We start from the raw sequence: 57,671 nt of genomic DNA, 5'->3' as shown, positions 1-57,671 counted from the left end.
CCGCAGCTAATTCTCAATCAACATATTCACTGCTGCATCTAGTTTTGTTGCACCATGAAAATTGCAGTCTTGGATACAAGCACCTGTCAGAGTGGCGTTATGGAAGTTTGCGGCCATTGTGTTTGATTGCGATAAATTCGCCCCAGTCAGATTCGCCCCGCTCAGATTCGCCCCGCTCAGATTCGCCCCAGTCAGATTCGCCCCGCTCAGATTCGCCCCGCTCAGATTCGCCCCTTTTAAGTTATAGCAACCGCCAAGGTAATTTAAGCATAAACTATAAGTAGTCCCTTTTCATGTGAAGCGATCGCTTGCTACAGGTATATGCCCAAGCCGTACAGTTACGACCTTCGTCAAAAAGTAATCCAAGCGATTGAACTCGATGGCTTGAAGAAAACTGAAGCCAGTCAAATGTTTAATATTAGTCGCAACACCATCACCCTATGGTTGAAGCGAAAAACCGAAACGGGGGACTTCCAAGCCTTGCCTAGTAAGCGTCCTGGGAATGGTCACAAAATTACCGATTGGGAAAAATTTCGTGAGTTCGCTTCCGTGCATGGCGATAAAACCCAAGTAGAGATGGCCTCACTTTGGCCTGAAGAAATTAGCGAGCGCACAATCTCAAGAGCTTTGAAAAAAATTGGTTTTACGCGAAAAAAAAGACTTATGGCTACCGTGAGCGCGATGAGGTTAAACGACAGGCTTTCGTAACGCAGTTGTCTAAGTTACCTGTGGAGAAGATTGTATACCTCGATGAGTCAGGAATGGACAACCGAGACCAGTATGATTACGGTTGGAACTCAAAAGGACAGCGCTTCCATGCACTTAAATCAGGTCGTCGTCAAGGTCGGGTGAACATAATTGCCGCGCTGTGTAACCATCAGCTGATAGCTCCTTTCACTGTTGAGGGTGCGTGTAATCGAATAGTATTTGAGACTTGGCTTGAAGCTTGTTTGCTTCCCACACTCAAACCGGGACAGGTTGTGGTGATGGATAATGCTACATTTCATAAAGGTGGGCGCATTCAACAACTGATTGAGTACGCAGGGTGTGAAGTGTTGTACCTACCACCTTATTCTCCAGACCTGAATCAGATTGAAAAATGTTGGTCTTGGTTAAAAAGTCGAATCCGCAAAAAACTTGAGCAGTTTGATTCTTTACGAGATGCCATTGAGGATGTCTTACTTTTTGCGTCCTAACCTCCTTGGCGGTTGCTATAGCTCCTCTCAAGTTAGCGCGATGTAAGTCAGCCCCATTTAGGTTTGCGTAACTTAGGTTAGCGTTAACCAGCTTGGCACCACAGGAGTTAGCTTCTGCACCTTGATATTTCCGCCTCCACTCATTCCAAATTGCCACAACCTCTTGCAGACTTTGTAAATTATCTTCAGTTAGCATGATCAACTTTTGATGCTTGTCATTTATACTTGCATTTTAACTTGGGAAATTATATATATTCAAAATATATTCAAAATACAAGTATTTTTTGAAAGAAGAATAAAAAATGACTTTTTTATCAAACAACAGGAGTAATATCTGAAATTATGTTCAGGATAATCAGAAAAAAGAAATATAGCATTTACCATGCTCATGATGTACACATTTTTTGAGTTTTATTGAATATGTAACAGGGAATTGCGATTAAATAAAAAATAACGAATTTGTAGAGGTTTAAAAATATATTTTTCTGGACTTAAATAGTCTGGAATTAGCACCAGGTTGATCATTTTTTCTTAAAGGTGTGAAGGTCACAAAGACTCACGGTTTTATAAGCTTTAACATTGCTTGTAAATGGACAAGTAAAATCAACGGAGTAGCACCGAAAGAATGATGGTTTATCTTAATGAATCTTGATGCGTTATAATTGGCTATTTATGCCTATAAACAAAGATTTGATATTGAAGAAATGGTTAGAGATTTTAAAAAAGGAGGCTATAATTTAGAGGATACTAATCTAACTGGTGAACAATTTATTTCTCTAGTTTGCTTGATAGCGATCTGCTTGCAGCAGCGCTTCGCTATCGCTTACTCCTGTCCACAATTCAGGGTCAACAAATCAAAGGTAAAGGAATACAGAAATATATTAGTCGGCTCAAAGAACATGGTAGAACGGAACGGAGACATAGTAGTTTTCACAGCAGTTTCTACCTAGATAAAATACAGATATTAATTGTAAAACTATTGTGGGGAGGGCATCCTGCAGGCCCTACTGTACCTCACTTAGATGAAATCTGCTGTATATCGGCTTATATGGTCAAACTTGGGTCAATTTCAAGGATGCTTGTATGGATTTAATCACCACATTAATGAAATTAAATCGCAATAAACCCTAGCATTATCAACAAGGTGTAAGAGCTATGAGGCTTATAGAGTCTGTCTTGTAGCTTATTTTGTCGCCCGTTCAGCAACAAATGTAAACTCGTTGGGTAGTTCTGTTGAATATTTATTCATAGCAAACTTGTTAATTTTTGCTTCTTTGGCTGCATCCATCCAGTATCTCAGACATTTATTTCTGATGAACTGAGTAGTTTTAATAGCTTCCTCAATAGCCATGCATGGAAGCTTTTTAGCTTTGACTTTGTACTCTAGAACTAGCAACTTGACTCACCTCCTTGATATTACATATACTGTAATTAGTATATGTAGATGTTCTTAATATGTCAACAGGTAAAGGTAAAAAAAGAGTTAGAAATACCCCTGTTTTTTACGATGAAGTCAAAAAACATCGGGGTATTATGCTGACTGATACAGCTTGGCATTCTGTGCAAGAATTAGCTGCAAGGGAAGGCGTTAGTGCTAGTGAGTATGTAGAGTGCTTAATTAGAAAATATGTCCTGACTGAGGCGTAAACGCATTAAATAGCCTTCTCCCAAGGGGAGACGCTGCGCGAACATACCTTGCTAAAGTACGGAATACGGCGTGATACCCCTGTTTATCAAGAGTTTTCGGCATTTTGGTTATAAAAATTATAGGAGACACAGCAGCACTATGTCTCCTATCCTTCTATTTAATTCCTAGTCACTGTGGAGATGTTTGCATTCTGGAGAAGAAAAGAAACCAAAAGACCAGAAAATTAGTTCATGATTCTTGACTCTTAACTAATCAAAGCAGTAATGTTTTTTCACGTCGCTGGTGATTTCCCATATACAAGACATACCAGCCGGAAAAGTCACTAAATCACCCTTTCCTATTTTCACTGGTTGTCCACCATGGGGCGTAACAACGACATCACCTAACAAAAAATAACAAGTTTCTTGAGTATCATAAGTCCAGGGAAATTTGGATATTTCTTTCTGCCAAATTGCCCACTGCAAAACACCCAACTGGTTGAGGCGTACTTGACTTGGTTGATGCTCAATTTTAATTTCCATACCATGTTTTCTCGGTTAGGATTTAGCAGTAGGATTGAATGTCCTCTCCACACTCATCTACTAAATAACACAAAGCGCGAAAGCGCAAGCCCACAAATTCATCATACAGTGGATTAAGCTTACACAGAGGGGGGATGTGGGCTATTTTGCGCCCAAATAGGATAACGTCGCGCTCGAAAGGACACTGAGCAGGAATCATTTTAGCAATAAAGTGAGCAAAGTCGCGATTTTTAATTTCAATGTTGTCTAGCCTTTTACGTAATGGTTGCAGTAAGTAGAATTTGCGTCGATTAAGTTTATTGTGGCTACCTACATTGTCACTTGCTTCCACTTCCACAGCTTTGATAAAAGCAGGTAGGATAATATGCTGATTATTTGTCTTAACCATAGTTCTGACCAAGGTGTTCCTTGTATTGATAAACTATTTGCCGATTGGGAATTTTACCATGCCATCTATATCTGGGATTTGTCTTGTGTTGATAAATCAAACGGGGACAATCACAAAGTGAGTAATTTGCATAGACTTTCCTGGTAAATAGTTCACTCACTTTATATTTAGCTCACTGGATAATGAATAACTGTCCCGTTAAATACAAAATAACAAAGAAAATATAAAAATGGTATTCCCTTAACTTATACTTATTAGTTCTTGCTCTTCAAAATAGTGATCCCCCAGATTAAATTTAAATTTATGTGTGAGAAACTGCTCAGTAGTTGTAATTCTACTTTGGCAGTTACAAGCAGGGTGTAACCTTGGTTCCAGCTAGGCTGGATTTGTAGTTATTCCTTGACTTTAATTTATTTTAGTCCCCGGATATCATAAAAATTGTCGTTTTTACTACGAAACTACCCTCGGTTATTATTTAATATCCCCCGCCATATCCTTTGATAAGTACAAACTAATCTATTGTGCTGTTGGGACTGACCATAGCTAGAAGTATTCTCACCTCACAAGGACTCTGATGAGTTATTGATTTCTTCCAGCGGGGGAGGTTCCTAGGCCTAAGAGGATGTTTGTCAAGTCATGATTAGTGTATCAACTATTGTTTCACCCCACCCCCTTCCTTACAAGGGTAGGTTTTTAATATGATCTGTGAAGGCAAGACCACCGAAGACAAGGAAGGAAAGTGGACAAAGAAGATTTTATACGGACAATGGTCTTTTAAGGGGCTATTTTTCTTACTAAGAATACAGACTTTGTACTGTTTTTCTCCGGTGGTCACCTTGTCCACCTTGTCCACCTTGTCTTGTCCTTGTAAGGGGAGGGGATTGGATTTGATTGTTTCGGTTCCCCATTCCCCATTCCCCATTCCTCATTCCCCATTCCCTGTTCCGGTGTTCCCTGTTCCCTAAGATAAAAATTACCTGTTGAAAACTTATCAAACATCCTCTAAGTACGTGAGACCTCGTAACTAAAATAACTATTGTTAAGTGATATTACAAAATTTGCCAAAATATTGAGAAATTGACTGCAAGCCAAACATGGCTTTAACGTAGAACCTATAGGAGAGCTAGTCCTAAGCTGGCTATTTTATAGACAAAACTATACTTATGCTTACAAGCATTGACATAAGTGAGTTAATAAAATCGCCCACTTGATATATAATACGATATTAAGTATTGAATTAAGACTATTGCCAACGCGAAAACCAAGCAATGATAGCGGTAGTCTTTCTTGTAAATCTTAAGAGAAATATCGCGTCTGGCTAAGGCGTGCAAGTCTACTAAGGGATAACCGCTCCCATGCTCCCGTTGAAGTAGAAAGTAAAGTCTAGCTTTGTCTAGGTTTTATATAGCAGAAGTGGAATAAATATAAAACATGATGGACAAGAGTAATTTTCAAAAATACCGTTTTGTCTGTACCCTGACCTTTGGTGATATCTACGGTCAAATAATTGTTTGGCTAATTACAATCACTGTCAGTTTGGCTTCGGCTTTAGCTTTAATGGGTGCTAAACGTCCTGTATATGCTTTAGCAACTGTAGGTCTCATAGTTTTGTTGTCCCTACCATTCTTGCTATTTGCATTTGTCACCACGTTATTCAACCATATTGAAGTCACTGCTGTATCTCCAGGAACGAAAACCGAACCAATACCGGGGAATATTTCTCAGCAAAAACCAGTGGAAGCAACTAGCTGATTTCTGCGATTTAAACTCAGTACCACAAAAATCGTCAACAAGAGCGATGGCGCTCCGCGCCCGGCGGAGGCATCGCTCATCAGTTTAAACTACTTTTGCAAGTTACCAAGATGCAAACCGCATTCCTTAGCAGTGGATTCTTCCCACCACCAACGCCCTTCACGTTCATGCTGGTTAGGTAACACAGGTCTAGTGCAGGGTTCACAGCCAATGCTGACGAAACCGCGTTCATGCAACTTATTGTAAGGTACATCTAAAGCGCGGATATATTCCCACACCTGTGCAGAAGACCAGTTGGCTAAGGGGTTAAACTTAATTAACTGATGGTCTGGAGTCGAAAAAGCAGTATCAACTTCAATCACCGGGATATGGTTGCGGGTACTAGGGCTTTGGTCTTTGCGTTGACCTGTAATCCAAGCATCCAGAGTATTGAGTTTCCGGCGTAGGGGTCTGACCTTGCGAACCCCGCAGCATTCTTTATGACCATCTTGATAGAAACTAAACAATCCCTTCTCTTCTACTAAAGCTTGCACTTCCCCAGCATCAGGAAATTGGACTTCTAATTTAATACCATAATGTTCTCTGACCTGATTCAATAACTGGTATGTTTCGGGGTGCAATCGTCCGGTATCGAGAGTAAAAACACGGAAATTTTTAGTAACTTTTGATGCAATATCAATGAGGAGAACATCCTCAGCACCACTAAAAGAAATGGAGATATTGTTAAAAGTTTCTAAGGCAAATTTAAGAATTTCCCTGGGTGTCCTTTGACTATATTCTGCTTCTAAGGCAGGAATATCTAAATTAGTTGGGGTAGCTACCATATTTTTGTGTTCTTTGCTTCGGCAAACTGAATTTTACCAAGTTAAGATGCTGTTCTACCATTCAACCTGGAGAATAGTGGAGTTTTAAATAGGGTATCAAAGCGACATCAAGATGGGATCTTGCCATAGTTACCTTCGCTGAAGCCATGCCAAAAATAGGATAGAATTGTAAAGAAATATTAAGGACTGATTTCCATGAGTTGGTTGTTTTTTGCCCTGGGACTACTCACCGCAGTATTAGCGATAGGGATTTTATTATATTTACTCACCCCTCGTCGTTACCAATCATCTAACTCCGTAGCCAATTCTTACGACCAATGGACAGAAGATGGGATTTTAGAATTTTACTGGGGCGAACACATCCACTTAGGTCATTATGGATCACCACCACAAAGAAAAGATTTTCTGGTGGCTAAATCTGACTTTGTGCATGAAATGGTGCATTGGGCTGGTTTAGATAAATTACCCGCCGGTACAACTGTTTTAGATGTTGGCTGTGGCATCGGGGGTAGTAGTCGTATTCTAGCAAAAGATTATGGATTTGCGGTAACAGGGATTACCATCAGTCCTCAACAAGTCCAACGTGCCCAGGAGTTAACGGACAATGGACTGGATGTGAAATTTCAGGTAGATGATGCTATGGCGCTTTCCTTCTCTGATGCCAGTTTTGATGTAGTTTGGTCTATTGAAGCCGGTCCGCATATGCCAGATAAAGCCGTTTTTGCCAAAGAATTAATGCGGGTGCTCAAGCCGGGTGGAGTGCTGGTTGTGGCTGACTGGAATCAGAGGGACGAACGCCAAAAACCTCTGAATTTTTGGGAAAAACCCGTAATGAAACAATTACTAGATCAGTGGTCTCATCCTGCTTTTGCCAGCATTGAAGGTTTTAGTGAACTGTTATCAGAGACGGAATTAGTTCAAGGAGAGGTGAAGACAGCAGACTGGACACAAGCAACACTTCCTTCTTGGTTAGATTCTATTTGGCAAGGAATAGCCCGTCCGCAGGGATTAGTGCGTTTTGGGATACCTGGTTTGATTAAATCTGTGCGAGAAGTTCCTACACTGCTACTGATGCGACTGGCATTTGGTACAGGTCTGTGCCGCTTTGGGATGTTCCGCGCTGTGCGGAAATAATCTCACTCAAAACTGAGTATTTTGATGCTGATAGTACTTATGGGCTGCCATGGCCATAGCTAGAAATCCCCACATAATCATACCAGAAAGACCGATCATGGTACTATAGCCAACTAGCTGCACACAAAAAGTCATACTAATCGCGCGGGCGGTACTGACAAAAGTATCAAACCGAGCTTCAGCATACTGAAACACGCTGAAAATTATCAACATAAACCCGGCCAGATAAGGTATTGCACCCACCCAACCCAGGGTAAAAAACATATCTAGAATACCACTGTCAAGGACAAAGACTTCCAATTCACCAGTCTTTTCATTCAGGGTCCAGATATTTCCTAATCCGTTACCTAAAACATTAGAAAGAGCTAAGTTTAAATTTCTCTCATAGCTTTCTGATCTCTCATTAAAGCTAGTATCTTTTTCTAACTGAGAAAATGTTTCTAACCGATTTGTCACTACATCAGAAATCGGCTCAATATTAGTCAAGGGTATAACGGACATGATGATGATTAAAATCATGGCCATTAAGCGCATTTGAAGATGCGCCTTGACGGAACCAAAAATCATCACGATTCCCAACAACCAACCCAACCAACTAGTACGTACTTGTGTCAGTAAAAATGACAAATAACCAAGGGCTGAGGCCGGTAAAATTAAGCTTCCCGAACTGGTGAATAATAACAGTAGTCCTGTTTGCATAAGAGAAGCAAACGGTCCAGGTGAGTGTAAAGTGCTCCATACCCTCATACCAAAAGGTTTAGGATTTCCTGCACTTGTATACATTTTCGATTCTATCAGCCAGTATCTATCCCATTCCGGTGCGACTACAAATTGATAGATAGCATAAATACTTAATAGCAATACAGCCCAGATGAATATACGTTGAATATTCTGGCGGTAGCTGGGATAGTCTCGCCAGTTGATAAACAAGTGAAAGGCAAAGAGAATGGGACTTAGCCAATCTAAAAGACCCCTGGCTACAGGTAGGGGTGAATTATGAACCAAACCGATTAAAAAACCATAGAAGACCGCGATAGAAGCTAAAATAAATGGCATGGCTCCCTGAGTGGAAGCCCGGGGAGAGTGGCGTAAAAAAGTCGCTATAGTCACAAATACTACTAAGTAAGGGGCTATGAGCATCTGACGGGTGGGGTCCCAGCCAATTCGATAGTCAACTAAACGGGCGGCTAAGGGTGTAAGAAACCATATCCACCAAGTAAAACCGATATAGAGAATGGGATGACGTAAGTATAAAAATATGGCTACTGCTAAAGCGGTCACGGGGTAAACTAAGCGCAATAAAGCAGCAGCACCGGCAAAATAGGAAACTACAGTCAGTAGCAAAAAGCCGGAAATAGCTAGCCAACCTTGTAGCGATCGCTCTTGGGGAAAAAAGTGTGATTCTGAAAAACTATTGAAATGTATTTGTTTAGAAATCATTATCGCCAATAACTAATGACCAATTACGAATTGTCGATGTGCTAACCAACGTCCCCGCCAGGACAGCAATAACTTTTGTCCGGCAATTTTACCTTGACTAGGTAAAAGTCGCAGCCATTGGATTAAACCTAAACTATCTCTTGTCCCTACTAATAATGCCCACAGCCAAAACACAAAATGACGCGATCGCGGCAGATGTTCTAGTAAGACTAAAGTTTCATTATGAACTAGGTTAATCAAAGCAATTTCATTAAAGTTGTGGCGTTGGTCTTCATCAAAACGTTGGGCTGGATAGTGATCTACCGCCACTTGGGGATCATAAATTATTTTCCAACCAGCCCGCTTTAAACTCAGAGTAAAGGCCATTTCAAAGTGTACCTGCGCTCCTGTACCACGCATTCGTTGATCGAATTTTAATTGACCAATTGCTTGGGTACGAAAACTCATATTCACCCCTTTGAGAACATCAACTTCCCGGGGTGATCCTACTCCTAAATGGTGGTTACCAATTACCCGGCCGAACCACTGCAACTTACCAACTATGGGCTGTTGACCGTCTTCAATTTTGTCACCGTAGTGTACCCAATCCCGACCACCGACACCGCCAATAGCAGGATCAGTGATAAAGTGAGCGTTGATTCTTTCCAACCAATCAGAATGAGGTGCTGCGTCATCATCAGTAATAGAAACAATATCTCCTATTACCACGTTCAATCCGGCGTTGAGTGCGGCTACTACTCCCGGCTCCGTCACAGGTACAATATGTAATGGTAACCTTTCGGCGTAAAATCCGCCGAGGAATTGCCAAGTCTGGGTATCTGTATCCCGAACCACGACAACTACTTGATCAACTGGTTTAGTTTGTACTTGCAGCGCCAAAAGGCAACGTGATAGATCTAGAGGACGGCGATAGGTGGGGACGAGAACCGTATTCCTCATGATTCATTAACTCCTCAAATAAATCTAAATAGGTTTGTGCCATACTGCTCCAACTGTGTTGTTCTGCAACTAAACGCGCGGCTTTTCCCATTTGTTGGCATAATGAGCGATCGCTACTGAGTAACTGTAATGCTTGTCTTAAAGCTTTTACATCGTCTGAGTTTGACAACACTATTCCCGATTCTGGTGTTACTAAAGCAACCGCACCGGTGGAACTGGCGGTAATTACAGGTAACCCAGAAGCCATGGCTTCAATAACCACTAACCCAAAGGGTTCATAACGTGAGGGGAAAACCAAGAAATCCACAGCTTTCATCAGTTCTGGTACATCAGACCGCTGTCCCAAAAAATGTACGCGCTGACAAAGTCCTAATGATGCTGCTAACTGAAGATAGGGGCTTCCTTCAGTATTTCCCGCTACGACTAGATGTAAGTCAGGAACTTGGACTAAGGCTTGTAAGACTGTATCTAAGTTCTTGCGCGTCAGTCTGATATCGCCAGCAAACAATGCTAAGGGTACATTTTCGGGTAGTTGCCATTTTTGGCGATCGCTGACTCCTGGGGAAAACTCTTGTAAATCAACGCCGTTTAAAATTACTTTGATAGACTCTGGGGGTACACCTATTGCTTGTAAGTCCTGAGCGACTTGATCAGAAACGGCTACTACTACTTGAGCTTTAAGAAAAGCTGGTTTTTCCCAATGTGCATTTAAAGTTGTGTATAGCCACTGGTAGGAGTTATATAGGAAATTTCCTGGTTTTTTTTGAGTTTTATTAGAGGTAAATTTCCCCCAAGAATTATGGACAAAATGTACTGCGTTGACATCTCCTGGGGGATTAGTAATTGCCCCATTAACTTTTACTATGTCCACTTCTTGGCGATGTTGTTTTAACCATATTGTGCTTTTAGTGGCAAAAATAATGTTACGGAGAAATTCTGTAGGATAGCCTTTTACAGGAATATCAACCCACTTAATTAGGTGACTTTGCTGTAATTCTAAGTCTACTTGACTAGCTAATAATGTTAATTGATAACCGCGACGAATTGCTTCTTGGGCTACTTCATAATTAACTCTACCCTGACCATCGCCTTTTTGTAGGCTATGGGTAACGATACAAATTTTCATTTATTACCTTTCAGGATTTGATATGTAATACTATTTTTGTCGGAACTGGTAATTAATCATTAAAAAATTAGCTGTTGCCATAGCTCTTCTGATTCAGGTAGTTGTCAATTTATCTTGCTGTTCTGAGTAACTGATTGGTGAGAAATTTGGGTGTAAAACTCAGAGTTAAAGCTGCAATCGTGCGGAAATTAAATTTCTGCTGTTTGAGCGATCGCCAAAGGTGATAACGTGCTGTTTTTGTCTGTTTATTTCGTAGTAAACCAATTCCCAATGTGGTATGGGATTCTAACAGTTTTCCTTGAAAGTAAGATTTAAATTCCTTTATACGACTATCTTGTATAAAGATTTGGTAACAGAAAATCTCGCTTTTGGCCTTGCGAATTTTTGCCTGTGTATCACGATTACCACTGAGTTGAGTTTCAGTTTCGTGATGGTCTCGATATAGTGTTAGTCTTTCTGGATGATAGTAAGCACTAGAACCCGATATACAGCAGAGGTAGGTTAAATATAAATCCCACATCCCCCCAATTTCTGAGGGAATAATCTCCCAATCAATCACATGATTGCGAATTAAACAAGCTGCTGCTGTGGGTATGCTTTTATCTATTAACCCAATTTTATAGAATGGTTGATGAGTTCCAGTGGCGAGTTGATCTCGCTTATAACTGCGTGTATTCAATTCAGTTCTATCATATTGAATCTTGCCATACCTATCGATAATATATTGGTCACAAAAGGCGATGATTAAATCAGAATTTGCTTCTAAGGGTGGTACAAGCTTTGCTAAAAAGTCCTCCTTCCACATATCATCATCGTGGAGAGTAGCGACATATTTACCACGCGCCATTTTGAAACCATGTATCTGATTTCCCAGCATTCCCACATTTTCTGAATGTCGCCAAAAGCGAATGCGTGGATCTGCAAAAGATTCCACCATGGCTTGGGGACTTTCTGGACTGCAGTTATCAGAAACAATAATTTCAATGTTTCTATAAGTTTGGTTAACAGCACTGGCGATCGCCTGCTTGAGGTACTCTGGTCGATTATAAGTGGGAATGACTACACTCACCAACGGGCTATCTGTAGGGTTGAATTCAGTATTTAGTGACATAATTTCGACTATTGAGATGATTTTAAAACTTTATTGTTAGTGGTTCTGTCCTCAAATTGGGCGATGGTTTGCCCATAAATTTCTGCTAACCTTTGCAGGTGGATATCAATAGTAAATTCTGTCTGGTACCAAGCTTGACCCCTCTCACCCATGAGTCGGCTTTTGGGATAATTAGTGGCTAGTTCGTTGATAGCATGAGCTAATTGTTTGATATTATTAGCTGGAACTAAAATTCCTGTTTCCCCATCTCGTATATGTTCGGGAATACCGCCTACAGCACTAGCAATGATAGGTCGATAGTGACTATAGGCTTCCAGGGTTACTAGACCAGCGGGTTCAGGCCAAAGACTAGGAAAGACTACGGCAAAGCACTGTTGATAAAGTAACTCTAATTGCTTACTATTACACCAACCATGCCAAGTAATGCGATCGCTTAAGCCCATTTGACTGGCTAGTTTTTCCATGGTTGGCTTACTCCAACCATCGCCAGCAATATCAAGATGGATACCTTCGTTAGTTTGCGCCAAAGCTTTAATCAACCATTCCACGCCTTTATCGGGAACAATGCGACCAGCAAACAAAATCCGCTGATTTTGATGAGTGGCTAAATTTAAAGGTGCTGTGGGTTGTGTAGGTGGTTTGACACCACACCGCAGTGTCACCACTCTTTGCGGTGGGATACCATTACTAATGATTTGCTGACGTACATAATCACTGTTAGCAATTACAGGAATTTGCAGTTTTTTGAGTCTTTCTAGTGGATGGTAAGTGTTAAACCAATTGTGTATCAGCTTTTGCGGCCGGCGACTACCACAACCGTCTATCAAATGTCCCCAAGCACACCCCAGAGGATTTATGGGGCGATCGCACACTTTGGCGCGATTGGCTAAATATTTTGTGCCACTAGGACAATAGCTAGAGTGATTATGTAAAGTCAATATGGCTGGACATTCTTCCCGCAAATCCAGCAGCATATCTGGGTCGTGAATGTGCAGTAATTGGGCTTGCTGCTGATCGAAATTCTTTAAAGAATAAATTGTGCGATCGCTGACCCCAGTCATGGGAGAATTTATCAAAGAAGCTAAATAAGTTTCAATACCCCCACCCCCACTGATATTAGTACGGGAGCAGTGATAGATCATTTTCTTATCAACTAATGTGTAACTCATATTGACTCAAATTGTTTAGTTATAATCATCATTTTTCTCTAACACAAGTTAGGATGAAAATTTATATTGCTACATTCATCCAAAACTTATGTCTCACATCACTGACATAATGCCGTAGAGCAATTGTTTTACTCGCCAATTTATCTCTATATATAAATTGATCCATGACATTCATTACATACTTTTCTGAGGATAGAGGAACGCTATCATGATTATGAATTGTTAAATGGACAATGGTTTGTTCTGTAAAATAGCTTGGTGTTCCTGATAAATTTGCTAAACGTTTGATGGCAGAACTCCAATCTAACTCATGCTTAAATAAAATAAATCCCGCATTGATAGGATTTAATTTTTCTGTTTCTTCATAAAGGATTCTCCCATCTAGTGAATTTGCACAATCTGGTAAATAATGGCAGACTGGACTATCTGAATTAGCCAACTCTACTAAATCACTTCCCCCTGGGAAGAATAAAATATCTGAGTCTGTATAGATAGTGGTACCATGAATGGGAATTGACATCAATGCTGATAATTTTTTACCCATAGGATGGATTTGGGCATAATCACATACACATTGCGGTAAATCTGGTTTAATAAATTCGTTGATGGGTATGACTTCAACACAGGGATGAATCCGGCGCAATAACTGACAACTCAAATCAGTATAGCTACCATCAGAAACCACGGTAAATTTATGAGGGATACCAACATGAGTGATAAATGAGCGAATACTTGCCACTTGTTCGGGTAAGTCTCGTTCACAAGATAATGCATATACACTCAACGGAACTTGTTGAGTTATTTTGATGTCACGTTTAACGGTTTTAGCTATCTTAGATTGATATAAATTACGGTTAATTTTTCCTTGCAATCTAGCCGCATGATAGCCAATATTTACCATTTTTTATATCTCCTAAAAATCAAGAATATATCAATTTATTCTGCAATCTACCAGCGATAAATCAGGATAAATTTATCCAGGGTTACCCATTTGATATTGGGTCCTGTGATATTCCCATAACTTGCCTTTAAGTTCTAATAATTCCTGGTAATTACCTTGCTCGACAATGCGTCCTTGTTCTAATACCACGACTTTGTCTGCTTGGGCGATAGTTGAGAGACGATGAGCGATCGCAATCACTGTTTTACCTACAGATAGCTTTTCGAGAGATTCTTGAATCAAGCGTTCAGTCATGGAATCAAGAGCGCTGGTGGCTTCGTCCAAAATCAGAATTTCTGGGTCTTGCAGCAAAGCCCGGGCGATGGCAATTCGCTGGCGTTGTCCTCCAGATAATCGCACTCCGCGATCGCCCAGTTGAGTATTTAACCCTTCAGGCATTTCTTCAATAAATTCGAGTGCATTGGCTAGTTGAGCAACTTTGCGAATTGCAGCTTCAGTCGCCCCTTCTGTACCGTAAGCAATATTATTCGCCACAGAAGTATTGAAAATAAAGGTATCCTGACTGACAACAGCGATTTTCTGTCGTAAAGATTTAATGTCAAATTTGCGGATATCCACGCCATCAATCATGATATTTCCGGCTGTTGGATCATAAAATCGGGGAATTAAATCAATCAATGTACTTTTACCAGCACCAGTACCACCAACTAACGCCGTAGTTTTACCTTTTTCAATACTTAGGGTAATATTCTTGAGCACTGATGTATTAGCATCATAGCCAAAATCCGCTGAGACTACATCAATTGAATACTCTAGCCCATTAAATGAGAGATAACCATTTTGTAAATAGGTTTTATTGTCAGTTCTAATTAACTCCTTAATATTATCTGCTGCTCCTTCGAGTGTGCTTAAATGGGCTCTAGTGCCATTAATATCTTGGACAATTGGCACAACGCGAAAGAGAACAAAGAAAAATGTCAGCAAAGAAGCTACCTGTAGGGTTCCATTGGCAACAAAAGCAGTAAAGGCAAAAACAATCATGCCAATCAGAATCGTACTAGCTAAAGCTTCAGCTAGTGGTCTAACCAGCGCCCAGGTTAATACAACTTTGGTGGCGGTGCTAACTACTTGATTGCTAGCTTGATAAAAACGATGGCGCTCAAATTCTTGAGTTGAAAATGCCTGAACAGTGCGAATTGCGTTAATAAATTCAATAGCTATAGAGGTAAATTTCCCATTAGCAATTGAGGTACTAAAACTAGTTTCCCTAGCACGGGAATTGAGTGTTGATAATCCAACCCCTATTAAGGTGAATAATAGAAAAGAAATAATTGTCAGCTGCCAAGATAATAAACACATGGAGACAAAATAGACACAAATGGTTATCCCTCTAGTTATCAAAAATGCTGCTCCACTAAACCACTGTTTTATTCTCTCAATCTCCGTAGTGATAGTATTAATTATTTCGCCGGATTTGGTGTTATTAAAATAACTTAAAGGTAATGCTTGCAACTGTTCAAAAATTTGTTTACGCAAGCGGTCGGCTAGACGTAATTGAGATATTTCTATGTATACTTGTGCGAGGTAATTGAAACTAGCACGTATCCATGTACTGACTAAAATTAGTAAGGAAATACGATATAGTCTCTCAATTGCCGATGTCTGAGTCGCTAAAATCCAGGTGTCAAACCAAGAAATTCCAGTTTGAATTGGTTCGGCATCAGGGGTAGTTAAATTTTGCAAAAATGATAAGAGAAAGCCGATACTAAAACCTTCAAAAGTTGCAGCTAGCACTGAAAATAGTAAAGCGAGAATAGCAACTTTGCGGAATTTGTTAAATTCTCGCAATATTAAAGAATTTTTCTGCCAAAATTTACTGGCTTTAAAGCGATCGCCTAAGACTTGAGCAGCTTGAATATACATGATTCTTTTACAAACATAATGTGATCAATTGGAACAGTCATAGAGATGCTCAACAACCCTTTAATTTGAGTAAGACAAAAAATTGCTAATCTTTGTCTAGGGTGCGTCAGACAAAGCGCCATAACGCACCTGAGAGACTAAATGCATTTAGCAGAAAATCACAGTGTTGGGTTATCTAAATGCAAGAGACTAGATTGTTGCCATGAATCGGTCATGTCTGATAATTGATTCATCTGCTCTTGTCCCGCCACAGTTAGAGCAGTTTCTAAAGTACAATTAGGAGATACCATCAAAGTCGTTTCACCGCGCAGCACATTCCACAACTGGGGTAGATGGTCTAGATCGTATTTACGCATCCAACGCCCTAAAGGTGTGAGATTCTCCTTTGTGGTTGTACAAAACTTGAGGGCACGAAAGATTTTACCTCGTTTTCCCACCTGCCACTCACTGGTGAAAATTGCCCCTGGTGACTCCACCTGTAAAATGACAAATAATACCAGCATAACTGGACTCATGAGTAGTAGCAAAAACAAAGCGGTAATCCAGTCAATGAGTTGTTGCCAACGGCTAAGTTGTTTATTGTTAGAGGGTAGGCGAAGAAATATGGGCTTACCAGCTTCCTCGCAGGCTTCAACCCACAGTGTCAGATAATCCTTGCCAACACTGGGATCTATACTGACCAAATTTACCGGAGAATGTTTTAAGCAATTGACTAATAATTGCTCATCATGCAAGGAAGGTAAGTAAAGGTGTTTAGTTTTTCCGGGGGATTTAACTAACAACTGACCACGCCGCCATTGGAGTGTACAGTATGAAAAGCGATGATTGTGGTGTTGCTCGGCTGGATGAGAGGAATTGCCGAGGGTAGGAGGAATTAATGAAATTGTCATATGTCTTTGGATCTATACAATAGTGAATCGCTGAGTTAATATTGAAGGCTATGAATGCCAAAGACTCAAACCGAATTTTGTTTTGCTCCAAAAATAGGTAATTGTGTGCCGAAATATGCTTTTTAAGTTGCACTCCAGATAACTCTATATTTTGGGCAATTATGCTGGTGTAAAAATGTAAAAACCAGAAGGATACTTAGGAAATAAGTAGCAGTAAACATACGGCACAAAAGGGAAATTAAGGGGATTATCTGATCAACATGGATAATCGAAAAGTGCTTCAATAAAATTCCCTCATCCCTTAAGTGCGCCATAAATTCATATCTACAATTAGTTGCGACTACCTATTTTTTTCTGAATCTCACAAAACCAGTTTAACCTTGACTTTTAGTTGTTGCGTTGGGGCTTTAATGTCTAGGATATAAGACCTTTGAGACCTGACTATATGGTGGGTTAAATTCTTTATTTAGTCTTTAAATAGCCACTGCTTTTTATCCTTAATTATAAAGCTACTATAAATATAGTTATTTTGAAGTAATAGTATTATCCTGGAAATTTGATATTAGTCATATCCGAGAAAGAATGTAGAGAGTTTCCAGGGAATATCTCTATAATGGTTATAGGATGGGCATATTTAAATTCTGGATATGTCTATTGAGAAAATCCAGCAATGGCGGCTACTGGAGTTGAGACAATTACAGACATATTTATTGGGGTTAGGTAAACTCTTAGCGGTCAGGATACCTACCCCAGAATAATGTTAGTATTCAGATTTGTGCCTCATCTATCTACAAACTGCTGGATCTAAAAAAAAGATATGTGCGATCGCCCAAGCGCTGTTTCTGGGATGGAGGGCTTTTGTCACTTCCCAGACCAAACACTGGGTTAGGGCAGTTGACCTGAGCGATCGCACATAATATAAAACCTTTCAATTGGTAAAGCACACTGATACAAGTAAACGCTTCCTCTGTTGCTCACCTATTTTTCCAAAACTTGTTGTAGCGCTAATTGGGACGACTTAGACGGCTGGGGATACTGTACATAGGTACTGTCAGAGTTTGAGACTCCACTAGCCACAACCCCGATGAGGTTTAACTTACTCAACATACCTGTAGCTTGGGCTATTTGGCTGCGAGTTACTTTACTCATGCTTGCTGTGAGTACCACACTACGACAAGATGAAGCTGTAAGCATGGCATCCACCAAACCAAGAACTGGCGGAGCATCTATGAGAACCAAATCATAATTTTCCTCAAATTCCCCTATTAATTCTTTCATGCGTGGTGAACTCAGAAGATTTGCGGGGTCAATAGGTATAGGCCCGGCTGTTAAAATATCAATGTAAGCCGAATCTAAAGTAGGAATACCATGACGGTTGGGAATAGCCGCATGACTAGCCAAGAGGGTAGATAGTCCTTGCTCATTGGGAAGATTGAGTTGTTCGTGGAGACTGGGATCTCTTAAATTAGCATCAATGAGTAGTACCCGCTTGTGTAAACGAGCTGCACTCATAGCTAAACCCAACGCCAAAGCTGACTTACTCTCATCTGGTAAAGGCGAGGTAACCATCAGGGACTTCAAGTTGGGAACAGAATTTAAAAGTTCAATATTTTTCAAAATTAAATCCAGGGATTCCCAGCGCGGTGCTGATTGCAACACCTGAATAGTCCAGGGGGCAAGAACTTCTGGTTTCCCAAAAGGTAACTTAATAATTGATTCTCTGCTTTTGGTAGTTGGCAGTTTGGGAGTAGTTCCCAACAAGGGTAAGGAAACCTGTTTTTCCAGTTCAGCAGTGGTATGAACAGCATCATCAGATGCTTCTCGAATAAAAGTAGTCATACCTCCTAACATCAAGCCAACCACTGCACCCAACAACAGATTCTGCTGGAGATTGGGCCCCATATAAATACCTAACTGCGGTTCTTCCACAACTTCCCAGTTAAAGCCCCCTTTGGCAAGTTCTTGGCGCAATTTCTGTTCTGCTCGCAATAGCTCCTCTAACCTTTCACGGCTAAATTGTAGCTGTGGCATAATCCGATTGTAATAAGCCAACAGAGGCGGAAAGCGTTTGATTTCAAAACGCAATTCATTTTCTTTTTCCGCTAAAGTTTGATCGCGGGCGCTTAAAGCAACTATAGTTGTTTGGGTTTCCACTAGCTGAGTAGCCAGATTCAGGTCAATTTCGCCAAATTGTCCTTGTTCTAAAAGAGGTACTTGGGAGGAGAATACACCATTAGACTGTACGCCTAAAGTTCTGCTAACCTCTTGTTGCAATAATTTCTTCTGGCTTTCAAGTTGTTCTTGAAGCTTTTGTACACCGGGAGTTGCATCGGTAAAGCGCAACCGCTCTTGAGCTAGTGCTAGTTCGGTTTTTTGAATTTCGTTGAGTAAGCCTTGGTAACGGGTAGACTGACTCAGACGAGAAGCAACCAGAGCATTTTGTGGAGAACGCCTGAGTTGTTCTTGCAAAGTTTTTTGGCGTGCTATGGCCTCTTGATACTGAGAACGGGTAGTACGACGCTCTTGTTGAATAGCATTTAAAGAGTCTTCTAGGGTTTTAGCTTGTGACTCAGGATCGATTAAATTTTGGTTTCTGCGGAATCTTTGCAGATTAGTCTCTGAGGCGTTCACTTCCTCGCTGGCTTTATTTAACTGTTCTCGAATAACTTGTAAACCTTTTTGTAACCGCGCATCCTGTTGCTGTTTATTATATTCGACATAAACTTGCCTAATTGCGGCCAGAACTTTTTGTGTCTGTTCGGGATCGTTGGCACTATACTCTACTTGGAAAATTTTTGTAGCTAAATTATCTTCTTTATTCCTGATTTGATGAAGAACTAAAGATTCTTTAATTTCGTTGACATTGATCTGAGGATAGTCAGATTTAAGTTTTTCAACTGCTTGTTGAATCAGTCCTGAACTTTGCATGAGATTCAGCTGGGTTGCTGTGTCTATCTTAATGTCAGGCTCGATAAATTGAGTGTCTACTCCGGCATCTTCTCGCCTACCTTGATAATTAGGTTCTACAAGCAACTGCATGGAGCTTTTATAAGTAGGTTTTGTCCTTGAAGTTACTAGAGCTGCGATGGCAATTGAAGTCAAAAATACTGCTAAAAACCAAGGAAACCTCCGAATTAATATCTTAAATAGCTGTCCGTAGCTTGGTTCTATACTAGAGTTAGTAATGTGATTTATACCCGGACTAAGACTAGGTTGATTCATGTTTATTATCCTTATCTGCTATACGTTATACGTAGCGTAAATCCCTTTAGGGATATAGTGATACTAATTTTAAATTCTCCCTGATTCTAAACTTTCAGGCTAACTATGACAAGATATTTTATGGTGGGTACATAAGCTTTACCTAATCTTTAATTTAGAAATTATAACTCCCTGTTTATTTCTAGATGTGTGATTTTTTGTGGCTGGTTGATAATCTGTATATAATGCGTCACAAATTATCAATTTACACTGCAAGTTTGTTCAATAAGCTGCTCAACCTTGTTAAAAAATACTGGTTCCGAAAAATTATTAACTGCATGCTTACGAATACTTTCATAATCCCAAATGATTCGTCCGGACTCTAGTAATGCAGATTGTATGGACTCGGGTGTTTGTCTCTTAAACAATACCCCTGTTTTGCCGTGTATCTGTGTATCTAAAACTCCACCTGCCCCGTAGGCAATCACTGGTGTCCCACTAGCATTTGCCTCAACTGGAACTAATCCATAATCTTCTAAAGCTGCAACTATTACAGACTTGGCCTTAGAAAATAATTCTTTGCGTTGAGAATCACTGACGTGTCCTAAAAATTTAATATTATCTAAAGCTTTGGCTTTTAGACGTTGTTGTTCAGGTCCATCGCCTGAAATTAATAATTGCCAACCTAGCCAGTTAAATGCTTCGATGATTATATCTAGCCGCTTATAGCTGATCATCCTCGCCGAGGCCAAATAATATTCATCTTTTGTATCTGAGAACAAGAAATTATTTGTATCAATGGGATAGTTAATGGCAATTGCTTGTTTGTTATAAATTTTTTCAATACGACGGGCAACTATACTAGAGTTAGCAATGTAAAGATCGGGTTCTTGAGCATATTTCAAGTCCAGATTTCTCATTAGTTGAAAAATTTGCTCAATTAATGGCGCAAAATATCGGTAGTCTCCATATTCCCTTAAATAAGTTTCCGTATCCCACAGGAAACGGGTAACATTATGACAAAAACAAATATGTTTTGCATCTGGACGTTTGCGTACTGCTTTGGCAAAGCTCGTACTGCTACTAATAATCAAATCATAATCTTGTAAATCCAAGGCGCGAAAGGCGGGAAAATACAAAGGAGCCATCAATCTAAAATACTTGACTGCGCCGGGAATTTTTTGCAAAAAAGTAGTTTGGACTATACGCTCACCCATATCAATAGTTTTTTGCGGATTGTACAAAGAGGTAAAAACATCCGCTTCGGGATAGCGCTTACAAAGTAACTCAAATACACGCTCTCCCCACCGCGCTGGGTTAAGTAATCATGAACTAGAGCAATTTTCATAGTTGTGTCTAAATTTATTCTTAAGTGTGTTGTAAAAGTTTCTAGCTAGTTGCTCTTAATAACTTGAGTGTTGAGAATTATCAATACCCATTCTTATATCTTTCACCTCTACATACAAATCTAGACAAGGTGAAAAGGTCTGCCCTCATGATCAATGTTGCTTGGACTACAGTCCTCACTACAAACTGAGTTTATGTGTTGGTGGAAGATTCCCTCAAACATCCTCTGAGTTTTTGAGGGATTTTCTTCACTGCACTGATACAGAAGGTACTGTTGTTACCCAACCATTGCGAGAACTTTTTCTGATGCAAAATAAGCGTTTTGTTCGGCGCGCAGTTGGTCGCAAAGTCTACCTTGAGGTAACTCTACATCATCGTAGGTGAGGACTTGATCCTGGCAAATGTCTCGTTTGAGGCGACAGCCTTCGGCTAAACCGATGGGTAGCAATTTCTGCTCTTGAACAATGGCAGAATTCTCACATTGGCCGTAGGTCATATAGTAGCCGATACCATCTAAGGTTTCGCCAGCTTTGAGGTTAATTTTGGCAGTGGTGATCACATCCACCACTGGCCGGCCAGGGGAGATAAGACAGTATCCTGGAACAGGACAGCACGCGCTACAGACAATGGAACTTCAAAATGGCAGAGGTGATAGGGAGTGTAGAAGCTATATAAAGGACCTTCACCTAATTTGTACAAATCTAGATAGTGACGTTGTTTGGGGTCTTCGTGAGTAGCAAATACAAACACGCCGGGGCTGGGTTGAGCGCCAACTACATAATCAACAATACCACCAAGTTCTTTTAGTTGTTCAACATCGTACATTTTGGTCATTTGATCAACATGACCGCTGAAGTTGTAACCTAGCATTCCGCGTTGGGCTACTTTCATTCCTGTAGCGTTAGCAACGATGGCTTGCTCGAAGGAAATTTTGGTTCCATCGGCAAAGCTGGTCACCATGTGGGCTTTTTGACCCCAACGTTTAGCAAATCCTTCTTGGGTTGTAGGATTGCGATAGGGGTCTTGAAGTCCTTTAATATTACCGCACAATAACGGAGTCAGACCAATACTTTTGACAAATCGGTAGAGATTCATTTCTACCCCTGGTTGATCTCCATCACAGGCGCTGAGAATGATTCCGGCTTTGTCGGCGTACACCTTCAGGATGGGGCCGATGGTAGCGTCAAGTTCGGCGTTCATCATAATCACATGTTTACGATGGGCGATCGCTTGCATCACAATGTGAGCACCAAATTCGACTGCGCCAGTAACTTCGATGATGGCATCAATTCCCTCAGCTTGGCAGAGTAATTCAGCATCTTCGGTAACTGCATATTTATGCTGTGCGATCGCCGCTTCTAATTCAGTTACACTGGTAACAACTTCAATATTTTCTCGTCCTGCTTCTGTATAAGCTCTTTTAGCTGCATGAACCTGACGGCTAAAAACCGCCACCAACTCCATTCCGGGAACTGAATTAATAATTTGATTCGCAATCCCCCGACCCATAAAACCAGCACCAATCATTCCCACTTTCACTGGATTTCCAGCTGCGCCGCGGGCTTCTAAGGCACGATCAATAATAATCATTAGTTCAACTCCTCTGTGTTAAATAGAACTATTTATGTAGTCCAGTGATCTATCCCATGAAACTTCCTAGGTCAAACCATTTGAAATTAATGCCCTTAATCATTCTTCGGTTGTGTTCCTTGGATCCTTCATGGTTCATTCCTTCACCACTTATAATGCATGGCACAACTAGGCACTACCAACAGGAATCATTTCTAGTAATGTCCAATTTAAATCCTTCTCGGAAATGTGAGTAACTTCTAAAGGCCATTCAATATTAAAAAATGGGTCATTATAGCGTAACCCCCGTTCATAACCTGGTGTATAAAACTCACCCACTTGATAGATAACTTCAGCCTCATCTGTGAGAGTTTGATAACCGTGAGCAAACATTTCTGGTACGTACAAAGCCCGGTGATTTTCGGCGCTTAATTCCACGCCTATATGTGATAAGAAAGTCGGCGATTCAGGACGCATATCAATAATTACGTCATAGATTACCCCTTGAGTACAACGCACTAATTTCGTTTCCGCAGCTGGGGAAACTTGATAATGCATTCCTCTGACAGTCCCTTTTTTATGGTTAAAAGATATATTACATTGGGCAACGGTAGGTTTTAAGCCATGTGCCATAAACTCTTGAGCGCAGAAACCACGGGCGAAAAATCCGCGATGATCCGGCTTTTTGTCAACATCAACAATGAATGCGTCTTTGAGTGCAGTTGGGGTAAAATTCATAGAATTTATCTTGATAAGTCCTTGGGAAAAAGTTAGCACTATCTCGGAATTGGTGGTTTAATTGCTCACATTTACCCTATATTAAACTCCCAACAGAGAAAATTTTCGTTGCTGAAAATCTGCAAGTTGCATAAACTGCTGAATCTGAGATTGGCTTTTTTGCTGCATATCATTATCTTGTTCCCAGGCTTTAGTCCAATCCACAATCCAAGCTAAAGCTGTTGGTAAATCTAATTGTGGTTCCCAATTAATTTGAGTCCGGGCTTTAGAACAATCCAAGGTTAAAAAATTAGCCTCATGGGGTTGAACTCCACCATCCTGAATCCAATGAGCATCGTCACCCCAAAACTGCTGTAACTGATTAACTACCCAAGCTACAGTTTTCACTCCTGATTCATTTGGTCCAAAATTCCAGCCCCCACAATATACTGAACCGTGAGTAAATAGTTTTTCAGCTAGCATTAAATAACCGTTAAGGGGTTCCAGAACGTGTTGCCAAGGGCGCACTGCTTGGGGGTTTCTAATGACAACTTCTTTCCCGGAAAGCCAAGCATTGAGAATATCGGGAACTAGCCGATCCTTAGCCCAATCTCCTCCACCAATGACATTTCCGGCTCGCACGCTGGCGATCGCTACCCCATGTTGGGGGTAATCAGCGGGATTAAAAAAAGATTGACGATAAGCCGTAGTGACTAATTCAGCGCATCCTTTACTACTGCTATAAGGGTCATATCCGCCCATAGGATCTGTTTCCCGGTAACCCCAAACCCATTCGCGATTTTCATAACACTTATCAGAGGTGACTGAAACTACTGCTCTGACACTGGGTACATTCCTGACTGCTTCCAATACATTGACTGTTCCCATAATATTCACCGCATAGGTGTCTACTGGGTTGTAGTAAGATTCCCGCACCAAAGCCTGAACCGCCATATGGATGAGAATATCTGGCTGGTAGGTTTGCATGACTTGCTGGAGAAAATCTAAATTTCTGATGTCTCCTACCACCGATGTCATTCCATCAGCAACATTAGCTAACTCAAACAGATTCAAGGCTGTGGGCGGAGTTAAAGCATAACCACAGACCTCAGCCCCTAACATTTGTAACCACAGAGATAACCAACTACCTTTAAAGCCTGTATGTCCGGTGACAAAAACTTTTTTTCCCGCCCAGAAATTTGATTCCATTTGATCAATTCTCCTCATACAATACTGCGTAAATAAACCAGCTAATTACCACACTTTCCACGGAGCTTCACCACTTTTCCATAGCTCCTCTAGGTGGTTTTTATCGCGTAATGTATCCATGGGTTGCCAAAAACCATGATGTTTAAAAGCAGAAAGCTGATTCATCTGTGCGAGTTTTTCTAATGGTTCTTTCTCCCAAACCGTAGAGTCATCAGCAATCAAGTTAATTACTTCTGGTTCTAAAACAAAGTAACCGCCATTAATCCATGCGCCATCACCTTCAGGTTTTTCCTGAAAGCTGTTGATTTTAGTTTGCTCTTGTCCTAAGGAAATAGCACCAAAGCGTCCTGCGGGTTGAACTGCGCTGAGTGTCGCTAGGCTTTTTTGTTCTTGATGAAACTTAATTAACTCTGTGATATTTATGTTACAGACACCATCACCATAGGTAAAGCAAAATGTACTGTTACCAACATGCTCACTAATGCGTTTTAATCGTCCACCGGTCATAGTGTAATCCCCCGTATTAACTAAGGTGACGCGCCAGGGTTCAGCATAACCAGAATGTACATTCATTTGGTTGAATCGCATATCGAAGGTAACATCTGACATATGTAAAAAGTAATTCGCAAAATACTCTTTAATGATGTAACCTTTGTAGCCACAACAAATAATAAAGTCATTAATACCGTGGGCAGAGTAAATCTTCATAATGTGCCAAAGAATTGGTTTACCACCAATTTCCACCATTGGCTTTGGTCTGATACTAGTTTCTTCACTGAGGCGTGTACCCAGTCCTCCAGCCAGAATTACCGCTTTCATATAATTACCTTGTTGAGGATTTTATCGCTTGTTGACTTTTGAACTTCTCAGGATAAAGAAGATGCACGCGTTTTGATGAGAAAAATTTACTGGGATAAGGTCTTTATTTCTCTACATAATATAACTATTATTTTTAGTAAATTAATAAAGATTCTATGAATAATTTTCTGAAAAAAAAATAAAAAAATATAAATAATTTATCAGGGATATTGCATTAATTAAATATGCTAAAAATAGCTAAACATGACAATGTTTAGATTGTCATGTTTATTTGTTCGATATAATAAAAATGTTTGGTAATAAAATAGTTATAGTTATTGATTCAAGACTATACTTGCTAAGTTACAGGTGTAATTACCACATGGCAGAATTTTTTAATAAAGCAGTACATTGGCTTTCTATAATTACACAAATACTGCTCATGGCTTGCTGGTAGCTGTGTGTATCCTCTTGTTCCAAGGATAGTTTGGCAGCGGTTTGTAAATCTTGAATAGCCTTGAGGTTATTTCGATCAGAGTCTTGTCCAGCATACTGTGTAAGTTCATAGCGAATCATCCCTCGTTTGAGATAGACTTTCGCCAAGTTACCATTGATTTTTAGTGCTTGGTTGAAGTCAGCGATTACCTGTTGATATTCTGGAATAAAGTTGCTGCTAAACTGTGCCATTCTATAGCGGATTTCACCGCGATGAAAATAAGCTTCTGCTTTGGATGCATTCAGTCGAATCGCCAGGGTCAAATCAAGAATAGCTTTTTGATAATCTTGCACAGATTGACCGCTATATCTAGCCATTTCCGAACGGACAATACCCCTTTTAATATAGGCTTCTGTTTCTTGCTCGTTCAGCGATAAAGCTTGAGTAAAATCAGTGATCGCTAGGTTATATTCGCGATCGGGATCGTGGCTATATTCAGCCAGCATATAATGAACATTGCCTCGGTGGATAAAAGCTTTAACTTCTTGAGGGTTAATCTGCAAAGCTTGATTATAGTCTGCCAGAGCGCCTTCATAATCCCTCAATTCATAGCGGGCATTACCTCTGTGAACATAAGCACTAGCATTTGTTGCTACCTGTTCTATAGCTTGGCTAAAGTGTTGTACTGCTTTGTGATAATCTTTTGCTTGGTAAGCAGCATGACCCTGTTGATAGTAATCGGCGAAAGTCAGAGTATCTGGCTGGGGTTGAGGAGGAGTTATCAAAGTTTGTTGAGTGTAGGTATTTTGAGAAACATAAGGACGAGTAAATTTAATTGCTACGTCTAAATACCCCAACACACCAAAACCCACTAAACACAAAATAGCGGGATAAAACTTTGTGTTTTTTTGACGTTGATAAACAGAATACTTAGGTAACTGCCAATGATTTATTTGGGATTGCGGCCTGACTGGTTGTGGAGAACGTGGACGCTGGGCGTAACGCCTTGTAGGTACAAATCGTGGGCGCAGATGTTCGCGATTTTCTACTGCTCTAGGTGATGGAAATGGATCACGTCCACCTAAGCGCAAAGCACGTTTACACCAGGGACAACTATCTAAATGGTGATTATAGCGATGCTGGGGATTAGCAGTACAAGTAATCAGGCTATCTTCTGCTTGGGCTAAAACTGATAACCAAGTTTGGGCGTTGGGGCGCAGATGTGGGTGATCGTGACCATCTTCAAAACAACGTAAAAACAATTCTTGCAACTTGGGATGCAGCATTTCCCAAGGGGGTGCGATGGGGGTAGGGAGATAAGGTACGTGACGCTTTTGACTATAAGTGAAATGTCCCGCAGCAATCCGGGTTTCGTAGGGTGGTGGCTCAGAAACACCTTGAAAGATTCCCGAAAAGGGGTGAGTACCTTCCATTAAAAGTTGAAAAATCAACACCGCCAGCCCAAAGGAATCATGGGTGACTTTGCGATCGTGTTGAGCAAAAATTTTATTCTGTAGTTCTGGTGGGGTAAACTCTGGTTTACCTACAGGACAGCGATAAACAACATTCTGATCAGGATCGTACACTTGGAACGAGTCAGTATCAACCAAGGTCACCAGTGCTGTATCGCTAACGAGAATATTTGACTCATTGACGTCACCAACGCAATATCCACTATTATGCAAAGCTGCAAAAGCCGCGGCCAAATTACGAGCGGTGCGTAGCAGATACTGATAATTGAATAAGGGACAGTGTTCGCGACGAGTTCTGGGATTGTAAAAGTCGATAATGGGGCGCATCCCACGAATGCGAGGCATTAAAAAGCCGATGATGCGATTGTCTTGGTCTTTTGACCGTAATAAATCCAGCGGCCAAGCAATGGAAATATGCCCCAAGCTAGCTGTAGGGTTTTCTGGAGGGTTGTCCAGCATCGCCTGGAGTTTGTTGGCGTGAGCAACTGTTGGTTTGTGATAAACTTTAGCAACTAAATCACCACAGGAGGGCACTGTATAGATACAAGCTTCACCGCCACGCCCCAAACTCACGCTGAGGTTGATAATTTCTTGTTTGGGAAAACAACGTAAGACTTGCATGATAAAATTACGATGAATGGGGTTATGTAAAATACAAATCTCGCAAAATCACCACAACGTTGCTCAGATAAAAGATCATTGAGCATTCCTAAGACCTGCTAAAATCAGGGTCAGGTCATCATCAGTACGTTGGGTAATCCGTTCAGAACCTAAAAACCTCACCAACTGTTCCTTGGCTGTTGTCTGATCTTCGGCATTCTCCACAAAGTCGAATAAGGGAAAAAAGAAGGGTTTATGAGGTTCGCCCACCAGCATATTTAAGGCCAGCATTTGTAGTCCATCGGTAAGGACGGCAATATTAACTATGTTTTCACGCCATAATCTGATTTGCGCTGTATCTAAGGCATGAGGGGAAGTTAAAAAAGTTGTCTCGTTGATGTATTCTCCATGATCAGGTCTTGTCAGTGCCATTAAGTTACCCATGCGATCCTTGGCCACTGCTAAACCATCACCAATTTGTACCACTGCGACCAGATCCGGGGTAGCAACCATTATAATTAGGGTAGTTGCTAAATCTTGAGGCTGTTTGCTGCCAGTTCTTGCTGCATCCTCTACCGCTTTTTTGGCTGCTAGTAAGGCTTCATTCAATAGCGATCGCACAATTGCATCATCTGCAAGGGAATCTCTAGTAATTTGTTTGATAGCAAGGGTTTCTATTGCTTTTTCTACAGCTACCATTGCTCCCACTTTTCCCTGGATTGGCAGAACCTGCACCATCAGCAGCCGCGGTGAGCAACACATTACCTGGTAGTAGCTGCCAGTGGTGAGCATCTTGACACAGCTGCTTATTTCTGATGTGGCTTGTACCGCATACAGATGCAGCCACTACTTGCCAATGAGATATCTGTTTCAATGTTGTATTCATAGATTTTTTTTCAGGCATAGCTCGTGTGAATGTAAGCCACGATACCTACGGTAAGCGACGCTAACCCGATTAAAGAGTACCCCAGCCAATGGGTGGTAGTGCTACCTGTTCATCTACCTGAGAATGGGAAACTGCTGACATACTGGCTGACAACCAAACAAACATCTCAATAAAGTTAAGTCCTTTGAGTTTGAGTGGGGTTCGCACTGCTAATTGATTTAAGCGCATCATGTTAGCGTTTTCTACACCTACTGTGAAGAATGCAACTCGTTTATTAGCTTCATCTACTTGTAGGCGTTGCGCTGCTTGCTCTATGAGATGGTCTAATTCACCTTGTGGTTCTCCATCTGTAATCATGAACACCCAAGGACGATAATAAGCAATGCCATTGGCACGATATAAAGATTTACGCTCTTCCACCATGTCCAATGCTTTATGAATTCCTGCCCCCATAGTCGTTAGTCCCTGGGCTGTCAAAATGGGCGGGTTAAATTGATCGGCTGTGACAAAATCCTGGACTATATTCACATTAGTATCAAAAGTGATGATCGCTACTTCAACCCTTCTGGATGCTAAGGAATTTTTGACTAATTCATCCTTCAAACTCAGCAAGCCCTGATTTAAAGCTTCTATAGGATCTCCTTGCATTGATCCTGATGTATCTAGCAATAGCACACAAGGACAGCGTGGTTCAGGATTTTCAGCAAATTCGACTATTTCATCGAGTTGTAAGCTTTCATGCATAACGGTTTTTGTTATGTTGTACGTCACTGCTTTATTTTCCTTTTTTCAAAGTATATACCTTAGTTTCCGGAGGCTATAAGACTAAACATAAATGTTTAGCCCTAATTAGTGCAATCTTTATGAAACAGATAGTTTGGACAAACTTATCTACATATATTATTTTTTGATTAAGATACTGCTAATTATTCTGCGTATACAGGGTGGTTTTGTGAATTTAATTCCTTTCTGTCACTGCACAAAATACGGTTCATTACATATTCATTTAGAACACAATATTATATACAAAGTCATTTTTTATATCGACAACATCATGATTTTGAACAGGATATAGCATTTACCATGCTCGTGAGGTACAATTTTTTTTAGTTTGAGGGAACAGGGAACAGGGAACAGGGAATAGGGAATAGGGAATAGGTGTGTACTTCATGAGCCTGAAAAAGGCTATATTCCATCTTATTGAACAGGATATTATACCAAATATATCAATAATATTTAGTATAATATCATCGGTGTATGTATACAGCAAATACATAATACTTTCTTGAGATAAATATTAAATTTGAACAAAGTAAGCATAATGAGATTCCTATTTTTAAGTTATTTAAAACACTCGGAAATCTGATTAATTTTGATAATTTTAGAAGACTACATCCTCATGGTTTATGAAGATACTGATGTGCATCAGATTTACCCTTTGACCAATGACCGATAAATGTGGATAAATTTTCATTCTCTGCTAGATACAAGTTAGATGGGCGTTAAAAATTCTCCTGACCACAAGGGGACACAGAAGAGGTTTTCTGGTTACTTTACCTTTCCTGAAGTAGGTTGGTTTTTTTCAAGTGATTATACTTAGAATATAACTGCTACAAATTTAGTACACAGAACCCTAGATAAGAGTAAAAATAAAATCTCATCCTACGCATAAATTCCTGTAGAGGGGTAATGCTAGGATATTCCTGATCCTGTTACCTAAAATATTCAGGATCAGGGATTAATAATAATAAATAACATAAATCCTACTTGTGAAAGAGTAACGGCTGCTACTATAACCATACAAAAAGTTAAGAAAATTTTGTGTTTACCCAGAGGAGCAACATTTGTAGTAAATACAGCATATTTCGCTACAGAATGGCTGGATATACTGCAAAATTTATTTACATTTTACATTAACATAAAAACTGCCGGAAATAAACCGGAAATAAACCGGAAATAAAATATAGATGATTAATTATTCTTCTGCTGGAAAAATTTCATCAATTGTTGGTTCCATGCTGCTATTTTGAGTTACTTTATTAGGATCATGATCTGAGAGAGAAGATGGCGAAATGATTACTAACTCACTTTCTTGTCCGAGACTATTTCCCCATTCATCTAGAACATCTTTAATCAATACTTCTTGCAACCAAATCTTAGCAACCACAGTCAAAGGTAATGCTAAAAATAATCCTAAAAAACCAAAGAAAGTAACGAAAAATAGTTGGGAAATTAAGGTCACAGCAGGTAGTATAGAAACGCGATGTGCCATGACAGTGGGAGTCACAAAGTTGGCATCAATCTGTTGAATCACAAGATAGAGAAGCAACACTAGCAGAGGTTTCCAGGGAGTATCTAACAAGGCGATCGCCATTGCTGGTATTAGACTCAATGTAGGACCTAAATTAGGAATTAAGTTGAGAAATCCTGCTAAAACGCCCAAAGCTAGAGCGGCTTTGACACCCAAAATATATAAGCCGATCACACTTGATATTCCCACCACACTCATAGCAATAAAAGCACCTGTTATCCATCCCTCCAATGAAAGTTCACATTGATCCAAAATCCCATCTATTCTTGAGCGATAAAATGAAGGGAATAGGCGAATAAATAATCGGCGATAGGCTTGAGGTTCGGCTAATAACATCCCCGTTAGTACTAGGAGTAATAACATCTTAACTAGGACTTCTAGGGAGCCAGAAACAAAAGCAAAAGAGTTACCCAATACCTGATTGAGAAAGGGTTGTGCTTGTGCAATCAGGTGACTGAGATTAGGGAGGTAGGGAACCAGTGGAGTGGGAACGAGGGTTTCTAGTTCCTTTAGCCAACTATTAAAAAGAGCAAAACCTTGAGGAACGCGATAAGTGAGTTCTTGAAACTGCTGCACAAAAGGGGGAACAATCAGCCAGAAAAAACATACTACACCGGCGAAGAAAATACACACCGACAGGAGAACAGCGAAGCCACGTTTCAAACCTAAGCTTTGAAGACGTTTGGCTAGGCGATTTAAGGTAGTAGCCAAAACCACTGCAGCAAATATCAGCAATAGAACTTGCCGAATTTGCCATAAGATATACAAACAAAGAACTATAGCGATTAAGCCAATCCACTGCCCAAGGTTCACAGTCCTGCCCCAGATGTATCATTGTTACCTTAGCTGATTTTACCAATTTCTACTAATTTTGTTTGAGTATTGATTGGAATCTGCAAAATAAAGCGATCGCGAGCATCAAATTCGGTAACAGAACTATAATCAGGGCATTGGCATTTGTTGCGGCTATGGATAAATGCGGTCCTGCGTATTTAATTAATAGGGACAGCAAACCGGAAACCACCAGCAATTTAGCTACAAATCCTAAATTATTTTTCATAATAGTACGGCAATACACATTTCTCTGTGGGGTATACCCGATATTAGGTGACTGGGTTTAGTTTCTAGAATAAACCTATATAGAGACAAATCTTGAGATCAATACTGCCAAAATTGTTGCTGTGTGAATTTTTTTGTTGCTAATAGTAGTTCAGCACCTGGGTTAGGCATCTCTATATGTATTTGTGTGTTTTGGCATGAGGCAAATTCTATTAGGAACTGATACAGCAGTGTGCAGGTGAGTTTACTACATCAAAAGATAACTGACTAAGGAGGGTGTATCTAAATGCCTGTAGAAACTAATAATAATTACCAAAGACCAGATAAAGCACCAAAACCTAGGCAATTGGGCGGTAGTTTGCTGATTCTATTGACTTTTTTATTACTGCTTAACTTGGTTGTTCCCAGTTTGTTTGGGCAGCGGCAAGCTCAAGTTCCCTACAGTGAGTTTATCGCGCAGGTGCAAAATAATCAAGTGGAGCAGGCGGTTGTGGGTAGCGATCGCATTGAATATACCATGAAAACCCAAACTGCCGAAGGTGAAACTGTAAAACAGGTATTCACCACTACGCCAGTAGCTATCGATTTAGATTTGCCCAAAATTCTGCGGGAGCATGATGTCGAATTTACCGCACCACCACCATCCCAAAATGCCTGGATTGGTACTTTACTCAGTTGGATTGCACCCCCATTAATTTTCTTTGGGATTTGGGCTTTTGTGATCAGTCGTCAAGGTAGCGGTCCGGCTGCATTGACAGTAGGTAAAAGCAAAGCCCGCATCTATTCCGAAGGCATCACGGGTGTACAATTTAGTGATGTTGCCGGTGTAGATGAAGCTAAGGCAGAACTAGAAGAAATCATTGATTTTCTCAAAAATGCTGGTAAATACACCAGACTGGGGGCAAAAATTCCTAAAGGCGTATTGTTGGTGGGACCTCCGGGAACGGGTAAAACCATGCTAGCTAAAGCCGTAGCGGGTGAAGCTGGTGTGCCGTTTTTCAGTATTTCTGGCTCAGAATTTATTGAATTATTTGTGGGTGTAGGTGCAGCCCGGGTGCGTGACTTGTTCGACCAAGCCAAACAGCAAGCCCCCTGTATTGTGTTTATTGACGAATTAGACGCACTGGGTAAGTCTCGTGGAAGTGCTGGGCCGATTATGGGCGGTAATGATGAGCGTGAACAAACTCTTAACCAGCTACTGAGTGAAATGGATGGTTTTGACGCTAACACAGGGGTGATTATCATTGCTGCGACCAACCGTCCCGAAGTCATTGACCCCGCATTAAGTCGTCCAGGTCGATTTGACCGTCAAGTTGTGGTTGACCGTCCTGATAAAAGCGGTCGTGAAGCTATTCTGAATGTCCATGCGAGAAATGTGAAATTAGCTGATGATGTTGATTTATCAACTATTGCGGGTCGAACTCCTGGTTTTGCGGGAGCAGATTTAGCTAACCTAGTCAATGAAGCTGCACTGTTAGCAGCCCGACAAAATCGCCCTGCAGTATTAATGGCAGATTTTAATGAAGCTATTGAGCGGTTGGTGGCTGGTTTAGAAAAACGTTCTCGTGTGCTGAATGAACTGGAGAAAACCACAGTAGCCTATCACGAAGTTGGTCACGCCATCATCGGTGCGTTAATGCCTGGTGCTGGTAAGGTGGAAAAAATCTCTGTTGTACCCCGTGGTGTGGGTGCTTTGGGTTACACAATTCAGATGCCCGAAGAAGACCGCTTCTTGATGATAGAAGATGAAATTCGCGGACGCATTGCTACTTTGTTGGGCGGACGCTCTGCTGAGGAAATTGTTTTTGGGAAGGTTTCCACGGGTGCTGCTGATGATATCCAGAAAGCTACTGATTTGGCAGAACGAGCTATTACTATCTATGGGATGAGCGAGAAGTTGGGTACTGTGGCTTTTGAGAAGATTCAACAGCAGTTCCTGGAAGGTTACCCTAATCCCCGCCGTAGTATTAGTCCCAAGGTGGCTGAGGAAATTGACCGGGAAGTGAAGCTGAGTCTAGATAATGCTCATCACATCGCTTTGAGTATTTTGCATTATAACCGCAAGTTGCTAGAGGAGATTGCACAGGCATTATTGGATAAGGAAATTCTGGAAGGTCTTCAATTGCGTGAGTTCCTTAACCAAGTTGAAGCACCAGATGAATTGGATGAGTGGTTACGAACCGGTAAGTTATTGGCAGACAGACCATTGATGCAATCACTTCTGGTTTAATGATTTTAGCGTGAATTGTTTAGCGATCGCCCTATTTCTAGGGCGATCGCTTTCTTCATGAAATTATCTCACTTCACCAAAGGCATGTTCTACGTCTGCCATATTGCCATATTCCCTTTCTGCCATTTGTTGGAGGATGTTGATTATTTCTTGACTGGCGTTTTTCTGTCTGGCATGGTTGACTAAATCCTGTTTATTGGCTGGAAAATCTATGCCGCTGAGACTTCTAGAAATATCAACTGCAGATACTGCCATAACTTCACCTCTGTTAGTGGGTTGTATCTAGGCTATTGGCTATGGCTATCTGTCATTCTCTACCTAGGGTTGTATCTTAAGTCGGAAATTCGTTGTAATTGCATATACATCCAAATTTGATTCATAAACTCATCAAATGCCTCTCCAATCAGCTTCTCTGCCAAATTTTAATTGTTTGATCAAAACTTCCAGAAACTAACATCTCACCCGAATCTGTGAAGGCTAGGGCTGTAACTGTATGGCTATGGCCATTAAAAGTAGCTAGCAATTCGCCTGTTTCTGGATGCCACAATTTGATGCTTTGATCAGCACTACCACTGGCGATAAGTCCATCAGGACTCAGGGCTACAGCATACACTTTATCCCTATGACCCTTGAGGGTACGAATTAATTTCCCTGTTTCCAAGTGCCAAATTTTAATTGTTTGATCCCAACTACCACTGACTAGTAGTTTACCATCGGCACTGATAGTCATGGCAGAGACGATGTGAGAATGACCGGTGAGACTGTATAGGGGTGGTGAATCTTTGAGAGTTTTCCACCCGCTGGGTTGTGAAGTCCGCCAAACTTTGATTTTGCGGTAGCTACCTGTAGCTAATATTTGCCCATCTTGACTAAAAACTAGGGAATGAGGGGCTGTATCATCTAAAGATAAGGCGATCGCTACCTGACGTTGGGTCAAATCCCAAAATAAGACTTTTCTATCATCCCCAGCCGTTGCTAACATCAGTCCATCTGGTGTAAATGCAACGCACCGCACCATAGCATTATGCTTGTGCAGAATATCGATTAAATCTAATGCGCCTACGTGCCAAATCTTGACCGTGGAATCAGCACTACCAGTAACTAAAGTTTGTCCATCTGAACTAAAGGCTAGAGAATTTACCATATCTACGTCTCCAGACACTACCCAAGGATACTCTGATAATGTCTGGATTAATTCACCCTTACTTAAATCCCAGAGCTTTGTTTCCCCATAACTACCACTTGCTAATATGGGGGAGGTTGTGCCATTGTTACACCTGGAACTAAAAGCTATACAATTAATGCCTCTAGTGTGGCCTTTCAATGTTTGCCAACATTCCCAATCACCAATTATTGCCTTTTGCGGGTGTTCTGCTGGCAAAGTTTGCACTGTTTCTACTATTATCTGTTGTTCAACTAATGGTTGTGTGGGTTTTTTGATATTTCCTTGGGTAACTAATGATTCTAAATACCAACTCAAACCCCCCGCATACAAGAAATGATCGGGAGTAACATACAGTTTTGGTTCGGGAAATTTAATTTGGCTGGTTGGTAAAAAACCCGCAATGATAGAATGTTTTTGGTAACAATTCATATCAGTGAATGGGTGCAATAAACACAGAAAAACTAATACTTGATAATTCTTCAAATCATCCTGAGTAACTGACCACCTCACTTTATTTTTCTTAATACTATTAACACTTTCTCCATCAACTGCGTAAACTTGAATACTAACATGAGGATTATTAGCCAACAGGTAGGCAAATTTGCTCTCTCCGCGCAAATTCCCTTCATCATCTAACACCATGTGTTCTACACTGTCCTGTGGGATTTTTTTGACTAACTTACCCAGACATTCAGCCATCACTAACCCCACAATTTGCTCTCGGAAAAGATACTCTTGTGCTTGCTTCTGGAAGTATTCGGGAAAAGTCATCCCCCAGTCATCCGGGTCGGGATATTCCGGTGGTGTAGGGGGTGGATTTTTGGCGACAATTTCGGCTTGTCTGACGGGAAAATTCGGTTATCTTCAGCAATTCCTCACAAGAGAATACTATTCTCTCACGGTGAGATGCTTTAACTTGACTTTCCAGCAAGGATAAATCATAAGTTTTAGGTTTTTTCACACGTTGAAGGAAGTCAGCTTGTTGAGCTTTGAGTAAGCTAATCCAATCCATCTGCATTGGGTGTGACACAATAATATTGCATACTTAGGGTAAGCTATACCGACCTAATTACTCAAGAGCAATCTGGAATTTATGAGTTACGATGCTGGTCAATTTCTCATGGTCAATGATTTGCATCCCAGAAATAGTTTTGGTAACAGATGTAAGTATAGTGGCTACGATGGAAATAAAAGTAATTTTTGTTACTAATAATAAGTATGTATTATAGATTATAAGGCGCGAGTAGCAATCTTGGGGTTTAGCCGCTAGGTGAGGATATTATCATCTTTTGATTAAATATCTATCTTTAGATAGATGATTATATTTATACAATACTCTTAGTTGTCAAAATTAATCCGGTTTATTATGATACATTTCATCGAAAACTTTCAATGCGGATGATTACCTCCGATAGATGAACTGAAAGTATTTATATCTGTTGCTATGCAATGCAGCAGACATCCTCTGAGCATCAAGTAAAACTGGAGTACTGTCGTGACTTTTTTAAATTGGGTAAAAGAACAACAAAAAAATCTACATGATTCTATTGTGCGGTTTAAAAACAAAGAATTCATGGATGCTATTGTTGCGGGATGCGCTTTAGTAGCAGCTGCAGATGGACATATTCATTCTACGGAAAAACAAAAAATGGCTGGTTTCATTGCTAGAAGTGAGGAACTGCGTGTATTTGAGATGAATGATGTCATTGAGAGATTCAATTATTTTGTGAGTGGTTTTGAGTTTGACTCAGATATTGGTAAAGAACAAGCACTAAAAGCTATTAGTAAGTTCAAGAATAATTCCGATGCTGCAAAATTATTGATTATAGTATGTTGTAGCATCGGTTCGGCTGATAATAATTTCGACGAATCCGAGAAGCAAGTTGTGCGAGAAATATGTCAAAATTTGTCTTTGAATCCCTTAGAGTTTCAATTATAGCATTTCCCATGCTCGTGAGGTACAATTTTTTTTAGTTTGAGGGAACAGGGAACAGGGAACAGGGAACAGGGAACAGGGAATTGGTGTGTACTTCATGAGCCTGAAAAAGGCTATATACATATATTCCGACTACATATTACCTGAATTATCACGGAGTCTTGAATAATGACAATTAATCTGGCGAAGGGACAACGTATCTCTCTTGAGAAAGTTGTACCGGGTCTGTCTCAAGTTTTTGTTGGTCTTGGATGGGATGTAAAGTCTACTGATACCGGCACAGATTTTGATTTAGATGCCTCAGCTTTTCTGCTCAATTCTCATGATAAGCTCATATCTGAAGCCCATTTTATATTTTATAACAATCCTAAAAGTCCTGATGCTGATAAAGCAGTTCAACATCTAGGAGATAACCTGACGGGTATAGGTGAAGGAGATGATGAGACAATCAAAGTTTCTTTGAATCAGGTACCTGATGAGGTAGAAAAAATTGCGATCGCTGTGACTATTCATGACGCAGAAAAACGCCATCAAAATTTTGGTCAAGTACAAAATGCCTATGTACGTATTGTGAATGAGCAGACAAAAGAAGAAGCTGTCCGCTATGAACTTACAGAAGATTATTCCATCGAAACAGCATTGATCATGGCTGAACTTTATCGTCAAGATGGTGAGTGGCGTTTAAATGCAGTCGGGTCTGGTTATCAAGGTGGTTTACAGGCGCTCCTTGATCGCTATAACTAGGTAATTCTCCAGAAGGCTAAAACCATTTTACTGGGGGAAAAGTCAGCATTTTCATTTACCCCAGTAAGATGGTTGGTCATACCAATTCTATGAGAAGTTAGGCACTTTACAAATTTATTCGTTCAAGGTTGAATTTTAGGAGACCAAAAAAATGGCAGTTACGTTAACAAAAGGACAACGGGTTTCACTAGAAAAAGTTGCGCCGGGACTTACGGAGGTATTTGTTGGTTTGGGGTGGGATGTGAAACCAACGGACACTGGCTATGACTTTGACCTAGACGCATCAGTTTTTCTACTCGGTAGTAACGAAAAGTTGATATCTGACGACCACTTTATTTTTTACAATAACCGGACCAGTCCAGATGCAAGCAAGTCAGTAGAACACACAGGGGATAATCTGACAGGTGTTGGTGATGGTGATGATGAGGTCATCAAGATTAGTCTGCAAAAGGTTCCTGCTGATATTCAGAAAATTGTGATTACGGTAACTATTCATGAAGCCGGAAAACGAGGTCAAAACTTTGGTCAGGTTCAAAATGCTTTTGTTCGTATCGTTAATGCTCAGACTAATCAAGAAGTAGTTAGATACGACTTGGTTGAGGATTACTCTGTTGAAACTGCATTAATTATGGCTGAAATCTATCGCAAAGATGGAGAGTGGCGTTTAAATGCAGTCGGATCTGGTTATCAAGGTGGCTTACAAGCATTATTAGATCGTTATAGCTAGGAGATGAGATATGGGAATTAATTTACAAAAAGGACAGAGAATTTCTCTGTCTAAGGAAGCTCCCACCCTGACTAAGTTGATGTGTGGACTAGGCTGGGATGTAGCAAAAACATCCGGTGGGGGGTTTTTTAGTAACTTTGCTGGTGGTGCTCAGTATGATTTGGATGCTTCTGTAATTTGCCTAGATGCCAATGGTAAGTTAACCAGTAAAGAGAATATTGTCTACTTTGGGAATCTTCAGCATTCGTCAAAAGCCATTATTCATACAGGGGATAACTTAACTGGTGCAGGTGATGGGGATGATGAGGTGATTATTGTTGACTTACCTCGGATACCAACCCAGATTGCTAAATTGGTTTTCGTAATCAATATTTATGAATGCCTTCGCCGTAAACAGGACTTTAGCCAAGTTGAAAATGCTTTTGTGCGTTTAGTCAATGCAGATAATAACAAAGAACTGGCTAGATATAACCTCTCAGGTAGAGATTATCAGGGGAGCACAGGAATGATATTGGCGGAAGTATATCGACACAATAATGAATGGAAAATGGCAGCTGTGGGCAATGGGATCACTGTCAACGGTTTAGCAGACATGATCAGGTCTTACTGTTGAATATCTAGGATTATACAATCATGGCTATTACTCTTAAAAGAAGTACTTTAGCGGTCATGAAGCAGCAGATAAAAAGTACGGATTTGGCTTTAGTCGGGTAGCTGGTTCTAAGTAAAATGTCTCTTTATGAACGTCTAAATCTGAGGAAGACAAATCCTGAGATGAAAGTTCCGATTTGGGAACGAATTAACCTTGATAGACCTGCAAAGCTTCACTGTCAAGGTTGTCGTTCTCGTGTTCAAACAAGTTGGCTAGTGTGTCCCTATTGTGGATGGTTAATAGCTAAAGACAATCGCGATATTCGCCATTGTATTTTGGTTGATATTTCCAGAGTGATTCTTGACATTGAGGACAATAGCACAATACTAGCAGTTATGACAGATGCTCTTGCTAAGGTCTTTAGTGCTTTTAGGAGTGTCAATGTGTTTTTGACCTCAGAACATCCTGATTCAACAGAGTGGGGGGATAATTTCACCCATATCCATGTATTAGCTGACCAGCAACCAGTTGACTATCTCGGAATTGCTAGTTTTACTCATCAGCAAGTTACTACTATTGCTCTTGTTCGTTTAGACAAAATACTTGATGTTTCCCATGAAGCAAGTCTAAATTTGGCTCAATTATCTAACTTGATTGCTAATACTATTACCCATGAAATTGGTCATACATTGGGATTAGATCACTCTCAATTACCCACAGATGTAATGCATGATGGACTAGAACATAGGATTCATAGCTTAATGCCTCCGTCATTTCATGCTGAACAAATTATCTTGATGAATAACGCTATTAGGAAGTATAAAAAGCTGGAAACATCAGCTTAATTTGTCTTACAAAATTTCATAAAAGGTATTTTCTTTCTATTAGATAAGGTGAAAAAATATGCAATCAGCGGAACCAGTTAGAAAAATAACTCAAGCTGAGGCTAGAAATCACAGTATTGTATCGGAACCTATCCTGCTTACAAAATTTATCGCAGTACCATAGTTGAGCAAGGAAAATGTTACAATTCTGGAATTTGTTTAATGCTCGATGCTTGGGATTAAGTCAGTCTGCCTTTACAGGGTTGTCTAAGAGGATGTTTGATAAGTTTTCAACAGGTAATTTTTATCTTAGGGAACAGGGAACAGGGAACAGGGAACAGGGAACACCGAAGGATTGGGTGCGTGTAGTTGTCGGCACATCCATAGTGCTTGTGATTGGTGAACTTTGGCGTTTAATGAGTTCGCTACATTGTAAGCTGAGGAAGTCAATTTATAATCCCTTAATATGACCACTGGATCTTACATTTTTCTCGCCGGCGCAAGTCGTGGCGTTGGTCGAGAAATTGCTAAATATTTAACGGCGCAAAATCTCCGGGTGAAAGCACTCCTAAGAAGCGAAACTCCTGAACTAGAAGCAATAGGTGTTAAAACTGTCATGGGAGATGCTTTAAATATCAGTGATGTAGAAGCTGCCATACTCGGTGATGAACCTATCCAAACGGTAATTAGTACCATTGGCGGTTTACCTTCGGAGGGTGAAAGGGCTGATTATCTGGGTAATAAAAATCTCATTGATGCCTCAGTAAAAGCAGGGGTACAAAGGTTTATTTTAATTTCATCCATTGGTACTGGTAATAGTGCTGGTGCTTTACCTCCCCAAGCTCTAGCAACATTGGGACCTGTGTTAGTGGAAAAAGACAAGGCCGAACAACATTTAATTGCTAGTGGGCTGACTTACACTATCATTCGCCCCGGTGGCTTAAAATCGGAACCGGCAACAGGCAATGGTATTTTAACCGAAGATCCGCTTATTGTTGGCACTATTCACCGGGCAGATGTCGCCCAGTTAGTTTGTGGTTGTTTAAATTCTCCCCGTTCTCATAATAAAACCTTGTCGGCGGTGGATAAAAATATGTTAGCTGGACAACTAGAGTTTGTAGAATTTGCTTTAGATTAATTGGCGGGTCTCAACGCCAATAGGCTCTGATCAAGGAACTATCAAGGATACAAACAAAGACACTTGTTACACATAAGGCGCAGGATGGGTTAAGTATTACTGACTATCCTGTGTACGCCTTTTACTAATCTTTCTATACCTGCTTTAGCTGTATCTTTTTGCAACGCCCCATAAGCTACCCGCAGATAAGATCCATCGTTCATGCCAAAAGTTGTACCGGGAATTACTGCTATTTGATGTTCTTGAATTAACCTTTTTACTAATTCAAAGCTATCGATATGGGTATTAACTTTGAGGAAGAAATAAAATGCACCATCAGCAGGAGTAATATTACATAGACCTGCTAGGGGTTTGAGGGCATCTATGACTATTTCTCTGATTTGGGCAATTGCTCCAATGTGATTATGTAAATACTCTGAGCTTGATTGTAATGCTCCTACTGCGGCATACTGGGAAACTACGGGGGGACAAATTAAAATTGTATCCTGAATCTTTTTGACTGACTCTAGTAGGTGTTGGGGAATTACCATATAACCAATCCGCCAACTTGCAAACCCATAGGTTTTGGATAGGCTATAAAGAGAAATGGTGTAATCTGTTGCACCCTCAAAACTACCAGGGGAAATGTGTTTGACACCGTTGTATGTAAAATATTCGTAGGCTTCATCGCTAATATGGTAGATGCGATGATTCGCACATATTTGATTTACCTGTTGCAATGCCGCTGCTGAATAAATAACTCCTGTGGGATTATTGGGGGAAATTGTGACTACAGCGCGGGTTCTGGGGGTAATTGCTTGGGCGATCGCTTGGGGACGCAGTTGGTAATTTTCATCTGTTGCTACTAATACGGGAGTACACCCGGCCATGGTTATGGCCATTTCATGGTTGAAATAGTAAGGTGTGTTCAGGATAATTTCGTCACCGGGGGTAGTAATGGCTAAAATGGCGTTCATAAACCCCATGTTGCTGCCCGCAGTGACTACAATTGAGTTATTTTGGTTAATAATAATGCGGTTGAAAGTTTCTAATTTTTGGGCGATCGCTGCTAATAATACAGGGATTCCCTCAACTGGCTTGTATAAATTATTAGTTGAATCTGCTGAGAATTGGGGTAAAAGCTGAATGGCTTCTGGTGGTGGGTTGTAGGAAACTACACCTTGTCCTAAGGAAATGGTACCGGGGGAATTTTGGATTAATTCCCCAACCACAGGAATGATTGGCGATTGTACCGCCTGCATACGAGAGGCTAGGGTGTGCATAAGAATATTATATGTTGCTAATGTTATATGTTGCTAATTTTATAGGACTTACGCACTGTACAATAGGAAGTTTTCTTACTGAATCTGAACTGATAACGACAGCAGGGCGCACTTTTTTGATTTCTGCACCAACAGTGGGATCAAAGTTGACTAACCAAATTTCTCCACGTTTTGGCATATCAGGGCTAATAGTCAATGATATCACCTGCCATTAACTGCTGCCATTCAGAATCTTGTTGATAGTGAGAGAGCATTATGTCGGCTTGACTTTCGAGAATATTCCTACGTTCAGCTATTGGTAACTTCAGAAAAGCAAGACGCTCTTTTAAAGATGGAGAGATATTTTCGGTAGTAGACGAATCAGGACTAACTTCTTGAACCAAAATAACGACTTCAACAGTTTGTCCTACAGTCAGATTTGGAGATTGAATTTCAATTCTATTTCCTGGCAGGACTTTTGTTGTTGTGTACAAAGTTGATTTGACCATTTTCAGCCATTTCTTTAAGTATTTTTATTGTAGTTTATGATGTCGGCGATCGCACTAAAAATAGTTGAGAAAGAGTCAATGCTTTTTTGCATTTTTTTATTTTCTTGCCTTTACAGGAATTTCATCACATAATCCCGTTTTATGAATAATAAAGCACTAACAATAATATTGCTATCTAATACATATTTAGGGAGATTATTCATTCAGAATTGTCTCCAAAATTTCTGGTGTCAAGCCTTGTGGAAACTGCTCTATCGCTAATTTCATCCATCAATTTACCAAGAAAATCAACTTCCTCATTCAGATCCTCTCGTAAAAATAAACTAACTAGCATTACCAAAGATTGCTTTTTCCGTTCCGTTGCTTTTTGATAGGCTTGAGCAACTTTAGGACTCACTTTGATTGTGATTTCTTCACTAATCTGCATAGTCAAGAGTTGTTGATAGTATTTATACCATTATATCGAATCAGGGCGATCGCTCTCTAAAAAACTATAAACAAATACAAAAAAATATTTTTGGTATTCAGAACGTCTTTACCGGGATTTCCTCGACCTAAAAAGGTAACGGGATGTCATGCTTAAAGCACGTCTGCTACATCCTTGTGATTTTTATGTGTATATTTATCATAGTGTATTCTTCTAATTTGGTCAAGTCCCTATATATCGGCAAGATTCTTTTATGCCGAGATAAAAACGTGAAAAATGATAAAATAAACAATCAAAGTTTCTGAAATTATAGCAATCCTAAATGATTCATGAACAATTTCTGTTCCCTGTTCCCTGTTCCGGTGTTCCCTTTCCTCACTGATAATTTCTCAAGTCAAATAGGATGACTATATCAAAATATTAGAAGCAGATGGATGGTATTTGTCGAGAACTAAAGGAAGTCATCGTCAATATAAACACCCTAATAAACTGGGAACAGTAACTGTTCCTGGTAAACATTCCAAAGATTTAGGAATTGGCACTCTTAAAAGTATTCTTAAACAAGCACAATTGGAGGAATGATCATGCGTTATGCAATTATTATTGAAAAAGCTTCAGAAAACTATTCTGCTTACGTGCCTGATTTACCTGGATGTGTGAGTGTTGGTGACACAATAGAAGAAGTTAAACAAAATATTCAAGAAGCAATTGCTTTTCACTTAGAAGCATTAATAGAAGATGGATTAAACATTCCTCAACCGCAAACCGAATGTGATTATGTTGATGTAGCTGCATAATGCTTCCCGTGCTTATGCTTTTTGGGGCGATCGTGGTTTCGACTACGCTGGGTTTCGACTACGCTCAACCACCGGGGTTAAGAGTATTAATTCAATTGATGTCCCCAGGGAGTGGGGACTGGATGCACTTGATCAAGATGAGATTCTGGTTCCCAAATTCCATGCTTATTCTAAGCTGTTGTGCAAGCGATCGCGATATTGCCTTTTTCGCACCTGTAAAAATCTCAGTAGCGGACATTGAACACGACTACGGCTCATACAGGAAGAAGTTAAATTAGAATCTTTCTTCCGTAACACAAATTTAAGAAGCCTCGAAAACTAACATTTTTATGTCAAAACATTCTTTCAGTTTTACATAGTCTTCTGCTATGTTGAAAAAATCCTCTTTTGTTTCTGTTGCTTTAGATTTTTTAAAAATAACTTCTTTGATAATCTCCCATATATTTTCATTAACAAAGTAATATCGTGAATCAGGGTGTAATAGAATTGGTGATTCATCCTCGATAAATTTTTTTATTTCAGGTATATAGGCGCTTATTATTAGATCAGGAGATTTAATATCTATAAGTACAGTAAATTTACTATCCAGTGTTTCATCAATATCTTCGGTGTTTTCTTTTTCTAAAATTTTCTTTAACTCTTGCAAAATATCATCATGTTTTCTCTCTTTAGTAAATTCTTCACTAAAATATTTAAGTTTTGCAAAATAAAGATTTATCAATTTCTTGTCCTTTCTGAAAGGGGTTTAGACTTCTCCAATCCGGCAAAGATTCTAAAGCTTGGCTGAGAGCATTTCTAATAGAGTTATATTCAAACTTTAACATTAAGTACCTCTTAGTAGATTTGTTTGTAATACATAGGGCTTATGCCCACTCTAAATTTTCTTGGCGTTCTTGGCGGTATGTTTCCATTCAATTAATGTCCCCAGCGAGTGGGGACAAAAGAGTACAATTTCTACCTTCTTGAAGTAGAAGTTTCCATTCAATTAATGTCCCCAGCGAGTGGGGACACACTTTATTTTCTATCTGTAACTACAAACAATTTAATGTTTCCATTCAATTAATGTCCCCAGCGAGTGGGGACCCCTCTATTTTAAACACATACTCCGTAAGAAGTCTAGAGGCACTTTCCGATAGCGATAGCGTGGCGTTAGCCAAGTTCAGAAAAACAGGTGGCTGAAATGGACTTTACCCCAGTCTGTCAAAGGCTGAAACCTTTATACAGCAAGCGACCGAGGTTAATCGGCACTCGCTAGATTGACGATGTCAAAACAGAAGAATCACTATTTCAGCTTTTTTGATTGAACTTCGGGAATAGTTAACTGGTGCATTGAAGGAGAAAATAGGCGGCATAATAACACTATTGTGCTATTTTGTCAATGGATAAAGTCCTATTTTAAATTAATTGGGGGGATGGTTGGGGTGCAAGTTGGCGTTTGATCAGCATCTTCACCCCACGACCGGGGGCTAAAGTTACACCCCGACGTTGGGGTATTTCTGGTTTGGTATCAGCTAGTGCAAGTTCATAGCGGGATAAGATGGTGGCTAATACTAGTTTCATTTCAAACACGGCTAAGGCTTCACCTAAACAGCGCCGGACACCGCCACCAAAAGGCATAAATTCATAGGGGGAATATTGACGTTCCAGAAATCTTTCTGGTTTAAACTGCTTGGGTTCGGGGTATAAATCTTGCCGTTGGTGAATGAGATACATACAGCCCATTAATACTGTCCCCGGTGCTAAAGAATATCCTAGGAGTTCTACAGGTTCTTTGACTACTCTGGGAAAGGTTAACATGGCTACTGGATGAATCCGTAAGGTCTCATTACAAACAGCGGTGAGATAAGGTAACCGGAATATACTCATGGGGTCTGGTGTATCACCCAGGGTATGCAGTTCTTGGAGCAGTTTTTCTTTAATTTCGGGGTGTTTATGAATCCAATATAATCCCCAAGCCATGGCGGTGGCTGTGGTTTCATAACCGGCGAATAACAGGGTCATTAATTCGTCGCGTAACTCTTGGTCTGTCATTGAGTTACCGTTTTCATCTTTTGCTGACATGAGCAAGGAGAGAATATCAATACGATTCTCATCGGTTTGTTGTCGGCGTTCGCGGATTTCTGCGTAAATTAACTGGTCTACTTTTTGTCTATTGCGTAAAAAATTACCCCAAGGACTCCAGGGTCCTAAATCTGTTTGCAGAGAGGGGAAAAATAGAAAACTAGAAGTTAATGGTGAGCGAAATATATCCGCCATTAATGAGAGATTTTTTAGCAGTTGTTGGCTGCGTTCTCCTTCATAGACACCGAAAACTGTCTGTAAGATTACTTGTAAGGAAATATTCTGGGTGGCGGTGCGGGTGGTGAAGGGTTGGTTTGTGGGGAGTTGGCTCCAGACTTTGGTGGTAATTTCCCTGATGATTTCACCATAGTTTCGCATGCGATCGCCATGAAAAGACGGCATGACTAATTTTCGTCGCTGACGATGGCGATCGCCTTCGAGCATAATCACCGAATAGTCACCTAGTAAAGGTTGTAAAATTCTATTCTCTTTCCCAGCGGCAACAAATTTCTTACGGTCATTGGTTAAAATTTCTTGCACGCCCTGGGGATGGTTAACAAATACCAGGTTGTTACCAAACCCCACCACTTGGGCGGAGAAAATATCGGGATATTCTTGAGCTGCTGTTTCCATATACCCTACAGGGTCAGCTACCCATTGTATTTTTTGGATAAAAGAGGGGGTTTTAATCAGATTGGGTGTTTGCATCTAAGTAGTTTCTGTTGACGGTTGACGGTTGACTGTACTAAGGGGCGATCGCTATGAAGAGGGAACAGAAATTGTGTATGAATCTTAGTTTAGTTGCTCCCTATCATTTGTGGAGGGGAAAGGTTTCACCCAGCCGATTTGCATAACAGTATCAAGGGCGATCGCCCCCATGGCGAACCAGAATATACTTTCCCCGGCTTGGACTAAATCAGGTATAATATTCTCGGTAGAGTTGAGCTGAGTTAAGCCCCGCACTAAACCGAAAGCCAGTACAGCACCGGATTTAAGTTGAGTGTTGTTATCTGTGCGGATAATGTAGCGGTAGGTAACACCAAAGAGGAAACCAGACAAACCAGCGATTCCGCCACTGAGCCACCAATGAAAATTAATATTTGTATATAGACTTGCCAGTGTGGGAAAATACTGTACTAACACCATAGTATTTACCAGACTGGTAATTAGGAAGGCAAGACTTAAGGAAATAGCCGAAATTATTCCAGCTTTGAGAGATTCTAGGCGTTCGGCCATGGTTTGTATATCTGAAGTTTTCTTGACCACCTATCAGCAGCCCTTTCACATTATTATGGGTATTAGAGACGTTTTGTAATTATTGAGAAAGTGTAAGACTATGGCAACTTTAACACTTGGTTGGGTATCGCTGTTGGTTGTGTTTACTTGGTCAATTGCGATGGTAGTGTGGGGACGTAACGGACTATAGGGGAATCGTGGAAAATCCATTCCTAAATATTTTGGCCTTACTGGCCTTGCTGCTGCTGGTAGCGGTGACTGGTGGGGTTGGTTATCTGACCTTAGCAGATTGGCGCGATCGCCGTCGCCGAGAAGAGGAAAAACGCGAACTGCGACGCACTTCTCCCAAACGACGATAATTCATTATTTGTAGGGACGTGATTTAATCATGTTCCTACACCATTTTTGAGTATTTCTCCTATTTGAGTTGGCGCAAGTATCACATCCGAAAAGGTGGTAATACTACTTTTTAGCTTAACTATGAGACTGGTCATAAATTGTTTGAGGAGGAGTTCTTAAATTCCAAACAATTCCCAGCCATGATAATAGGGTAAGAATGTAATGAGTAATATCTATTTCCCACCAATAGAAACCTTGACGTTCTGATGCGGGATAATAATGATGATTATTATGCCAACCTTCACCTAAAGTAATTAAAGCTAAAAACAGATTATTGCGACTATTATCCGAGGTATTAAAACGACGGTAACCAACGATATGGGCGAGAGAATTAATTGTAAAAGTTGAGTGATAAACCAGGACAGTACTTAAACAGAACCCCCAGATAAGCATCTGCAAACCAGATGTTTGTAGGCCAGGAAGATAAATCTGAAACAATATGCCGATAACAGTAACGGCGATTGCTAGCAAGATAGGCACCACCATATGAAAACGGTTTAAATACTGTAACTCTGGGTATTTGGCAAAATCTCGGATCTTGCGTTCATCAGTCTGAGAATATTGAGGAGAGACTACCCAACCAATATGTGACCACCAGCCACCATGAATAATGGGGGAATGAATATCTTGTTCTGTATCTGCATAGTTGTGGTGATGACGATGATGTGCAGCCCACCATAATGGGCCTAACTGCGCCGAAGCATTACCTAAAACCGCCAGAATAAACTGAAAAAAACGGGTTGTTTGATAAGTACGGTGTGAAAAATAACGGTGGTATCCGGCGGTGATGCCAAACATCCGCACAAACCATAATAATAAACAAGTAATTAAAGCAGTCCAACTAAAACCTACCCAAAAAATCAATAATCCACCAATATGAACTGATATAAAAGGGATATTACCTACAAAATCTATTTGACGTTCTTGTTTTGATAACATATAAATATACTGAGTAATGACACACCCTGATTATTTAATCTTTGTTGTTTTCAAAGACCAAATTCTGAAAATCAAAATCTAAATTTTTCTTAGATCCATAAAATTTGACCCATCCATCTTGTGCAGTTTGTTATGTAGTGGGTTGACAGCATATTTTCTGATCAAAGTGTAGTGTTGCGGGCTGCTTATGGCTAGCCTACACAAGCTATCGACTGAGCGCTGACGGCGAAGTTTTGCCAGCTATTGATTTACCTCACCCAGATGAAATGTGCTGTGTCAGCAGACAAATTCAACAATATTGATTATCGGGCATTTTTGGTCATCGAGACTTAGTTCAATTTCAAAATTTTACATTTTGATTAGCTTCTATCATTAGGCATATTAGATTGATCTGTTGTGAAATAATCTTGGCAGAAAAAACTTGCCCCAGGAACATGATACCTCCCAGGGCAAGCTGACCCTTGAAAATAGTCCTTAAAGCTGCTTTACCTCGGAAACCAACTTAGAAACCATATCTTTGGCGCTACCAAAAAGCATGGTAGTTTTTTCTTTGTAGAATAATTCATTATCTACACCGGCAAAACCCGTACTCATGCCGCGCTTAATGACAATTGTCTGCTTTGCCCGATCTACTTCCAAAATCGGCATACCATAAATGGGGCTATTGGTATCGCTGCGGGCTGCTGGATTGACCACATCATTGGCACCAATTACTAAAGCCACATCCGCCCCTTCCAATTGGGGATTGATATCATCCATGTCATACAACTGGGTATAAGGCACATTGGCTTCTGCGAGTAACACATTCATATGCCCCGGCATCGACCGGCGACGGGGTGAATAGCATACTTAACATCAACGCCCATGCGTTCTAATTGATCTGCTAATTCCCTGACAGTGTGCTGGGCTTGGGCTACAGCCATACCATAACCAGGGACAATGACGACGTTACGAGCATAACCTAACATCATTGCTCCTTCTTCGGGGTCAATGCTGCGGACTGTTTGATTGGTTGTAGTACCTGTAGCACCGCCACCACTAGGAGCGGACGCTTCCCCACCAAAGGCACCAAACAGCACGTTAAATAATGAACGATTCATCGCTTTACACATAATCTGGGTGAGGATTAAACCCGATGCGCCCACCAGTGCGCCAGCGATAATCAACATATTGTTCATGACCACAAACCCTGCGGCTGCGGCTGCTATCCCAGATAGGGAGTTTAATAGGGAAATGACTACAGGAACATCGCCCCCACCAATGGGGAGGACGAACATAACACCCAATACTAAAGAAACTCCTACCACGGCGAAGAATATGGGTAGGCTGTCGGGTGTGATGATTAAATAGACACTACCTACTAAGTAGGCAGCCAGTAGGGCGAGGTTAAATGGTTGTTGGAAAGGTAATTTAATGGGAGAGCCACTGATTAAACCTTGCAATTTGGCGAAGGCGATAAAACTACCTGTTAAGGTGACACCACCGATTAAGACATCCAGTAAAATGGAAATGTTTACATCTAGAGGTATGGGTTGGGCATTGCCAATTAACCGCCAGAACTCGGCAACGGCGATGAGTGCGGAAGCAGCACCACCTAAACCATTAAGTAAACCCACCATTTGGGGCATTTCCGTCATTTGGACTTTGTAAGCGGCGATCGCACCAATTCCGGCACCAATAGCCAAGCCGACTAAAATCATCTCATAGTTGAGTACCTGCTGATCTAAGAGTGTGGCGACAATGGCCAGCAGCATCCCCACAGCCGAGATCACGTTACCGTTACGTGCTGTAGCTGGGGAACCCAGTTTCTTTAAACCCAGGATAAATAATGATGCAGCGACCAGGTACGTCAGCTGAATCCCAGTTGGTAGAAAATCGCTCACGCCTTAACTTCCTTTTTCTTGAACATTTGCAACATCCGATCTGTGACGAGAAAACCACCGACAACGTTAACTGTCGCTAGTACCACAGCAATTAAACCGAGAATTACTGATATACTGGTATCTTTAGCACCAGCAGCTACAATTGCCCCTAATACAGCAATACCAGAAATGGCATTGGAGCCTGACATTAAGGGGGTGTGTAAAGTCGGTGGGATTTTGTTGATCACTTCAAAGCCAATAAAGGATGCCAAAACAAATACAAATAAAGCAGCGAGTAATGCTTCGGTCATGAACTGAAATCTCCTGTTTGTAACCACAGATGCACACAGATAGGTTTTGAGGGGCGGTTAGTTAAGTGCCGATTTGAGGACTCAAAGCTTTTAGCGCATCCTGCACTCTTTGATTGCGAATTTCCCCGGCGTGGGTAATGCAAGCCGCATCAATGATGTCGTCAGCAAAATCTACTTGTAGAGTTTTATCTTTGATTAATAATTGCAGCAAGGATGTTAAGTTCTTAGAATACAGCTGGCTAGCGTGAACTGGCATTGATGAGGGTAAGTTGATGGGGCCAATAATCGTCACGCCATTCCAGAGAATATCTTTACCTGCTTGGGTGCAAGCACAGTTACCCCCTTGTTCGGCTGCTAGATCTACAATTACTGAACCCGGTTTCATTTGTGCTACCATTTCCTCTGTTACTAGTCTTGGTGCTTTTCTCCCGGGTACTTGGGCGGTGGTAATCACGACATCGGCATTTTTCACGTGTTCCGCCACAACTTCCTGGGTACGTTGTTTACTAGCTTCGGAAATTTCTTTGGCATATCCTCCCGCTGCAGTTGTTTCTTCTTCGAGTTTGACTTCGACGAATTTCGCCCCCAGACTTTGCACTTCTTCTTTGACTGCGGGACGAATATCAAAGGCTTCTACTACCGCACCTAAGCGTCTGGCTGTGGCGATCGCTTGCAATCCCGCTACACCAGCCCCCATAATAAATACTTTAGCTGGGGCGATCGTGCCGGCGGCTGTGGTCAGCATCGGGAAATATTTAGGTAATGCAGCAGCGGCAATTAATACTGCTTTATATCCTGCTAGTGAAGCTTGGGAAGACAAAGCATCCATACTTTGCGCTCTGGTCGTACGGGGGATCATCTCCATACTCAAAGCTGTAATGTGCCGATTTGCTAGTTCCTGTACTACTGCGGGATTTCCCAAAGGATTAAGGAAACTGATTAACACAGATCCCTGTCGCAGTAATTCTATTTCTGAGCCGCCATTTTCTCGCTCTTTTGGTGGGCTAACTTTGAGTACAATATCTGCTTCACTCCATAATTTAGCTGGATCAGTTATAACTGTTGCTCCTGCTGCTTCGTAGGCAGAATCGCTAAAACAAGAGCCTTCTCCCGCACCTTTTTCTACCCATACTTCCAAACCTTGTTTCACTAACCGGGTAACGGTGTCAGGATTTAATGCCACACGTCGTTCACAAACTTCAATTTCTTTAGCAACTGCTATTTTCATGAAATCTCCTGGAGATAAATACCTCTTTTTTGGGCGTCACTGTCTGAGATGGCTTTTCCTGGTAGATAAACCCTTAAATACTTTTGCTTTTCTGTGTTGTAACCTCACTTCGCCCCTTGCAGATTTGACACTTGCCGATAGTCACAAATAGATTCACATATTACAAATCCTAAATTGATTACTAATTTTGCATCTTTCTCTTTAGTTTGTTTTAGGCATTGCAAAATTTTAGTATTCTTTCTTTACATATTTTTTTAGCGTTATTTTTTAATGATTGCTGCTTTGAATCAAGCTCATTTTCCTCAATCTATCCCTTGATTGGCCAATGCCCCAGCACTGCGCTGGTGCGCAATCGCTTACTAGATAGATCAGTTTTTATCACAAAACCTTTGGAATTAGATGTATTTAGACATATTTAGCAACAAAATTGATTTCTACTTAGTCTAAATTATAACTATATATAGGACTCCTATTTGATTTTTGAACAAGACTCAGTACACATGGCAATTCTTCTTACCTGTTCCCTGTTCCCTGTTCCCTGTTCCCTACCTAGACAAATCAATTCAGAAACCAAACCGGATTTCTATATTTTGAGTAAAACTTAAGCTTTCAAGAGTGATGGCACTTTTTGCTTCAATTTAACGTCAATTACCAGGGTGTCAGTAGTAAAGTTGAGTTAAGAGGACTCAAGACTTAGTTTATATCACTAACCTGTTTTCTGGTGGAGGAAACCTAGACTATGCAAAATTTACAATTTCCTGGTTGTGATCGTCAACTGCTTGTGAGACTTGTTTCGGCTCTAGCCGTCACTAGCTCTTTGTTGACTGGGTTTCCAGTCATAACTGTAGCTCAAGGCTTACCGGGACTGACGCTATTTGGCGGCGTTAGCAGTAAAAATCAGCTTCCCTTTAGATTAGACTTTGGCGGACAGGCTAATAGCTGGGAGCGATTCAGACTGCGAATACCAGCCAAAAAAATGAACTTAGCCGCATCTCAGTTTGTGGTTAGCTACCCAGATTATTACGAAGGAAGTTTCGACCCGAACAAAGTGGAGGTCAAAGTCAAAGGTGAAAAAGTTCCCCTAGATGAAGTCAAATGGAACAAAGAAGCTCGCCGTATAGAAATTTTCCCCCAAAAGCCGGTAGCAGCCGGAGGAGAAGTTGAGTTAGTGCTGTCAGATGTCAAAACACCGAGTTTTGGTGGTATGTATTATTTTAACTGTCAGATTCTCTCTCCTGGGGATTTACCCTTAGAGCGTTATGTGGGAACCTGGGTTTTGAGTATCTCTTAAGCAATCATTTTTACTAAGGGCGGGTATGCCTAGGCTACGGAGGATATCACAGATTTGCTTAATTATCAACGATGGTCTTCATCAACCCGCCTGATTAATTGTTGAGGACATTTAAAAAAAATATCATTTTTAGTTCTGGAAGTGATATAGTAAGGGATTGTAACTTTTTATAAAAATCGCCTAAGAGGAGAACGGGATGAAGAGGACCTGGGCGGCACTTGCCGTAAAAGAAAAAGAACTTCTGGTTTTCGGGCTAGGATGCAGACACCAACAGGAAGAAATGTGATCCGATCCAGAAGAAAAAGGGGACGTCATCGTCTGAGCGTTTAGGAAATTTCAAGAAGACCAGATGTGGCTTTGCCCAAAGCAAATCGATTAAAATCTCGAAAAGATTTCCAAGCAGTTTTCCGGGAAGGAATTCGTCGTCACAGTTCTCATTTCACATTGAGAGCTTTAAAACCTTCAGGGTTGAAAAAGCCTTCCTTGGATACTGTAATCAGTGAGCAGCCACTATCGAGCACAAAATTTGGCGTTTCCATTAGCACAAAAGTCAGCAAAAAAGCAGTAATTCGTAATCGGATCAAACGCCAGATTACAGCTGCACTGCATGAGCTATTGCCAAAATTGTTTCCAGGTTGGCGGCTAGTCATTGTTGTCAAACCAGCAGCAGCAGAATCTCAGTGCGTAAGCCAGCAATTTCTGCAAGAATTAAAAGAGTTGTTGGTAAAAGCTGAGGTGTTTGATGGGCATTCGTGAAGAAGTTTATTATGAGGGAGGCCCCCACATCGGGGACTTAATCCTCAATGTGTTGATTGGACTAACTGTCGTCGGGCTACCATTGACTGTGGGAGCCATTGTCAGAGCATTATGGCTACGTTTCCGCATCACTGACCGCCGGATTTCCGTAACGGGAGGTTGGAGAGGAGGCGATCGCACGGATATCATTTATTCAGAGATTGTGAAAATTGTCAAAGTTCCCCGTGGCATTGGCTTTTGGGGAGATATGGTATTAACCCTCAGAAATGGTAGTCGCCTAGAAATGCGGGCTGTTCCCAATTTCCGCCAGACTTATGACTACATCAATGAAAGAGTTAAAGCTAAAAATCCCCTATATAGCGGTGCCGCTAACAAGTAATAGGCAGTAATAGAGACGCGATTCGTCGCGTCTCTACAAAATAGTAGGGACTAGCGAAGGTAACATTTACTTTAATCTAGTAAGCTATAAATATAAAAAATAGATCGGGATAGCATTCCGTTCTTAGAGCCGAGAGCCTCCTGTGCAACAGCGGGATTCTCTGGGCGGCCTGCACAAAAGTGTAGGAGTATGTCACATTCAGATTAGTTTACAGTAACTCAGGTTGAATTCAGAATAATGGATTTTGGTATCGGGTTTCTCTCAAACAACGTGATGCTGCCAATCATAGATTTTTTCTATGGGATTGTGCCTAGCTATGGATTGGCGATCGTTGCCTTGACATTGATAATCCGCTTCGCGCTCTATCCCCTGAGTGCTGGTTCAATTCGTAATATGCGGAAAATGCGAATTGTGCAACCTCTGATGCAGAAGCGGATGGCAGAAATTAAAGAGCGCTATAAGGACGATCAGCAAAAGCAGCAAGAGGAAATGGTCAATGTCCAAAAAGAATTTGGTAACCCATTAGCAGGATGTCTGCCCCTATTGCTGCAAATGCCAGTATTATTAGCGCTGTTTGCCACATTGCGGGGTTCACCTTTTGCTGGTGCAAACTACAGCGTTAACCTGCAAATTTTTCCGGCTGAACAAATCGAACGAATTCAACCCCAGGCCTTTGCTACCGCTCCCCAAAACATCTACATTGCTGATGGAGAGCACGTTCGTGTCACTGCTATTCTACCCGGAGGTAACAAATTAGCCGTAGGAGAAAAAACTAAGATCCAATATCAAACTCTTGATGGTAAACCATTTCAGGCGCTTTTAGCAGAACACCCAGAAAATAACCTGATTCCTCAATGGAAAGTCATGAAAGGGGAAGAGAGGGTCAAAATAGATGCCCAGGGCAATATAGAAGCCTTGGAACCGGGAGACGTGACCATTCAAGGCTCAATTCCTGGACTAGCAGCAGAAAAAGGATTTTTGTTTATAGAAGCTTTGGGTAGAGTTGGTGCTATAGATCCTGATGGTAAAGTCCACTGGGATATTGTCTCGATGATCATATTTTTCGGCATCAGCCTTTATGTCAGCCAAATGATTTCCGGGCAGAATTCTGGTGGTGGTAACCCGCAACAAGATACAGTTAACAAAATCACACCAGTTATATTTTCTGGAATGTTTTTGTTCTTCCCCCTACCAGCTGGGGTATTAATGTATATGGTGATTGGTAATATTTTCCAAACTGCCCAAACTTATATTCTCTCTCGTGAACCTCTACCGGAGGGACTACAACAAATTGTAGCCACCCAAGAGAAAGAAGCCGCAGCAGAACAGAGAAGTTTACCATTTGAGCCCAAAAGTTCTAAGAAAAAGACTACAGGTTGATGATGCTTGACAGTGGGATGCACAGAGGGCAGCAGTGGTTAAAAACCCTGCTGCGACTAACAGGAACACCTGCGGAGATTCAAGGGAATTTACAAACTGACCCCTCTCAATTTGACAATTCCCCAGAAACAGATAGCTACTGGTTGACTATTGATGAAACTAACCTGACCCAGAAACAAATCCAAGTTTTAATTGGCGCTAACGGTTCAGTGCTAGATGCGATTCAGTATTTAGCCAACTCGGTGCTAAACCTCAACCAGCCCCCAGGGTCACAAGCCTCTTATACCATTGATCTGAATGGGTACCGCCTCAAAAGACAAGGGGAAATTCGCGCTTTGGCAGAAGCAGCAGCGGACGAAGTACGCGCTTCTGGTAGGGAAGTAGAAATAAAGTCTCTCAGTGCTGCTGAAAGGCGGCAAATCCATTCTTTCTTCCAAGAATTTGCAGATTTGCAAACTTTTAGCCGTGGACGAGAGCCGCACCGTCATTTGGTGGTCTGTCCAGCGCCGACAGTTGAATAATCCGGTTTAAACCGGATTATATCATAAAAACCTGGGAAATATAAAATTTCTCTTCTGTTCAAAAGCTAAAACAGAGTTATGAGAAATTTGGGTTAAAAACCCCGTCCTTCTAGGACGGCTTTATGGTTTTTGTGACAGCAAAATATAACTGTTCGTGATTATATCGAAATCCTATGGACGCAATTTTTATTCCCCAACTTACCAAAGCCCCGGAGCGGAGAGAGGAAATCGAAGTTAAAGAGTTTCTCCCTGGTCTGGAAAGCTTAACACCGGTTCGTGGTCGCTTGCGGATAGAGCATCATGGCAATTACTTAGAAGTATCTGGGAAAGCGGAAACAATTGTTACTTGTACTTGTAACCGCTGTTTGCAGCAATATAACCATCGTTTAATAGTGAATACCAAAGAAGTTA

General features: G+C 40.8%; 53 protein-coding genes and 9 pseudogenes (1 of these 62 only partly in view). 23 read left to right on the top strand and 39 right to left on the bottom strand.

All coding sequences use genetic code 11. The features are described from left to right. Nucleotides 1-6: 6 nt before the first annotated feature. Together AC6IZ0_RS16080 and AC6IZ0_RS16075 are read right to left on the bottom strand one after the other, a co-directional pair. A complete protein-coding gene (locus AC6IZ0_RS16080; protein WP_497723841.1) occupies nt 7-117 on the bottom strand; it encodes a pentapeptide repeat-containing protein in 111 nt (36 codons plus the stop codon). Nucleotides 118-150: 33 nt separating this feature from the next. Then, a pseudogene (locus AC6IZ0_RS16075) lies at nt 151-195 on the bottom strand (pentapeptide repeat-containing protein); the annotation flags it as partial. A gap of 126 nt (nt 196-321) precedes the next feature. On the opposite strand from AC6IZ0_RS16075, the gene AC6IZ0_RS16070 reads away from it, so the two are divergent. Beyond that, nucleotides 322-1,196 (top strand): IS630 family transposase gene (locus AC6IZ0_RS16070; protein WP_497722827.1). Its coding sequence is split into 2 segments (ribosomal slippage): nt 322-651 and nt 654-1,196, totalling 873 coding nucleotides; the frame shifts between segments, so codons are not numbered across the junction. Between the two features lie 55 nt (nt 1,197-1,251). Here the strand turns inward: AC6IZ0_RS16070 and AC6IZ0_RS16065 are convergent. Next, nucleotides 1,252-1,392: pseudogene (locus tag AC6IZ0_RS16065) on the bottom strand (hypothetical protein); the annotation flags it as partial. 247 nt (nt 1,393-1,639) lie between these two features. Between AC6IZ0_RS16065 and AC6IZ0_RS16060 the strand changes: the two are divergent. Further along, nucleotides 1,640-2,127: pseudogene (locus AC6IZ0_RS16060) on the top strand (transposase family protein); the annotation flags it as partial. Between the two features lie 267 nt (nt 2,128-2,394). Here AC6IZ0_RS16060 and AC6IZ0_RS16055 read toward each other — a convergent pair. Beyond that, nucleotides 2,395-2,592: pseudogene (locus AC6IZ0_RS16055) on the bottom strand (RNA-guided endonuclease TnpB family protein); the annotation flags it as partial. Between the two features lie 59 nt (nt 2,593-2,651). On the opposite strand from AC6IZ0_RS16055, the gene AC6IZ0_RS16050 reads away from it, so the two are divergent. Further along, the gene (locus tag AC6IZ0_RS16050) at nt 2,652-2,843 is read left to right on the top strand and encodes a ribbon-helix-helix protein, CopG family (protein WP_271731466.1); all 192 of its coding nucleotides are present in this window, start codon (nt 2,652-2,654) and stop codon (nt 2,841-2,843) included. A gap of 249 nt (nt 2,844-3,092) precedes the next feature. On the opposite strand, the gene AC6IZ0_RS16045 is transcribed toward AC6IZ0_RS16050, so the two are convergent. Next, a complete protein-coding gene (locus tag AC6IZ0_RS16045) occupies nt 3,093-3,365 on the bottom strand; it encodes a cupin domain-containing protein (protein WP_497723840.1) in 273 nt (90 codons plus the stop codon). 22 nt (nt 3,366-3,387) lie between these two features. Beyond that, on the bottom strand, nt 3,388-3,753 hold the full coding sequence (locus AC6IZ0_RS16040; protein ID WP_497723839.1) for a Mo-dependent nitrogenase C-terminal domain-containing protein: 366 nt from the start codon (nt 3,751-3,753) through the stop codon (nt 3,388-3,390). A gap of 1,434 nt (nt 3,754-5,187) precedes the next feature. Between AC6IZ0_RS16040 and AC6IZ0_RS16035 the strand changes: the two genes are divergently transcribed. Then, on the top strand, nt 5,188-5,505 hold the full coding sequence (locus AC6IZ0_RS16035; RefSeq protein WP_271731279.1) for a hypothetical protein: 318 nt from the start codon (nt 5,188-5,190) through the stop codon (nt 5,503-5,505). 89 nt (nt 5,506-5,594) lie between these two features. Here the strand turns inward: AC6IZ0_RS16035 and AC6IZ0_RS16030 are convergent, their stop codons facing one another. Next, complete coding sequence (locus tag AC6IZ0_RS16030; protein WP_271731261.1) at nt 5,595-6,329, bottom strand: phosphoadenylyl-sulfate reductase; 735 nt, start codon at nt 6,327-6,329, stop codon at nt 5,595-5,597. 195 nt (nt 6,330-6,524) lie between these two features. Here AC6IZ0_RS16030 and AC6IZ0_RS16025 point away from each other — a divergent pair, with 195 nt between their 5' ends. Then, nucleotides 6,525-7,463, top strand: a complete 939-nt coding sequence (locus AC6IZ0_RS16025; protein WP_271731262.1) for a methyltransferase domain-containing protein — start codon at nt 6,525-6,527, stop codon at nt 7,461-7,463. Between the two features lie 6 nt (nt 7,464-7,469). Here AC6IZ0_RS16025 and AC6IZ0_RS16020 read toward each other — a convergent pair whose 3' ends face one another. The 19 genes and pseudogenes from AC6IZ0_RS16020 to AC6IZ0_RS15930 all read right to left on the bottom strand — a co-directional run bounded on the left by AC6IZ0_RS16020 (nt 7,470) and on the right by AC6IZ0_RS15930 (nt 32,568). Next, complete coding sequence (locus tag AC6IZ0_RS16020) at nt 7,470-8,903, bottom strand: O-antigen ligase family protein (RefSeq protein WP_497723837.1); 1,434 nt, start codon at nt 8,901-8,903, stop codon at nt 7,470-7,472. A 12-nt stretch (nt 8,904-8,915) separates the two neighbouring features. After that, the gene (locus AC6IZ0_RS16015) at nt 8,916-9,842 is read right to left on the bottom strand and encodes a glycosyltransferase family 2 protein (protein ID WP_497723834.1); all 927 of its coding nucleotides are present in this window, start codon (nt 9,840-9,842) and stop codon (nt 8,916-8,918) included. Continuing rightward, on the bottom strand, nt 9,760-10,968 hold the full coding sequence (locus AC6IZ0_RS16010; protein WP_497723833.1) for a glycosyltransferase family 4 protein: 1,209 nt from the start codon (nt 10,966-10,968) through the stop codon (nt 9,760-9,762). Before AC6IZ0_RS16010 ends, AC6IZ0_RS16015 begins: the two co-directional genes overlap by 83 nt. Nucleotides 10,969-11,077: 109 nt before the next feature. After that, nucleotides 11,078-12,079 carry a glycosyltransferase family 2 protein gene (locus tag AC6IZ0_RS16005; RefSeq protein ID WP_497723831.1) on the bottom strand — a complete coding sequence of 334 codons (1,002 nt, stop codon included), beginning with the start codon at nt 12,077-12,079 and terminating at the stop codon, nt 11,078-11,080. Between the two features lie 8 nt (nt 12,080-12,087). Beyond that, nucleotides 12,088-13,248 (bottom strand): glycosyltransferase family 4 protein, encoded by a 1,161-nt coding sequence (locus tag AC6IZ0_RS16000; protein ID WP_497723829.1) that lies wholly within the window; start codon nt 13,246-13,248, stop codon nt 12,088-12,090. Between the two features lie 61 nt (nt 13,249-13,309). Beyond that, nucleotides 13,310-14,149 (bottom strand): hypothetical protein, encoded by an 840-nt coding sequence (locus AC6IZ0_RS15995; protein ID WP_497723828.1) that lies wholly within the window; start codon nt 14,147-14,149, stop codon nt 13,310-13,312. 72 nt (nt 14,150-14,221) lie between these two features. Next, a complete protein-coding gene (gene hepA, locus AC6IZ0_RS15990) occupies nt 14,222-16,072 on the bottom strand; it encodes a heterocyst formation ABC transporter subunit HepA (protein ID WP_497723827.1) in 1,851 nt (616 codons plus the stop codon). Between the two features lie 158 nt (nt 16,073-16,230). Next, nucleotides 16,231-16,962, bottom strand: coding sequence for a heterocyst development glycosyltransferase HepC (hepC, locus tag AC6IZ0_RS15985; protein ID WP_497723825.1), 732 nt, complete (start codon nt 16,960-16,962; stop codon nt 16,231-16,233). A gap of 978 nt (nt 16,963-17,940) precedes the next feature. Further along, nucleotides 17,941-20,184: a GumC family protein gene (locus AC6IZ0_RS15980; RefSeq protein WP_497723824.1), complete on the bottom strand. Its 2,244-nt coding sequence runs from the start codon at nt 20,182-20,184 to the stop codon at nt 17,941-17,943. 239 nt (nt 20,185-20,423) lie between these two features. Further along, nucleotides 20,424-21,511 (bottom strand): annotated as a pseudogene (locus AC6IZ0_RS15975) (glycosyltransferase). Nucleotides 21,512-21,787: 276 nt separating this feature from the next. Next, nucleotides 21,788-23,100: pseudogene (locus AC6IZ0_RS15970) on the bottom strand (NAD(P)H-dependent oxidoreductase). 168 nt (nt 23,101-23,268) lie between these two features. Beyond that, nucleotides 23,269-23,817 carry a dTDP-4-dehydrorhamnose 3,5-epimerase gene (gene rfbC / locus AC6IZ0_RS15965; RefSeq protein WP_497723822.1) on the bottom strand — a complete coding sequence of 183 codons (549 nt, stop codon included), beginning with the start codon at nt 23,815-23,817 and terminating at the stop codon, nt 23,269-23,271. Nucleotides 23,818-23,898: 81 nt separating this feature from the next. Then, nucleotides 23,899-25,005 carry a CDP-glucose 4,6-dehydratase gene (gene rfbG / locus AC6IZ0_RS15960; RefSeq protein WP_497723821.1) on the bottom strand — a complete coding sequence of 369 codons (1,107 nt, stop codon included), beginning with the start codon at nt 25,003-25,005 and terminating at the stop codon, nt 23,899-23,901. A gap of 45 nt (nt 25,006-25,050) precedes the next feature. Beyond that, nucleotides 25,051-25,824 carry a glucose-1-phosphate cytidylyltransferase gene (gene rfbF, locus AC6IZ0_RS15955; protein ID WP_271731278.1) on the bottom strand — a complete coding sequence of 258 codons (774 nt, stop codon included), beginning with the start codon at nt 25,822-25,824 and terminating at the stop codon, nt 25,051-25,053. A 354-nt stretch (nt 25,825-26,178) separates the two neighbouring features. Further along, on the bottom strand, nt 26,179-28,332 hold the full coding sequence (locus tag AC6IZ0_RS15950) for a tetratricopeptide repeat protein (protein WP_497723820.1): 2,154 nt from the start codon (nt 28,330-28,332) through the stop codon (nt 26,179-26,181). 75 nt (nt 28,333-28,407) lie between these two features. After that, a pseudogene (locus tag AC6IZ0_RS15945) lies at nt 28,408-29,197 on the bottom strand (PP2C family serine/threonine-protein phosphatase). Nucleotides 29,198-29,266: 69 nt separating this feature from the next. Next, on the bottom strand, nt 29,267-29,941 hold the full coding sequence (locus tag AC6IZ0_RS15940; RefSeq protein ID WP_271731453.1) for a vWA domain-containing protein: 675 nt from the start codon (nt 29,939-29,941) through the stop codon (nt 29,267-29,269). Between the two features lie 1,231 nt (nt 29,942-31,172). Next, nucleotides 31,173-32,321: an AI-2E family transporter gene (locus tag AC6IZ0_RS15935; protein WP_497723819.1), complete on the bottom strand. Its 1,149-nt coding sequence runs from the start codon at nt 32,319-32,321 to the stop codon at nt 31,173-31,175. 52 nt (nt 32,322-32,373) lie between these two features. Further along, on the bottom strand, nt 32,374-32,568 hold the full coding sequence (locus AC6IZ0_RS15930; RefSeq protein ID WP_271731455.1) for a hypothetical protein: 195 nt from the start codon (nt 32,566-32,568) through the stop codon (nt 32,374-32,376). A gap of 285 nt (nt 32,569-32,853) precedes the next feature. Between AC6IZ0_RS15930 and ftsH the strand changes: the two genes are divergently transcribed. Then, on the top strand, nt 32,854-34,797 hold the full coding sequence (gene ftsH / locus AC6IZ0_RS15925) for an ATP-dependent zinc metalloprotease FtsH (RefSeq protein WP_497723818.1): 1,944 nt from the start codon (nt 32,854-32,856) through the stop codon (nt 34,795-34,797). Between the two features lie 63 nt (nt 34,798-34,860). On the opposite strand, the gene AC6IZ0_RS15920 is transcribed toward ftsH, so the two are convergent. After that, complete coding sequence (locus tag AC6IZ0_RS15920) at nt 34,861-35,052, bottom strand: DUF2795 domain-containing protein (protein WP_271731457.1); 192 nt, start codon at nt 35,050-35,052, stop codon at nt 34,861-34,863. Between the two features lie 148 nt (nt 35,053-35,200). Then, nucleotides 35,201-36,980, bottom strand: a pseudogene (locus tag AC6IZ0_RS15915) (WD40 repeat domain-containing protein). 477 nt (nt 36,981-37,457) lie between these two features. Here AC6IZ0_RS15915 and AC6IZ0_RS15910 point away from each other — a divergent pair. The 6 genes from AC6IZ0_RS15910 to AC6IZ0_RS15885 all read left to right on the top strand — a co-directional run bounded on the left by AC6IZ0_RS15910 (nt 37,458) and on the right by AC6IZ0_RS15885 (nt 41,923). Then, nucleotides 37,458-37,901: a tellurite resistance TerB family protein gene (locus AC6IZ0_RS15910; RefSeq protein ID WP_497723817.1), complete on the top strand. Its 444-nt coding sequence runs from the start codon at nt 37,458-37,460 to the stop codon at nt 37,899-37,901. Between the two features lie 165 nt (nt 37,902-38,066). Further along, nucleotides 38,067-38,642 (top strand): TerD family protein, encoded by a 576-nt coding sequence (locus tag AC6IZ0_RS15905; protein ID WP_497723816.1) that lies wholly within the window; start codon nt 38,067-38,069, stop codon nt 38,640-38,642. A gap of 151 nt (nt 38,643-38,793) precedes the next feature. Beyond that, entirely contained in the window at nt 38,794-39,369 is a 576-nt protein-coding gene (locus AC6IZ0_RS15900) for a TerD family protein (protein WP_271731460.1), read from the top strand. A gap of 10 nt (nt 39,370-39,379) precedes the next feature. Beyond that, entirely contained in the window at nt 39,380-39,982 is a 603-nt protein-coding gene (locus tag AC6IZ0_RS15895) for a TerD family protein (RefSeq protein ID WP_497723815.1), read from the top strand. Nucleotides 39,983-40,143: 161 nt separating this feature from the next. Beyond that, entirely contained in the window at nt 40,144-40,806 is a 663-nt protein-coding gene (locus tag AC6IZ0_RS15890) for a matrixin family metalloprotease (RefSeq protein ID WP_497723814.1), read from the top strand. 445 nt (nt 40,807-41,251) lie between these two features. Then, nucleotides 41,252-41,923, top strand: coding sequence for an SDR family oxidoreductase (locus AC6IZ0_RS15885; protein WP_497723812.1), 672 nt, complete (start codon nt 41,252-41,254; stop codon nt 41,921-41,923). 89 nt (nt 41,924-42,012) lie between these two features. Here AC6IZ0_RS15885 and AC6IZ0_RS15880 read toward each other — a convergent pair whose 3' ends face one another. The 4 genes from AC6IZ0_RS15880 to AC6IZ0_RS15865 all read right to left on the bottom strand — a co-directional run bounded on the left by AC6IZ0_RS15880 (nt 42,013) and on the right by AC6IZ0_RS15865 (nt 44,100). Next, nucleotides 42,013-43,185: a pyridoxal phosphate-dependent aminotransferase gene (locus tag AC6IZ0_RS15880; protein WP_497723810.1), complete on the bottom strand. Its 1,173-nt coding sequence runs from the start codon at nt 43,183-43,185 to the stop codon at nt 42,013-42,015. 7 nt (nt 43,186-43,192) lie between these two features. Continuing rightward, nucleotides 43,193-43,363 carry a type II toxin-antitoxin system PemK/MazF family toxin gene (locus AC6IZ0_RS15875; RefSeq protein ID WP_497726080.1) on the bottom strand — a complete coding sequence of 57 codons (171 nt, stop codon included), beginning with the start codon at nt 43,361-43,363 and terminating at the stop codon, nt 43,193-43,195. A gap of 7 nt (nt 43,364-43,370) precedes the next feature. Further along, nucleotides 43,371-43,673 (bottom strand): hypothetical protein, encoded by a 303-nt coding sequence (locus tag AC6IZ0_RS15870; RefSeq protein ID WP_497723809.1) that lies wholly within the window; start codon nt 43,671-43,673, stop codon nt 43,371-43,373. A 199-nt stretch (nt 43,674-43,872) separates the two neighbouring features. Next, nucleotides 43,873-44,100, bottom strand: a complete 228-nt coding sequence (locus AC6IZ0_RS15865; protein WP_497723807.1) for a hypothetical protein — start codon at nt 44,098-44,100, stop codon at nt 43,873-43,875. Between the two features lie 441 nt (nt 44,101-44,541). On the opposite strand from AC6IZ0_RS15865, the gene AC6IZ0_RS15860 reads away from it, so the two are divergent. After that, nucleotides 44,542-44,682 carry a type II toxin-antitoxin system HicA family toxin gene (locus AC6IZ0_RS15860; RefSeq protein ID WP_497723805.1) on the top strand — a complete coding sequence of 47 codons (141 nt, stop codon included), beginning with the start codon at nt 44,542-44,544 and terminating at the stop codon, nt 44,680-44,682. Nucleotides 44,683-44,684: 2 nt separating this feature from the next. Then, nucleotides 44,685-44,897 carry a type II toxin-antitoxin system HicB family antitoxin gene (locus AC6IZ0_RS15855; RefSeq protein WP_271762091.1) on the top strand — a complete coding sequence of 71 codons (213 nt, stop codon included), beginning with the start codon at nt 44,685-44,687 and terminating at the stop codon, nt 44,895-44,897. 301 nt (nt 44,898-45,198) lie between these two features. On the opposite strand, the gene AC6IZ0_RS15850 is transcribed toward AC6IZ0_RS15855, so the two are convergent. The 3 genes from AC6IZ0_RS15850 to AC6IZ0_RS15840 all read right to left on the bottom strand — a co-directional run bounded on the left by AC6IZ0_RS15850 (nt 45,199) and on the right by AC6IZ0_RS15840 (nt 48,194). Beyond that, nucleotides 45,199-45,618: a hypothetical protein gene (locus AC6IZ0_RS15850; RefSeq protein WP_497723804.1), complete on the bottom strand. Its 420-nt coding sequence runs from the start codon at nt 45,616-45,618 to the stop codon at nt 45,199-45,201. 674 nt (nt 45,619-46,292) lie between these two features. Further along, nucleotides 46,293-47,666, bottom strand: a complete 1,374-nt coding sequence (locus AC6IZ0_RS15845) for a cytochrome P450 (protein ID WP_497723803.1) — start codon at nt 47,664-47,666, stop codon at nt 46,293-46,295. An 84-nt stretch (nt 47,667-47,750) separates the two neighbouring features. Further along, the gene (locus AC6IZ0_RS15840) at nt 47,751-48,194 is read right to left on the bottom strand and encodes a hypothetical protein (RefSeq protein WP_497726079.1); all 444 of its coding nucleotides are present in this window, start codon (nt 48,192-48,194) and stop codon (nt 47,751-47,753) included. A gap of 100 nt (nt 48,195-48,294) precedes the next feature. On the opposite strand from AC6IZ0_RS15840, the gene petN reads away from it, so the two are divergent. After that, nucleotides 48,295-48,384 (top strand): cytochrome b6-f complex subunit PetN, encoded by a 90-nt coding sequence (gene petN / locus AC6IZ0_RS15835; RefSeq protein WP_006195543.1) that lies wholly within the window; start codon nt 48,295-48,297, stop codon nt 48,382-48,384. 7 nt (nt 48,385-48,391) lie between these two features. Further along, a complete protein-coding gene (locus AC6IZ0_RS15830; RefSeq protein WP_271733447.1) occupies nt 48,392-48,553 on the top strand; it encodes a hypothetical protein in 162 nt (53 codons plus the stop codon). A 115-nt stretch (nt 48,554-48,668) separates the two neighbouring features. Here AC6IZ0_RS15830 and AC6IZ0_RS15825 read toward each other — a convergent pair whose 3' ends face one another. The 4 genes and pseudogenes from AC6IZ0_RS15825 to AC6IZ0_RS15810 all read right to left on the bottom strand — a co-directional run bounded on the left by AC6IZ0_RS15825 (nt 48,669) and on the right by AC6IZ0_RS15810 (nt 52,933). Next, nucleotides 48,669-49,532, bottom strand: coding sequence for an acyl-CoA desaturase (locus tag AC6IZ0_RS15825; RefSeq protein ID WP_497723801.1), 864 nt, complete (start codon nt 49,530-49,532; stop codon nt 48,669-48,671). 474 nt (nt 49,533-50,006) lie between these two features. Next, nucleotides 50,007-51,415 (bottom strand): annotated as a pseudogene (locus AC6IZ0_RS15820) (NAD(P)(+) transhydrogenase (Re/Si-specific) subunit beta). Beyond that, the gene (locus AC6IZ0_RS15815) at nt 51,412-51,705 is read right to left on the bottom strand and encodes an NAD(P) transhydrogenase subunit alpha part 2 (protein ID WP_271733442.1); all 294 of its coding nucleotides are present in this window, start codon (nt 51,703-51,705) and stop codon (nt 51,412-51,414) included. Before AC6IZ0_RS15815 ends, AC6IZ0_RS15820 begins: the two are co-directional and overlap by 4 nt. A gap of 61 nt (nt 51,706-51,766) precedes the next feature. Continuing rightward, nucleotides 51,767-52,933 (bottom strand): Re/Si-specific NAD(P)(+) transhydrogenase subunit alpha, encoded by a 1,167-nt coding sequence (locus AC6IZ0_RS15810; RefSeq protein ID WP_271733441.1) that lies wholly within the window; start codon nt 52,931-52,933, stop codon nt 51,767-51,769. 739 nt (nt 52,934-53,672) lie between these two features. Here AC6IZ0_RS15810 and AC6IZ0_RS15805 point away from each other — a divergent pair. The 7 genes from AC6IZ0_RS15805 to AC6IZ0_RS15775 all read left to right on the top strand — a co-directional run. Beyond that, entirely contained in the window at nt 53,673-54,224 is a 552-nt protein-coding gene (locus AC6IZ0_RS15805) for a DUF2808 domain-containing protein (RefSeq protein WP_271733440.1), read from the top strand. Nucleotides 54,225-54,431: 207 nt separating this feature from the next. Further along, nucleotides 54,432-54,554 carry a 50S ribosomal protein L34 gene (gene rpmH, locus AC6IZ0_RS15800; protein ID WP_497726078.1) on the top strand — a complete coding sequence of 41 codons (123 nt, stop codon included), beginning with the start codon at nt 54,432-54,434 and terminating at the stop codon, nt 54,552-54,554. Nucleotides 54,555-54,575: 21 nt separating this feature from the next. Next, nucleotides 54,576-54,980: a ribonuclease P protein component gene (gene rnpA, locus AC6IZ0_RS15795; protein WP_271733438.1), complete on the top strand. Its 405-nt coding sequence runs from the start codon at nt 54,576-54,578 to the stop codon at nt 54,978-54,980. Further along, the gene (locus AC6IZ0_RS15790) at nt 54,967-55,359 is read left to right on the top strand and encodes a PH domain-containing protein (RefSeq protein ID WP_497723800.1); all 393 of its coding nucleotides are present in this window, start codon (nt 54,967-54,969) and stop codon (nt 55,357-55,359) included. The genes rnpA and AC6IZ0_RS15790 overlap by 14 nt, the downstream gene beginning before the upstream one ends. Before the next feature lie 237 nt (nt 55,360-55,596). After that, nucleotides 55,597-56,739, top strand: a complete 1,143-nt coding sequence (gene yidC, locus AC6IZ0_RS15785) for a membrane protein insertase YidC (RefSeq protein ID WP_280801861.1) — start codon at nt 55,597-55,599, stop codon at nt 56,737-56,739. Next, on the top strand, nt 56,739-57,260 hold the full coding sequence (locus AC6IZ0_RS15780) for a Jag family protein (protein WP_497723799.1): 522 nt from the start codon (nt 56,739-56,741) through the stop codon (nt 57,258-57,260). Before yidC ends, AC6IZ0_RS15780 begins: the two co-directional genes overlap by 1 nt. Nucleotides 57,261-57,433: 173 nt before the next feature. Next, nucleotides 57,434-57,671, top strand: the beginning of a protein-coding gene (locus tag AC6IZ0_RS15775; RefSeq protein WP_271733434.1) for a YceD family protein. Its footprint extends 269 nt past the window's final position; 238 of the gene's 507 nt are visible here — the first part of the coding sequence; its start codon is at nt 57,434-57,436; its stop codon lies off the right edge, out of view.

Source organism: Anabaenopsis sp. NIES-4685 (assembly GCF_059725405.1).
Note: the sequence above shows the minus strand (reverse complement) of the source record. Positions and strands in the feature narration are given on the sequence as shown.

Bases quoted from the DNA above. Each gene is read 5' to 3' on its own strand.
- AC6IZ0_RS16080 (WP_497723841.1), bottom strand. From the start codon at position 117: ATGGCCGCAAACTTCCATAACGCCACTCTGACAGGTGCTTGTATCCAA.
- AC6IZ0_RS16050 (WP_271731466.1), top strand. From the start codon at position 2,652: ATGTCAACAGGTAAAGGTAAAAAAAGAGTTAGAAATACCCCTGTTTTT.
- AC6IZ0_RS16045 (WP_497723840.1), bottom strand. From the start codon at position 3,365: ATGGAAATTAAAATTGAGCATCAACCAAGTCAAGTACGCCTCAACCAG.
- AC6IZ0_RS16040 (WP_497723839.1), bottom strand. From the start codon at position 3,753: ATGGTTAAGACAAATAATCAGCATATTATCCTACCTGCTTTTATCAAA.
- AC6IZ0_RS16035 (WP_271731279.1), top strand. From the start codon at position 5,188: ATGGACAAGAGTAATTTTCAAAAATACCGTTTTGTCTGTACCCTGACC.
- AC6IZ0_RS16030 (WP_271731261.1), bottom strand. From the start codon at position 6,329: ATGGTAGCTACCCCAACTAATTTAGATATTCCTGCCTTAGAAGCAGAA.
- AC6IZ0_RS16025 (WP_271731262.1), top strand. From the start codon at position 6,525: ATGAGTTGGTTGTTTTTTGCCCTGGGACTACTCACCGCAGTATTAGCG.
- AC6IZ0_RS16020 (WP_497723837.1), bottom strand. From the start codon at position 8,903: ATGATTTCTAAACAAATACATTTCAATAGTTTTTCAGAATCACACTTT.
- AC6IZ0_RS16015 (WP_497723834.1), bottom strand. From the start codon at position 9,842: ATGAGGAATACGGTTCTCGTCCCCACCTATCGCCGTCCTCTAGATCTA.
- AC6IZ0_RS16010 (WP_497723833.1), bottom strand. From the start codon at position 10,968: ATGAAAATTTGTATCGTTACCCATAGCCTACAAAAAGGCGATGGTCAG.
- AC6IZ0_RS16005 (WP_497723831.1), bottom strand. From the start codon at position 12,079: ATGTCACTAAATACTGAATTCAACCCTACAGATAGCCCGTTGGTGAGT.
- AC6IZ0_RS16000 (WP_497723829.1), bottom strand. From the start codon at position 13,248: ATGAGTTACACATTAGTTGATAAGAAAATGATCTATCACTGCTCCCGT.
- AC6IZ0_RS15995 (WP_497723828.1), bottom strand. From the start codon at position 14,149: ATGGTAAATATTGGCTATCATGCGGCTAGATTGCAAGGAAAAATTAAC.
- hepA (WP_497723827.1), bottom strand. From the start codon at position 16,072: ATGTATATTCAAGCTGCTCAAGTCTTAGGCGATCGCTTTAAAGCCAGT.
- hepC (WP_497723825.1), bottom strand. From the start codon at position 16,962: ATGACAATTTCATTAATTCCTCCTACCCTCGGCAATTCCTCTCATCCA.
- AC6IZ0_RS15980 (WP_497723824.1), bottom strand. From the start codon at position 20,184: ATGAATCAACCTAGTCTTAGTCCGGGTATAAATCACATTACTAACTCT.
- rfbC (WP_497723822.1), bottom strand. From the start codon at position 23,817: ATGAATTTTACCCCAACTGCACTCAAAGACGCATTCATTGTTGATGTT.
- rfbG (WP_497723821.1), bottom strand. From the start codon at position 25,005: ATGGAATCAAATTTCTGGGCGGGAAAAAAAGTTTTTGTCACCGGACAT.
- rfbF (WP_271731278.1), bottom strand. From the start codon at position 25,824: ATGAAAGCGGTAATTCTGGCTGGAGGACTGGGTACACGCCTCAGTGAA.
- AC6IZ0_RS15950 (WP_497723820.1), bottom strand. From the start codon at position 28,332: ATGCAAGTCTTACGTTGTTTTCCCAAACAAGAAATTATCAACCTCAGC.
- AC6IZ0_RS15940 (WP_271731453.1), bottom strand. From the start codon at position 29,941: ATGCATGAAAGCTTACAACTCGATGAAATAGTCGAATTTGCTGAAAAT.
- AC6IZ0_RS15930 (WP_271731455.1), bottom strand. From the start codon at position 32,568: ATGAAAAATAATTTAGGATTTGTAGCTAAATTGCTGGTGGTTTCCGGT.
- ftsH (WP_497723818.1), top strand. From the start codon at position 32,854: ATGCCTGTAGAAACTAATAATAATTACCAAAGACCAGATAAAGCACCA.
- AC6IZ0_RS15920 (WP_271731457.1), bottom strand. From the start codon at position 35,052: ATGGCAGTATCTGCAGTTGATATTTCTAGAAGTCTCAGCGGCATAGAT.
- AC6IZ0_RS15905 (WP_497723816.1), top strand. From the start codon at position 38,067: ATGACAATTAATCTGGCGAAGGGACAACGTATCTCTCTTGAGAAAGTT.
- AC6IZ0_RS15900 (WP_271731460.1), top strand. From the start codon at position 38,794: ATGGCAGTTACGTTAACAAAAGGACAACGGGTTTCACTAGAAAAAGTT.
- AC6IZ0_RS15895 (WP_497723815.1), top strand. From the start codon at position 39,380: ATGGGAATTAATTTACAAAAAGGACAGAGAATTTCTCTGTCTAAGGAA.
- AC6IZ0_RS15890 (WP_497723814.1), top strand. From the start codon at position 40,144: ATGAAAGTTCCGATTTGGGAACGAATTAACCTTGATAGACCTGCAAAG.
- AC6IZ0_RS15885 (WP_497723812.1), top strand. From the start codon at position 41,252: ATGACCACTGGATCTTACATTTTTCTCGCCGGCGCAAGTCGTGGCGTT.
- AC6IZ0_RS15880 (WP_497723810.1), bottom strand. From the start codon at position 43,185: ATGCACACCCTAGCCTCTCGTATGCAGGCGGTACAATCGCCAATCATT.
- AC6IZ0_RS15875 (WP_497726080.1), bottom strand. From the start codon at position 43,363: ATGCCAAAACGTGGAGAAATTTGGTTAGTCAACTTTGATCCCACTGTT.
- AC6IZ0_RS15870 (WP_497723809.1), bottom strand. From the start codon at position 43,673: ATGGTCAAATCAACTTTGTACACAACAACAAAAGTCCTGCCAGGAAAT.
- AC6IZ0_RS15865 (WP_497723807.1), bottom strand. From the start codon at position 44,100: ATGCAGATTAGTGAAGAAATCACAATCAAAGTGAGTCCTAAAGTTGCT.
- AC6IZ0_RS15855 (WP_271762091.1), top strand. From the start codon at position 44,685: ATGCGTTATGCAATTATTATTGAAAAAGCTTCAGAAAACTATTCTGCT.
- AC6IZ0_RS15845 (WP_497723803.1), bottom strand. From the start codon at position 47,666: ATGCAAACACCCAATCTGATTAAAACCCCCTCTTTTATCCAAAAAATA.
- AC6IZ0_RS15840 (WP_497726079.1), bottom strand. From the start codon at position 48,194: ATGGCCGAACGCCTAGAATCTCTCAAAGCTGGAATAATTTCGGCTATT.
- petN (WP_006195543.1), top strand. From the start codon at position 48,295: ATGGCAACTTTAACACTTGGTTGGGTATCGCTGTTGGTTGTGTTTACT.
- AC6IZ0_RS15825 (WP_497723801.1), bottom strand. From the start codon at position 49,532: ATGTTATCAAAACAAGAACGTCAAATAGATTTTGTAGGTAATATCCCT.
- AC6IZ0_RS15815 (WP_271733442.1), bottom strand. From the start codon at position 51,705: ATGACCGAAGCATTACTCGCTGCTTTATTTGTATTTGTTTTGGCATCC.
- AC6IZ0_RS15810 (WP_271733441.1), bottom strand. From the start codon at position 52,933: ATGAAAATAGCAGTTGCTAAAGAAATTGAAGTTTGTGAACGACGTGTG.
- AC6IZ0_RS15805 (WP_271733440.1), top strand. From the start codon at position 53,673: ATGCAAAATTTACAATTTCCTGGTTGTGATCGTCAACTGCTTGTGAGA.
- AC6IZ0_RS15790 (WP_497723800.1), top strand. From the start codon at position 54,967: ATGGGCATTCGTGAAGAAGTTTATTATGAGGGAGGCCCCCACATCGGG.
- yidC (WP_280801861.1), top strand. From the start codon at position 55,597: ATGGATTTTGGTATCGGGTTTCTCTCAAACAACGTGATGCTGCCAATC.
- AC6IZ0_RS15780 (WP_497723799.1), top strand. From the start codon at position 56,739: ATGATGCTTGACAGTGGGATGCACAGAGGGCAGCAGTGGTTAAAAACC.